The organism is Olleya sp. ITB9 (genome assembly GCF_001315805.1).
In the GTDB taxonomy this organism is placed as follows: Bacteria; Bacteroidota; Bacteroidia; order Flavobacteriales; family Flavobacteriaceae; genus Olleya; species Olleya sediminilitoris.
The window spans coordinates 1-57,671 of record NZ_BCBW01000015.1 but is presented as its reverse complement, the minus strand read 5'-3'; the positions used below and the strand labels follow the sequence as shown (position 1 = coordinate 57,671).

Annotated in this window: 38 protein-coding genes and 2 pseudogenes (1 of these 40 running past the window's edge); 14 read left to right on the top strand and 26 right to left on the bottom strand. The window is 31.0% G+C overall.

Annotated elements, in window-relative coordinates; genetic code table 11:
* Positions 1-938 (bottom strand): annotated as a pseudogene (prfB, locus tag ITB9_RS03280) (peptide chain release factor 2) (it extends 172 nt beyond the left edge of the window).
* Between the two features lie 100 nt (positions 939-1,038).
* On the opposite strand from prfB, the gene ITB9_RS03275 reads away from it, so the two are divergent.
* Positions 1,039-2,058 (top strand): low specificity L-threonine aldolase, encoded by a 1,020-nt coding sequence (locus ITB9_RS03275; protein ID WP_054851128.1) that lies wholly within the window; start codon positions 1,039-1,041, stop codon positions 2,056-2,058.
* Positions 2,059-2,272: 214 nt separating this feature from the next.
* The gene (locus ITB9_RS03270; RefSeq protein WP_054851127.1) at positions 2,273-4,504 is read left to right on the top strand and encodes an OmpA family protein; all 2,232 of its coding nucleotides are present in this window, start codon (positions 2,273-2,275) and stop codon (positions 4,502-4,504) included.
* Between the two features lie 67 nt (positions 4,505-4,571).
* On the opposite strand, the gene ITB9_RS03265 is transcribed toward ITB9_RS03270, so the two are convergent.
* A complete protein-coding gene (locus ITB9_RS03265; RefSeq protein WP_028290853.1) occupies positions 4,572-4,895 on the bottom strand; it encodes a YbaB/EbfC family nucleoid-associated protein in 324 nt (107 codons plus the stop codon).
* Between the two features lie 69 nt (positions 4,896-4,964).
* On the opposite strand from ITB9_RS03265, the gene ITB9_RS03260 reads away from it, so the two are divergent.
* The 3 genes from ITB9_RS03260 to ITB9_RS03250 all read left to right on the top strand — a co-directional run bounded on the left by ITB9_RS03260 (position 4,965) and on the right by ITB9_RS03250 (position 9,657).
* Positions 4,965-7,097 carry a S9 family peptidase gene (locus ITB9_RS03260; protein ID WP_054851126.1) on the top strand — a complete coding sequence of 711 codons (2,133 nt, stop codon included), beginning with the start codon at positions 4,965-4,967 and terminating at the stop codon, positions 7,095-7,097.
* A 74-nt stretch (positions 7,098-7,171) separates the two neighbouring features.
* A complete protein-coding gene (locus tag ITB9_RS03255; protein WP_054851125.1) occupies positions 7,172-8,212 on the top strand; it encodes a PLP-dependent cysteine synthase family protein in 1,041 nt (346 codons plus the stop codon).
* 185 nt (positions 8,213-8,397) lie between these two features.
* Entirely contained in the window at positions 8,398-9,657 is a 1,260-nt protein-coding gene (locus ITB9_RS03250; RefSeq protein WP_028606198.1) for an aminotransferase class I/II-fold pyridoxal phosphate-dependent enzyme, read from the top strand.
* 81 nt (positions 9,658-9,738) lie between these two features.
* Here ITB9_RS03250 and ITB9_RS03245 read toward each other — a convergent pair whose 3' ends face one another.
* Together ITB9_RS03245 and ITB9_RS03240 are read right to left on the bottom strand one after the other, a co-directional pair.
* Complete coding sequence (locus tag ITB9_RS03245) at positions 9,739-10,857, bottom strand: hypothetical protein (protein WP_054851124.1); 1,119 nt, start codon at positions 10,855-10,857, stop codon at positions 9,739-9,741.
* Between the two features lie 18 nt (positions 10,858-10,875).
* Positions 10,876-11,937 carry a transporter gene (locus ITB9_RS03240; protein WP_054851123.1) on the bottom strand — a complete coding sequence of 354 codons (1,062 nt, stop codon included), beginning with the start codon at positions 11,935-11,937 and terminating at the stop codon, positions 10,876-10,878.
* 119 nt (positions 11,938-12,056) lie between these two features.
* On the opposite strand from ITB9_RS03240, the gene ITB9_RS03235 reads away from it, so the two are divergent.
* The 4 genes from ITB9_RS03235 to ITB9_RS03220 are packed head-to-tail and all read left to right on the top strand — an operon-like array spanning position 12,057 to position 17,578.
* Positions 12,057-12,308 (top strand): DUF4834 family protein, encoded by a 252-nt coding sequence (locus ITB9_RS03235; protein ID WP_028290847.1) that lies wholly within the window; start codon positions 12,057-12,059, stop codon positions 12,306-12,308.
* 30 nt (positions 12,309-12,338) lie between these two features.
* A complete protein-coding gene (locus ITB9_RS03230) occupies positions 12,339-14,777 on the top strand; it encodes a YfhO family protein (protein WP_054851122.1) in 2,439 nt (812 codons plus the stop codon).
* A 36-nt stretch (positions 14,778-14,813) separates the two neighbouring features.
* Entirely contained in the window at positions 14,814-16,100 is a 1,287-nt protein-coding gene (locus tag ITB9_RS03225; RefSeq protein ID WP_054851121.1) for a glycosyltransferase family 4 protein, read from the top strand.
* 26 nt (positions 16,101-16,126) lie between these two features.
* Entirely contained in the window at positions 16,127-17,578 is a 1,452-nt protein-coding gene (locus ITB9_RS03220) for a polysaccharide biosynthesis C-terminal domain-containing protein (RefSeq protein WP_054851120.1), read from the top strand.
* A 73-nt stretch (positions 17,579-17,651) separates the two neighbouring features.
* Here the strand turns inward: ITB9_RS03220 and ITB9_RS03215 are convergent, their stop codons facing one another.
* The 3 genes from ITB9_RS03215 to uvrA form a co-directional block, all read right to left on the bottom strand.
* Positions 17,652-18,734, bottom strand: a complete 1,083-nt coding sequence (locus ITB9_RS03215) for a hypothetical protein (protein ID WP_054851119.1) — start codon at positions 18,732-18,734, stop codon at positions 17,652-17,654.
* Positions 18,735-18,896: 162 nt separating this feature from the next.
* The gene (locus tag ITB9_RS03210) at positions 18,897-19,544 is read right to left on the bottom strand and encodes a hypothetical protein (RefSeq protein WP_054851118.1); all 648 of its coding nucleotides are present in this window, start codon (positions 19,542-19,544) and stop codon (positions 18,897-18,899) included.
* Positions 19,545-19,792: 248 nt separating this feature from the next.
* Positions 19,793-22,576 (bottom strand): excinuclease ABC subunit UvrA, encoded by a 2,784-nt coding sequence (gene uvrA, locus ITB9_RS03205; RefSeq protein ID WP_054851117.1) that lies wholly within the window; start codon positions 22,574-22,576, stop codon positions 19,793-19,795.
* Between the two features lie 232 nt (positions 22,577-22,808).
* On the opposite strand from uvrA, the gene ITB9_RS03200 reads away from it, so the two are divergent.
* Positions 22,809-23,393, top strand: a complete 585-nt coding sequence (locus ITB9_RS03200) for an RNA polymerase sigma factor (RefSeq protein ID WP_054851116.1) — start codon at positions 22,809-22,811, stop codon at positions 23,391-23,393.
* Positions 23,394-23,449: 56 nt separating this feature from the next.
* Positions 23,450-23,605 (top strand): hypothetical protein, encoded by a 156-nt coding sequence (locus tag ITB9_RS15555; protein ID WP_187294248.1) that lies wholly within the window; start codon positions 23,450-23,452, stop codon positions 23,603-23,605.
* 90 nt (positions 23,606-23,695) lie between these two features.
* On the opposite strand, the gene nth is transcribed toward ITB9_RS15555, so the two are convergent.
* A complete protein-coding gene (gene nth, locus ITB9_RS03195; RefSeq protein ID WP_054851115.1) occupies positions 23,696-24,346 on the bottom strand; it encodes an endonuclease III in 651 nt (216 codons plus the stop codon).
* 35 nt (positions 24,347-24,381) lie between these two features.
* Between nth and bcp the strand changes: the two genes are divergently transcribed.
* Positions 24,382-24,837 carry a thioredoxin-dependent thiol peroxidase gene (gene bcp / locus ITB9_RS03190; protein WP_028290838.1) on the top strand — a complete coding sequence of 152 codons (456 nt, stop codon included), beginning with the start codon at positions 24,382-24,384 and terminating at the stop codon, positions 24,835-24,837.
* A gap of 70 nt (positions 24,838-24,907) precedes the next feature.
* On the opposite strand, the gene ITB9_RS03185 is transcribed toward bcp, so the two are convergent.
* From ITB9_RS03185 to ITB9_RS03140, 10 genes are all read right to left on the bottom strand, one after another.
* Entirely contained in the window at positions 24,908-25,627 is a 720-nt protein-coding gene (locus ITB9_RS03185; RefSeq protein ID WP_028290837.1) for a YebC/PmpR family DNA-binding transcriptional regulator, read from the bottom strand.
* A gap of 124 nt (positions 25,628-25,751) precedes the next feature.
* Complete coding sequence (locus ITB9_RS03180) at positions 25,752-27,797, bottom strand: carboxy terminal-processing peptidase (protein ID WP_054851114.1); 2,046 nt, start codon at positions 27,795-27,797, stop codon at positions 25,752-25,754.
* 17 nt (positions 27,798-27,814) lie between these two features.
* Entirely contained in the window at positions 27,815-28,108 is a 294-nt protein-coding gene (locus ITB9_RS03175) for a 4a-hydroxytetrahydrobiopterin dehydratase (protein WP_054851113.1), read from the bottom strand.
* Positions 28,109-28,134: 26 nt separating this feature from the next.
* Entirely contained in the window at positions 28,135-28,965 is an 831-nt protein-coding gene (locus tag ITB9_RS03170) for a sugar nucleotide-binding protein (protein ID WP_054851112.1), read from the bottom strand.
* Positions 28,966-28,980: 15 nt separating this feature from the next.
* Positions 28,981-29,895 carry a glutaminase gene (locus ITB9_RS03165; RefSeq protein WP_028290833.1) on the bottom strand — a complete coding sequence of 305 codons (915 nt, stop codon included), beginning with the start codon at positions 29,893-29,895 and terminating at the stop codon, positions 28,981-28,983.
* Between the two features lie 7 nt (positions 29,896-29,902).
* Positions 29,903-30,973: a glycine cleavage system aminomethyltransferase GcvT gene (gene gcvT, locus ITB9_RS03160; RefSeq protein WP_054851111.1), complete on the bottom strand. Its 1,071-nt coding sequence runs from the start codon at positions 30,971-30,973 to the stop codon at positions 29,903-29,905.
* Between the two features lie 266 nt (positions 30,974-31,239).
* On the bottom strand, positions 31,240-32,184 hold the full coding sequence (locus tag ITB9_RS03155) for a hypothetical protein (protein WP_054851110.1): 945 nt from the start codon (positions 32,182-32,184) through the stop codon (positions 31,240-31,242).
* A 257-nt stretch (positions 32,185-32,441) separates the two neighbouring features.
* Entirely contained in the window at positions 32,442-33,572 is a 1,131-nt protein-coding gene (locus tag ITB9_RS03150; RefSeq protein ID WP_054851109.1) for a YARHG domain-containing protein, read from the bottom strand.
* A gap of 143 nt (positions 33,573-33,715) precedes the next feature.
* Positions 33,716-34,636, bottom strand: coding sequence for a YeiH family protein (locus ITB9_RS03145; protein ID WP_054851108.1), 921 nt, complete (start codon positions 34,634-34,636; stop codon positions 33,716-33,718).
* Between the two features lie 75 nt (positions 34,637-34,711).
* A complete protein-coding gene (locus ITB9_RS03140; RefSeq protein WP_054851107.1) occupies positions 34,712-35,596 on the bottom strand; it encodes a LysR family transcriptional regulator in 885 nt (294 codons plus the stop codon).
* A gap of 176 nt (positions 35,597-35,772) precedes the next feature.
* Between ITB9_RS03140 and ITB9_RS03135 the strand changes: the two genes are divergently transcribed.
* Positions 35,773-36,420: an SDR family oxidoreductase gene (locus tag ITB9_RS03135; protein WP_054851106.1), complete on the top strand. Its 648-nt coding sequence runs from the start codon at positions 35,773-35,775 to the stop codon at positions 36,418-36,420.
* A 148-nt stretch (positions 36,421-36,568) separates the two neighbouring features.
* On the opposite strand, the gene ITB9_RS03130 is transcribed toward ITB9_RS03135, so the two are convergent.
* The 4 genes from ITB9_RS03130 to ITB9_RS03115 all read right to left on the bottom strand — a co-directional run bounded on the left by ITB9_RS03130 (position 36,569) and on the right by ITB9_RS03115 (position 40,035).
* Positions 36,569-37,090, bottom strand: coding sequence for a hypothetical protein (locus tag ITB9_RS03130; RefSeq protein WP_054851105.1), 522 nt, complete (start codon positions 37,088-37,090; stop codon positions 36,569-36,571).
* Positions 37,091-37,874: 784 nt separating this feature from the next.
* The gene (locus ITB9_RS03125; RefSeq protein ID WP_148638356.1) at positions 37,875-38,507 is read right to left on the bottom strand and encodes a hypothetical protein; all 633 of its coding nucleotides are present in this window, start codon (positions 38,505-38,507) and stop codon (positions 37,875-37,877) included.
* Positions 38,508-38,700: 193 nt separating this feature from the next.
* Positions 38,701-39,603, bottom strand: a complete 903-nt coding sequence (locus ITB9_RS03120; protein WP_054851103.1) for a DMT family transporter — start codon at positions 39,601-39,603, stop codon at positions 38,701-38,703.
* 48 nt (positions 39,604-39,651) lie between these two features.
* Complete coding sequence (locus ITB9_RS03115) at positions 39,652-40,035, bottom strand: DUF983 domain-containing protein (RefSeq protein ID WP_028290554.1); 384 nt, start codon at positions 40,033-40,035, stop codon at positions 39,652-39,654.
* A 134-nt stretch (positions 40,036-40,169) separates the two neighbouring features.
* Between ITB9_RS03115 and ITB9_RS03110 the strand changes: the two genes are divergently transcribed.
* Positions 40,170-41,048 (top strand): AraC family transcriptional regulator, encoded by an 879-nt coding sequence (locus ITB9_RS03110; protein ID WP_054851102.1) that lies wholly within the window; start codon positions 40,170-40,172, stop codon positions 41,046-41,048.
* Here the strand turns inward: ITB9_RS03110 and ITB9_RS03105 are convergent, their stop codons facing one another.
* The 4 genes and pseudogenes from ITB9_RS03105 to ITB9_RS15550 form a co-directional block, all read right to left on the bottom strand.
* A complete protein-coding gene (locus ITB9_RS03105) occupies positions 41,049-41,699 on the bottom strand; it encodes a thiamine phosphate synthase (RefSeq protein ID WP_054851101.1) in 651 nt (216 codons plus the stop codon).
* An 82-nt stretch (positions 41,700-41,781) separates the two neighbouring features.
* Positions 41,782-42,780, bottom strand: a complete 999-nt coding sequence (locus tag ITB9_RS03100; RefSeq protein ID WP_028290557.1) for a type IX secretion system membrane protein PorP/SprF — start codon at positions 42,778-42,780, stop codon at positions 41,782-41,784.
* A gap of 23 nt (positions 42,781-42,803) precedes the next feature.
* Positions 42,804-56,639 (bottom strand): T9SS type B sorting domain-containing protein, encoded by a 13,836-nt coding sequence (locus ITB9_RS03095; RefSeq protein WP_082396021.1) that lies wholly within the window; start codon positions 56,637-56,639, stop codon positions 42,804-42,806.
* 74 nt (positions 56,640-56,713) lie between these two features.
* A pseudogene (locus ITB9_RS15550) lies at positions 56,714-57,671 on the bottom strand (hypothetical protein); the annotation flags it as partial.

Sequence of the window (57,671 nt, the reverse complement as noted above, 5' to 3'; positions counted from 1 at the left end):
CATTCAATCTTCATTTTACTAGCTTCAATATCTTCACGTTGAGCTAATTGCTTTTGAAGTTCGATTTCATACAACTGTGATTTTAACATCTGCATTGCTCTAGACCTATTGTCATGTTGAGACCTAGTTTCTGAACACGAAATTTGTATTCCAGAGGGTTTGTGTGTAAGTTGTACTTTAGTTTCAACTTTATTTACATTTTGTCCACCTGCACCACTGGATCTAGCGGTTGTAATTTCGATATCAGCTGGATTAATATCAATTTCTATGGTATCATCCACTAATGGGTAAACGTAAACCGAAGCAAAACTAGTATGTCGTTTTGCATTACTATCAAATGGAGAAATACGTACTAATCTGTGTACACCATTTTCGCCTTTTAACCAACCAAAAGCAAAATCGCCTTCAATTTCTAAAGTTACAGTTTTAATGCCAGCAACATCACCTTCTTGAAAGTTTAACTCTTTAACTTTAAAGCTATTTTTTTCGGCATACATTAAATACATACGCATTAACATATTTGCCCAATCACAACTCTCTGTTCCTCCAGCTCCTGCTGTAATTTGTAAAACAGCACTTAAGCTGTCACCTTCTTCAGATAACATGTTTTTAAACTCTAAATCTTCAATTAAAGTTAATGCTTTATTGTAGCGTTCTTCAACATCAGTTAAAGTTGCTTCGTTTTCTTTGTAAAACTCGTAAATAACTTCTAAATCTTCAATGTATGATTTAGAATCTTCGTAATCGTTTATCCATTTTTTTTCTCTCTTAAGGATTTCATGACTAGTTCTGCAGCAGCAGAGTCATTCCAAAAGTTAGGATCAAACGTTTGCTCTTCTTCATTTTGAATCGCAACTAGCTTATTGTCAATGTCAAAGATATTGCCTTAACGATTTAAGGCGTGTATTAAGGTTTTTGATGTGTTCTGAAGTTATCATAATTTTAACTTTGAGTGGATAACAAAAATAGAATTATTACTAAGATTTAAAAATATTTAACCACAATTTTAATAATTTTATCAAGATTAAAACAAAAGATATGATTATTGATTTAAGAAGTGATACCGTTACAAAACCTAGTTTAGAAATGATGGAAGCCATGATGACAGCTAAGGTTGGTGATGATGTGTATAAAGAGGACGAAACTATTAATGCTCTAGAAGAAAAAGTAGCCCAACAGTTTGGCAAGTCACACGCTATGTTTTTTCCTAGTGGTACGATGGCTAATCAAACTGCTTTAAAACTACATACTAATCCTGGAGATCAAGTTATATGTGACCAGTATGCTCATATATATAATTATGAAGGTGGAGGTGCCTCATTTAATAGTGGTATTTCTTGTAAATTATTAGATGGTCATAGAGGGATGTTTACTGCTAGTCAAGTTGAAGAAGCTATTAATCCTCCTGAATTTTACCATAGTCCTTTAACAACTTTAGTTGAAATTGAAAATACTACTAATAAAGGAGGAGGAGCGTGTTGGGATTTTAATGAAATTTTAAAAATTAAAGACCTTTGTAAAACTCATAATTTAGGATTTCATTTAGATGGAGCAAGATTATGGAATGCTTTAGTTGCTAAAAATGAAACTACAGCACAATATGGAGCTGCTTTTGATACCATATCTGTTTGTCTTAGTAAAGGATTGGGTTGTCCAATTGGATCTGTACTTGTTGGTGATGAAGCAATCATGAAAAATGCTATAAGAATTAGAAAGATCTTAGGAGGAGGAATGCGTCAAGGTGGATTTTTGGCAGCAGCAGGATTATATGCACTAGAACATAATATTGAAAGGTTAGAAGAGGACCATATAAAAGCCAAACAATTAGGTGATGTTTTACTTAAATCTTCCTTTGTAAAAAAGGTAGAACCTGTAGAAACTAATATTGTAATTTTTCAACTTAATGAAAAATATTCAGAAAATGATTTTTTAGAGGTGCTTTCTGACAAGAATATTAAAATCATTAGTATGGGAAATGGGAAATTAAGATTAGTAACCCATCTTAATTATTCTGATAATCAGCACGATAAAGTGGTTAATGTGCTGAAAAAGTTGTAATTTAGACACAGTGTTTGTTAAAATTAAAAACACTGTTCGCTTTTTTACATGTAGTTAAGCTGAATTTTAACACTGTTGGTCGAAATTTTAACTTAGCATTATGAATAAAAGTGACTATTTGTTTGATAAGTATTTTTTTTGAATGAAATTAGAGAACAGTCGTTATTAGTTTCGACTAAATATGTTTAATAAATAACCATTTAAATTAACAACAATGAAAAAAGTATTACTAACAATTTTATCTTTTGTAGTCTGCTCAGCAGTTTTTGCACAAGATTTACCAACAAATCCTGAACCAGGGAAATGTTATGTACGTTGTGTAACTCCTGATGTATGGGTTAACCAAGACATTACAGTACAAGTAGCACCAGCTTATAAAAAGTTAAGCGTTGTGCCTGCGCAGTACAGAACAGAAAACGAAGAAGTTGTAACTCAATCAGCTGGACAAGAATTATCAGTAGTTCCTGCTAAATATGAAACACAAACTTTTGAAGTTGTTACTCAGGAAGCTTCTCAGAAGTTAGAAAAAGTACCTGGATCTACAGATACTACAACTGAAGAAATGATTATTCAACCATCTTATCAAGAGCTTTCGGTAGTTCCTGCTAAGTATGCTACAGAAAACTTTGAGGTTGTTTCTTCTGAAGGAGGTCAAACTTTATCAGTAGTTCCTGCTAAATTAGGAACAGAAAATTTTGAAGTTGTTGTAAAAGAAGCTGGGCAACGTTTAGAAGTTATTCCTGCAAAATATGAAAACAGAACAGAAACAGTATTGGTTGAAGCTGCTTACACTAAGCTACAGTCTATACCTGCTAAATATGAAACAAGAACAGAAACAGTTGTTGTAAAAGAAGCATCTCAACGTTTAGAAGTGGTTCCTGCAAAATGGACTACAGAAAATGTAACAGTATTAGTACAACCTGAGTCTTCAAGATTAGAAATTGTTCCAGCTAAATATGGTACAGAAACTTTTGAGGTTGTTGTTAAAGAAGCATCTCAACGTTTAGAAGTTATTCCTGCAAAATGGGGTAATGAAACTTTATCATATAAGAAACAAGAGTTTGGTTCTACTTTATCTGTAGTTCCTGCTAAATTTACTTCAGGTTATGAGGTAATAGAAGTTAAGCCTGCAACAGCGAAATGGGGAATGAGTGATACTCCAGCAGCAGACTGTGCATCAAGTGATCCTAACGATTGTAGATACTGGTGTTACAAAAATATTCCTGCTCAAAACATTACAATTAATACAACAGAATTAGCTTCTGATGCTCAAGTAATGACAAAGCCAGGATGTGATCAAGCACCTAACAGTTCTTCTGACTGTGGAATGGGTACATATACAAGACGTGTGGTTTTAACTCCAGCTACAACAAGAGTTATTGATATTCCTGCTGTAACTAAAACAGTTAAAAAAACAGTAATGGTTACACCTCCAACAACAAGAACAATTCCAATCCCTGCTGTAAACAAAACAGTTAAGAAAACGGTATTAGTATCTCCTGCTACAACAAGAGTTATTGATATTCCTGCTGTAACTGAGCAAGTAACTAGAAGAGTAATGGTAACTCCTCCAACAACAAGAACAATTGAAGTTCCTGCTGTAACTAAAGAGGTAACTAGAACTGTAATGGTAACACCTCCAACAACAAGAGTAATTGATATTCCTGCTGTAACAAAAACAATGAAACGTACTATAGTAATTGATGCTGCTACAACAAGAGTGACTGAAATTCCTGCTGTAACTAAAACAATGAAGCGTACTGTAATGGCAACACCTCCTACAACAAGAGCGGTTGATATTCCTTCAAAGTCTACTACATTAAGAAAAACTATCATTACTCCTGAAACTACAAGAGTAGTAACTATACCATCTACATCTACAACAATGAAACGTACTGTAATGGCTACACCTCCAACGACAAGAGTTATTGAAGTACCTCAAAAAACAGCTACTTTAAAGCGTACTGTTTTAGCTAACGATGCTAGAGTAGAAGAGAAAACGGTACCTGCTGTTAATAAAACAGTTACTAAAGAAGTATTACAGAAAAAAGGAGGTTTAACAACTTGGAAAGAAGTGGACTGTAAAATCGTTGAATATAACGACTTAAACATAAACTGGAATTTAGGTTCTGCATCATTAACTGCAGCTGCTAAAGCTGAAATCGATGCTAAATTATTACCTGTATTAGCTGATGGTGTATCAGTAGAGATTGCTTCTCACACAGATTCAAGAGGTTCTAAATCATCTAACAGATCTTTATCAGAAAGAAGAGCTCAAGCGGTAACTAACTACTTAATCTCTAAAGGAATCAATTCTTCAAGAATTGTATCTAATGGATATGGAGAGTCTAGATTAGCAAACAGATGTTCTGATGGTGTTTCTTGTACAGAAAGAGAGCACTTAGCAAACAGACGTACTCAATTTAGAGTTATCAATGCTAACTAATTAGTATATTTACATAAAATAAAAAAGGAAGCCAATTGGCTTCCTTTTTTTATACTTCAACATTAAATTATTTAAACATATCCATTCCTGGTATATTTGGCATACCTTCTTTAGTAACAGCAGCTAATTCAGTTTCATTAATCTCTGTTGCTTTGGCAATAGCCTTGTTTAGTGTTAATATTAAGTAATCTTCAAGTTGTTCTTTATCTTCTAATAAATCATCACTAATAGTAATAGATTTAATTTCTCTATTAGCAGTTAAGGTGACTTGTAATAAATTATCACTACTGTTTTGATCTACTAAAACAGTATTTAATCTCTTTTTTGTTTCCTCTACTTTTTGTTGGGTCTCTTTTAGTTTTCCCATCATACCCATTAAGTCTCCAAACATTTTATTTAATTTTAAGGTTTAAGCTACAAATTTATTAAATTGATAGTTTAAAATTCAAAAAAATTAAATATGAAAAAACAGTTTATGCTAATTATTATAAGTTTTACATTTGTGTTTTCCTGTAAAAACGATATTATAATGACTAAAACTAATGTAAATCCACCTATAGCTAAAAAGGTTGAAAAGCAATTGCAAATTCATAATGACACCAGAATTGATAATTATTATTGGTTAAATCAAAGAGAAGATCAAGAGGTTTTAGATTATTTAAATGCTGAAAACAATTACACTGAGTCAATTTTAAAACATACAGAGGGTTTTCAAAAATCATTATTTGATGAGATGAAAGCCAGAATTAAAGAAGATGACCAAAGCGTGCCCTATAAACAAAATGGGTATTGGTACATCACTAGATATGAGGAAGGTAAAGATTATCCAATTTATACCAGAAAAAAAGAAAGTCTTGCAGCAGATGAAGAAATTTTATTTGATTGTAATCTTATGGCTAAAGGACATAGCTATTTTAAACTAGGTGGTTTAACTATTAGTACAGACAATACTTTAGCAGCCTTTGCAGTAGACACTGTTAGTAGAAGGCAATATACTATCAAAATTAAAAATTTAGTTACAGGGGAAATTTATGATGATGTTATTGTAAATACAACAGGTGGAATGACTTGGGCTAATGACAATAAAACATTATTTTACAGTAAAAAAGATGAAGTTACTTTACGTTCTGATAAAATTTTCAAGCATAAATTAGGTACTGATGCATCAACAGACCAATTAGTTTTTCATGAAAAAGATGAAACTTACAATACTTATGTTTACAAAACTAAATCTAAAAAGTATATAATTATAGGAAGTTCAAGTACTTTGGCTACAGAATATCAAATACTTGAAGCAGATCAACCTGACAATGAATTTAAAGTTTTTAATTCTCGTGAAAAAGATTTAGAATATTCAATAGCTCATTTTGATGATAGCTTTTATATTATCACAAACAAAGATGGAGCAACTAACTTTAAGCTTCAAAAAACAAACGAAAGTAATACATCAAGTGATAATTGGACAGACGTATTACCACACAGAGAAGATGTTTTATTAGAAGATATCGAAATCTTTAAAGATTATTTAGTCGTAAACGAAAGACAAAATGGTTTAAACCAATTAAGAATTATTAGTTGGAATGGAGCAGAGGATTATTATTTAGATTTTGAAAGTGAAACTTATACAGCTCAATTAGGAAATAATCCTGACTTTGAAAGCGAAACTTTGAGGTATGGATTCAATTCGTTAACCAATCCAAGTTCTGTAATAGACTACAATTTTAAAACAAAAGAAAAAACAGTTAAAAAAGAACAAACCGTTTTAGACCCTAATTTTAATAAAGACAACTATCAATCTAAGCGTATTTGGGCAACAGCTAGAGATGGTGAGAAAATACCAATGTCTATTGTTTATAAAAAAGGAATGACACTTAATGGTCAAAACCCAGTTTTACAATATGCTTATGGATCTTATGGATCTACAATAGACCCTTATTTTTCATCTATTAGGCTAAGTTTACTGGATCGAGGTTTTATCTATGTCATTTCGCACATTAGAGGTAGTGAGTATTTAGGAAGACCTTGGTATGAAAACGGAAAACTGTTAACTAAAAAAAATACATTCACAGATTTTATTGATTGTTCAAAGTTTTTAATAGACAATAACTACACGTCACAAAAGCATTTATACGCAATGGGAGGAAGTGCAGGAGGATTATTAATGGGAGCAATTATTAATATGAATCCAGAACTTTATAATGGAGTAGTAGCTGCAGTACCTTTTGTAGATGTTGTAACCACAATGTTAGACGATTCAATACCATTAACAACTGGAGAATATGACGAATGGGGAAATCCAAATGATAAAACCTATTATGATTACATGAAATCTTATTCACCCTATGACAATGTTGCACAAAAGGAGTATCCAAATTTGTTAGTTACTACAGGATTACACGATTCTCAAGTTCAATATTGGGAACCAGCAAAATGGGTTGCTAAATTAAGAGAGTTAAAAACTGACTCAAATTTATTATTATTAAAAACAGACATGGAAGCAGGTCATGGTGGTGCTTCTGGTCGTTTTGAGGCCTTAAAAGAGGTCGCTTTAGAATACGCTTTTCTATTTGATTTGGAAGGAATAAATAAATAGTCAAAAAAAATCATTACTTTTGCATGGTTTGATTTTAAAAATCAAAAAAAATAAGTAGCTTTTAAATAGCATTTATGGAACAAAAAAAACAAGTTTTTGATAACGTATTAGATTTAATTGGTAATACGCCAATGATAAAACTAAAAAAAATGACATCAGGTTTTAAAGGTAATTACCTAGCAAAGGTAGAGGCTTTTAATCCAGGTCACTCTTCAAAAGATAGAATTGCACTTTATATTATAGAGCAAGCAGAAAAACAAGGTATCATCAAACCAGGTGACACTATAATTGAAACTACTTCTGGTAATACAGGATTTAGTATTGCAATGGTTAGTGTAATTAAAGGTTACGATTGTATTTTGGCTGTTAGTTCAAAGTCATCTGCAGATAAAATTGACATGTTAAAAAACATGGGAGCAAAAGTTTATGTTTGTCCTGCAAATGTAAGTGCTGATGATCCTAGAAGTTATTATCAAGTTGCAAAACGTTTGCATGACGAGATTAAAGGGTCTGTTTACATAAACCAATATTTTAATCAGTTAAATATAGATGCACATTACCAATCTACAGGTCCTGAAATATGGAATCAAACAGATGGTGAAATAACACACCTTGTTGCTTGTAGTGGTACAGGAGGAACAATTTCTGGTACAGCAAAATATTTAAAGGAGCAAAATCCAAATATTAAAGTTATTGGTGTCGATGCTTATGGATCGGTATTAAAAAAATATCATGAAACAAGAGAGTTTGATGATAAAGAAATATACCCTTATCGTATTGAAGGATTAGGTAAAAACTTAATCCCAACAGCAACAGATTTTGATAGTATTGATGAATTTGTTAAAGTTACAGACGAAGAAAGTGCACATACCGCTAGAGAAATAGCTCAAACAGAAGGATTGTTTGTAGGTTATACTTCTGGAGCAGCAATGCAAGCACTTAAACAACTAAATGAATCAAATGAATTTAAGGATACAGATAACGTAGTTGTTATTTTTCCTGATCATGGTTCAAGATATATGAGTAAAGTATACAGTGACAAGTGGATGACTGAACAAGGTTTCTTTGACAGTAAAAATGAAGCTGCAGCACAAAGTATTCAATATATAAAGTAAACGTTACAAAACATAGAAAAAAGTTAATCTTATATTTATAGTAAGATTGACTTTTTTTATTAGAAATCCATAGGTTATTTGTTATGCATGAATAATAAAATTCCCTAATTTTGTAACATCTAACTAAAATTTAATAGCTTAAGCTAATTATACCTAACTATGATAGCTTAAAAATCGCATTTTACATGAAAGATTTATTTGAAAAAATATACAAGGACAAAGGACCATTGGGTAAATGGGCTGCTCAAGCAGAAGGTTACTTTGTATTCCCAAAATTAGAAGGAGAAATTTCTAACCGTATGAAATTTCAAGGTAAGGAAGTTATCACATGGAGTATCAACGATTATTTAGGGTTAGCAAATCACCCAGAAGTACGTAAGGTAGATGCAGAAGCAGCTGCTGCTTATGGATCAGCATATCCAATGGGAGCACGTATGATGTCTGGTCACACAGAACTACACGAACAATTACAGAATGAGTTAGCAGAATTTGTTGATAAAGAAGCAGCTTATTTATTAAACTTTGGTTACCAAGGGATGGTGTCTACTGTAGATGCATTAGTTGGTAAAGATGATATAATTGTTTACGATGTTGATGCACATGCATGTATAATTGATGGTGTTAGATTACATCACGGAAAACGTTTTACTTACAAGCACAATGATATTGAAAGTTTAGAAAAAAACTTAGAGCGTGCTACTAAAATGGCTGAAACTACTGGAGGCGGAATCTTAGTGATTTCTGAAGGTGTTTTTGGAATGCGTGGTGAACAAGGTCGTTTAAAAGAAATTGTTGCTTTAAAACAAAAATATAACTTTAGATTATTTGTTGATGATGCTCATGGTTTTGGTACTTTAGGTAAAACAGGAGCAGGAGCAGGACAAGAGCAAGGTGTGCAAGATGATATTGATGTATATTTTGCAACATTTGCTAAATCTTTAGCTAGTACAGGAGCTTTTATTGCTGCTGATCAAGAAATTATTGATTATTTAAAATATAACTTACGTTCTCAAATGTTTGCTAAATCATTGCAAATGCAATTGGTTGTTGGAGCATTAAAGCGTTTAGATATGTTACGTACAATGCCTGAGTTAAAACAAAACTTATGGAAAATTGTAGATGCATTACAATCAGGTCTTAAAGATCGTGGATTTGATATTGGTACAACTCAGAGTTGTGTAACACCAGTTTACTTAAATGGAAGTATTCCAGAAGCTATGGCTTTAGTTAGAGATTTAAGAGAAAACTATGGTATTTTCTGTTCAATAGTTGTGTATCCAGTAATTCCTAAAGGATTAATATTATTAAGAATGATTCCTACTGCAACACATACATTACAGGATGTGTCAGAAACGTTAGATGCTTTTGAAGCGATTAGAGAGCGTTTAGTTAATGGTACTTATAAGCGTATGTCTGCTGCTTTAATTAAAGCAATGGGTGAATAATTATTACGTTTTTTTACATATAAAAAAATCCGATTCAGTTTTGAATCGGATTTTTTAGTTTAGATAATTTTTTTTCTAAAATTATAATTGTTTTTTAAATGTACAACGTCTCATATATATTTCTGGACTAAAGTGTTTCCATATTTTTTTAATAGCTTCATTGTCTTCTAACTCTGGTGTGCGATAACACATTTTTATACCTCTTTCAGTAAATGTGTTATAATATTCATTAAATATTACTGCATGTACACCTTTATTTTGGTAATCAGGATGTACACCTATTAGGTAAAACATGACATCTTTACTTTCCTTTTTAGCTTTTAATAATTTTAAAAAACCTAAAGGAAAAAGTTTTCCATTTATTTGTTGTAAAGCTTCTGCAAAACCAGGCATAACTACTGCAAATGCAATTAATTTATCATCACTATCTACAACAAATTTTATGTATTCTGGATTTATAAAACTAATAAACTTCTTTTTAAAATATTCTTTTTGAATATCTGTGATAGCTACAAAAGAGGATAGTGAGGCATAAGTTTCGTTAAATAAATCAAACATCTTATCTGCATAAGGCATGACTTCTGATGTCTTTTTTAAATCTAAAGCTCTCAGTTTGTAACGTCGTTTTATTAATTCTTGTGCTTTATAAAAAAATTCAGGTTTAACATTTTCAAAAGGGAATCTGCTTTCTATATATTTTTTTTCAACAGTAAAGCCATGGGCTTCGTAGTGTTTGACATAATAACTATGATTGTACCATGTTACCATGTTACTTAAGTTGTTATAACCTTCGGTCATTACTCCAACTTTATCTAAGTTAGAAAAGCCAACAGGACCTTCACTATATACTAAATCATGTTTTTTACCAATGGTATAAACTTCATTTAAAAGCGCTTTACTAACTTCTAAATCGTCAATAAAATCAAACCAGCCAAAACGCATTTTTTTTAAGTCTTGATCTTTGACTTCTAGCCAATTTATAATTGCAGCAATACGTCCTACAACTTTGTTAGCTTTATAGGCTAAAAATAATGTAGCTTCGGCATCATTAAATATTGGGTTTTTCTCTTTATCAAATGTGGCTAATTCTTGACTAATAATAGGAGGTACCCAATATTTAGAATCCTTATATATTTGAAAAGGGAATTTAACAAACGTTTTATAGTCTGCTTTTGTTTCTACTTTTTTAATTGTAATCATATGGTAAAAAAGGCCTAGTTAGTTTTCGTCATCAAAATCAATCTCCTTAGTTTCTTTTTTACGTTTTCCAGAATCTGAAGGAGTGTCAGAATCATCACCTTTTTTCTTGTTTTTCTTATTACGGTTGGCTTTACGCTCGTATTCTTCTAAAACATTTGTACCATTATCTATGTCAGTATCTGGATCTTTATGAAAGTCTAAACGATAAGAAGCTCCAAAGTTAAAGCTAAATACAGAAGGTGTGTCTTTAGTATTAAATGTAACTGCAGTATCTAACTGAAAATCTTTATTCCATAAATACGCTCCACCAAATCTAAAAAGGTTATCAGCATAGTAGTCACTTTTAATACCTTCGGTCTCACCAAAAAGTACCCATTGTTGGTTGATGGCTTTTGTTAGTGTTAAGATGTATTGAAAATCCGAATAATCTGAACCTATTCTATCTTTAGCAAAATTCATTACTAAAACCCAACCACTATTAAAATTGTGTTGTGTTGCAATCATCACTTTTGGTGAAAATCCACCTTCGTAATTTGGTCGTGTCAAAGGATTGGTATATGGCACGTATGAGTTGTTTTTTGCATCATAGTTGGCTCCAACATAAATAGAAACAGCCGGAATCAAGCTACTCCATCTAAATTTGCGGTTAGCATGATAACTAAAAATATTTGGTTTTTCTTCACCTAGTTTTTTATAAGGATCATACACTAAGTATTTAGCACCAAGTGTCAAATATCTAAAATTTGCGCGATCTGTTTCAATAGGAGAGTTTAAAGATCTGTTGTCAGTAAATGTGTCATTTTGATACGTTCCTTCTATATTTAATTCTAGTTGTTCCCAAAGCAAACCATATCTGGCAGCAAAATCAATACCAAAACCAGAAGCTTCATTTTTTAAAGGTGTATGTTCTTCTTTAACAAGGTAAGGTCCAACTTCAAATTGAGCCACATTTTTACCAACAGAAAAGGCACTTCTTGACACACCAGGTCTGTTAGAGTTAATAACTTCAGTGTATTGCGCAGTAGCAGTAAAACTTGCTAATAGCAATACATAAGTGAATACTATTTTTGGGTTAAGCATAAATATTTGTTTAAAGTCAAATATAAGATTTTATATTTTTTTTATGTATTTAAAACTTAATTTAAAACTGAAGAATTGTATTTTTGTTAAAGAAATGATTACTTATTAAATATTACAACATGGGTTTATTAAGAACCATCCTTATAATTATATTAATTTATTACGGTTTAAAAATCTTATCTCGTTTGTTTGCTCCTGCGCTTTTTAAATATGCAGCCAAAAAAGCAACACAACGTTTTGGTGGTGCTTTTAACCAACAAAGACAAGAACCACTAAAAAAAGAAGGCGAAATTACAATAGATAAAATGCCTGAAAATAAATCTTCAAATAAAAATGTTGGTGAGTATGTAGATTACGAAGAAATTGAGTAATTTTCGACCTCACAGTTTTTAAAATCATTTATGCAATTCTCTTTTAAAAAAATCTTGCCTCATTTTTTAATTTTGGTAGGGTTTATTATCTGCTCATTAGCTTATTTTAGTCCTGTTTTACAAGGAAAAGTCATTTACCAAAGTGATATTGTTCACTACACAGGAATGGCCAAACAACAAAAAGATTTTAAAGCCCAAACAGGTCAAGAAACCTATTGGACAAACAGTGCTTTTGGAGGTATGCCAACCTACCAATTAGGTGCAAAATATCCTCACAATTATATTAAAAAGTTAGATTTGTCTTTAAGGTTTTTACCTAGGCCAGCAGACTATTTATTCTTATATTTTTTAGGTTTTTATGTTTTACTCTTAGTTTTAAAAGTCGATTGGAAATTAGCAGGTCTTGGTGCTTTGGCATTTGGTTTTTCTACCTATCTTATAATAATATTAGGTGTTGGACATAATAGTAAAGCGCATGCTATAGCTTACATGCCTTTAGTTTTAAGTGGTATTCTTTTAACTTTTAGAGGTAAGTTTATAGCAGGATTTTTATTAACTACTGTAGCTATGGGTCTCGAGTTGGTTGCTAACCATTATCAAATGACCTATTATTTGATGTTATTAGTTTTAGTATTAGGTGGCGCATATTTGGTTGACGCGTATCGTAAAAAAATGATACCTCATTTTTTTAAAGCTGTAGGTGTATTGTTAGTTGCTGTAATTTTAGCAATAGGTTTAAATGCTACTAATATATTAGCCACTCAAGAGTATGTTAAAGAAAGTACTCGTGGGCAAAGTGAGATTACCATTAATGCAGATGGTTCTAAAAAAGAAATCACAAACGGGTTAAGTAAAGATTACATTACAGAATACAGTTATGGTAAATTAGAAACCTTTAACTTGTTTGTGCCAAGATTTTTAGGAGGAGGAAGTGGAGAAGACGTCGGGAAAGATTCTGCAATGTATGATTATTTTGTATCTCAAGGTGTGCCACCTGTTCAAGCTAGAGACTATGCTAACGGATTACCAACATATTGGGGAGGCCAAACCATCGTTGAAGCTCCAGCCTATATTGGTGCTGTTGTTATATTTTTATTTGTACTTGGTTTATTTTTAGTCAAAGGACGTTTAAAATGGTGGCTTGCTGGCGGAACGGTTTTGTCATTATTACTGTCATATGGTAAGAATTTAGAGTTTTTAACTAACTTTTTTATAGATTTTGTACCACTTTATAATAAGTTTAGAGCAGTCAGTTCTATTCAGGTTATTTTAGAATTATGTATCCCTGTTTTAGCTGTTTTTGCATTAGTTAGACTATTTAATGATGTTGTAAAAACCGAAGAAAAATTAAAAGCTTTAAAATATACCGTTTATACAACAGCAGGTTTAGCAGTTTTGTTTTTAGTAGCAAAATTTGCAGGACTTATAAGTTTTGTTGGAGGATCTGATGGACAAATAAGAGCCAGTTACGGTCAAGCTTTTTTGGATGCTTTAAAAGAAGATAGAGCAAGTTTTTTTACTAATGATACTCTAAGGACTTTAGTTTTTGTTTTACTAGCAGCAGCAGTTATTTATTTCTTTTTAAATAAAAAAATAAACGAAACTAAAGTTGTAGTAATTATGGCTTTATTAATTGTTATAGATCTTGTTGGTGTTGATAGACGTTATGTTAACAACGAAGATTTTGTATCTAAACTAAAAATGGAACGTCCATATCAAGCCAATGGTGCAGATTTAGAAATCCTTAAGGATACAGACAACTTTCGAGTGTTTGATATTACTTCAGGAGGAGCAAAAGCTAGTTATTTCCATAATGCATTAGGTGGTTATCATGCTGCAAAACCAAAACGATATCAGGATTTATACGAGTTTTATATTTCTAAAAATAATATAAACGTTTTGAGTATGCTTAATGCAAAATATATTATCGGTCAAGCGGAAAACAACCAGCCATTTCCGTATGTTAATAATGATGCTAATGGTAATGCTTGGTTTGTGCAAAACATGAAAGAAGTTGCTAGTCCTAATGATGAAATATTAGCATTAGATACATTAAAAAGTAAGGAAACAGCCATTTATTCAAGAGAGCAAATTAAAAGTGTTAACTTACCTAAGACATTTAAAATGGACTCGTTAGCATCAATTAAAGTTGCAACGTATAAACCAAACTACATAAAATATCAATCTGATAATGCTAACAATGGTTTTGCTGTGTTTTCAGAAATGTACTATGGTAATGGATGGAATGCTTATATCGACGGTCAAGCTAAACCACATTTTAAAGTTAATTATGCTTTAAGAGGTATGGAAGTACCAAAAGGTAATCATACTATTGAGTTTAAGTTTGAGCCAAAGGTGGTTGAAACAGGAAGTACTATTGCATTAGCAAGTTCATTAATATTTGGACTGCTTGTATTTGGTGGTTTATTTTTAGGATTTAAAAGTTTTCGTAAAAAGGAAACTGCTTAATCATACTTGGCTTAATTTCCGCGAAAGCGTTATATCATGGATAAAAAAAAGGTACTTATAATTACATATTATTGGCCACCAGCAGGAGGACCAGGAGTACAGCGTTGGTTAAAATTTGTAAAGTATTTACCAGAGTTTAATATTGAGCCAATTGTGTATTGTCCTTCTAATGCTAATTACCCTATTTTAGACCAGTCTTTACAGTCAGAAGTTGATCCAAGTATAACTATTTTACAACAGCCCATTAAAGAGCCTTATAAACTTGCACAATTGTTTTCTAAAAAAAGTAAAACAATTAGTAAAGGGATTATTGCCGAAAAAAATAAACAAAGCTTAATAGAGCGTTTGATGTTATTTGTTAGAGGTAATTTTTTTATACCTGATGCTAGAAAAAATTGGGTTAAGCCTTCAGTAAATTATTTATCTACTTACATTTTAGATTTTAATATTGATACAATTATTACTAGTGGTCCTCCACATAGTTTGCATTTAATTGGTATACAATTACAGCAAAAATTAGGTGTTAAATGGATAGCAGATTTTAGAGATCCGTGGACAAGTATAGGTTACCATAAACAATTAAAACTGACTAAAACATCTGCTAAAAAACATAAAAATTTAGAGTATAAAGTGCTTAATAGTGCCAACCAAATTATTGTAACTAGTCCTAGTACTAAAACGGAGTTTGAACAGATAACTAATCAGTCAATTTCTGTCATAACTAATGGTTATGACAAAGAAGAAGTTGTTGTAAATCAGTTAGATAAAAAGTTTACTTTATCGCATATTGGGTCTTTGTTATCCAAACGAAACCCTCAAGTTTTATGGAAAGTACTCCAAGATTTAAAACAGGAAGATCAAGATTTTGCAAATCAGTTTCAGTTAAATTTAGTAGGTTCAGTTGGTGAAGAAATACTTCAATCTATCGCTAAATTTGATTTAACTAATGGTTTAAATAATGTTGGTTATTTGACTCATATTGAAGCTATTGAGTATCAAAAAAAATCCCAATTATTATTATTAATTGAAATAGATAGTGAAGATACAAAAGCAATCATACCAGGAAAAATATTTGAATATATGGTTGCTAATAGACCAATTATTGCAATTGGTCCAAAAGGTGCAGATGTGGCTTCGATTATTAAAGACACAAACACTGGAGTATTTTTTAATTATCAAGAATATGAAGCTTTAAAACAAACCATAAAAAATCATTTTGAAGCTTATAAAAATAATAATTTGTCGACCAATCCTGTTGGATTACAACGTTACTCAAGACGACAATTAACCAAAAAATTAGCAAGTTTAATTACCCCTTGCTAACTTAGTTTTTAATCCACCACTACCTTATGGGAATAGTTGTTAATCAATCTATCAAAAATACTGTAATTACATACATTGGATTTGGTGTTGGAGCTATTAATGTCATTTTTTTATATACTCAATTTTTAAGTGAAGCTTACTTTGGATTAATAACTTTTATATTATCTACAGCTAATATTTTAATGCCTTTAATGGCTTTTGGTGTACATAATACTATTGTTAAATTTTATTCTTCCTTTAAGACTAGACAATCTCAAAATAGCTTTTTAACCTTAATGTTAGTGTTGCCTTTAGCGGTAGTAATTCCTGCAGGAATTGTAACACATTTTGGTTATGATTATATCGCAAATTGGTTATCTAAAAAAAATAGTATAATCAAAGATTACACATGGTTAATATATGTTTGCGCAGTTATGTTTGCTTATTTTGAAGTGTTTTATGCTTGGAGTAGAGTGCAAATGCAAAGTGTTTTTGGAAACTTTATGAAAGAGGTGTTTCATAGAGTATGCATTATGGTTTTATTGTTGCTATTGCATTATAAATACCTATCTGTAGATCAATTAATATACAGTATTGTTTTGGTTTATATTTTAAGAACTTTAATAATGAAATTGTATGCGTTTAGCTTGAGACTTCCTGTTTTAAAGTTAGTTAAGATTCCAAATTTAAAATCGGTTTTAAAATATTCTGCTTTAATAATTATTGCAGGCTCTGTAGCAAACATAGTTTTAGAAATTGATAAGTTTATGCTTGGTCAGTTTGAAGCTATTACTAACGTAGCGTATTATGGTGTAGCTATTTATATTGCAGCTGTTATTGGTGTGCCTTCAAGAGCTATGCATTTAATAACGCATCCAATTACTGCTAAGTTGTTAAACGATAAGGATAAGATTGGTCTAAATATTTTGTATCAAAAAAGCTCTATTAACTTGTTTATAATTAGTGGGTTTATTTTTTTATGTATTATCATAAATATTAATCAACTGTATTTATTAATTCCTGATAATTATAGTGAAGGCTTTATGGTGGTTTTAATAATAGGATTAGCTAAACTGTCAGATAGTTTAACAGGAAATAACAACGCTATACTTTTTAATAGTGACTATTATAGAATGGTTTTGGTTTTTGGAGTGATGTTAGCAATTTTGACTGTATTATTAAATTATATGTTTATTCCGTCGTTTGGATTAAACGGAGCAGCTTACGCAAGCGGTATTATTATTGTTTTATATAACATGGTTAAACTGCTGTTCGTTTACAGTAAGTTTAAGATTCAACCCTTTACAATTTCAACTTTAAAAACTTTAGTTTTAATAGTTGTTTTTGGTGTAGCACTTTATTTTTGGGAGTTTAGTTTTAATCCAATACTTAACATTGTTTTAAAAACTATAATTTTAATAACCGCTTATGGAGTTTCTGTGTATAAATTTAATTTATCCGAAGATATTTCTGTTATAGTAAAACGTTTTATCCCATAAAAAAAAATCCTATTTAAATTGTTTGATTAACAATCTATAATAGGATTTTTTGACTATTCAAATGTGTCTATTTCTATCTTCTAGATCTTGTGCTTCTTGATTTGCTTGAAGATTTACTTCTAGAGTTTGTACTTCTTGTAGTAGATTTGGCTCTACTAGTATTTCTAGTGCTTTTTATTTTAACAGCACTTCTTGTTCTTGGCTTAGCAACAGATGTTTTTGTTCTAGTTCTAGGTGTACTTGTTCTAGTGTTATTAGTTCTAGGTTTAGAGGTTACCGTTTTATTTGTTCTAGTTCTTGGTGTACTAGTCGTAGCTCTATTGTTTCTAGTTCTAGGAGTAGAAGTTGCAGTTTGGTTACCTCTAGTTCTTGTGGTAACAGTTTGGTTTCTTCTTGTTCTAGGTGTTGAAACAGCATTGTTTCTTGATCTAGTTGTACTTGTTGCTCTTGGAGTTCTTCCATTTGTTCTAGAGGCTAAAGCTCTGTTTCTAGAGATAGTGTTTCCTCTTCTGTTAGCAACAGCTGTTCTACGTCTGCTATTGTTTAAATATGGTCTATCATATCTGTATCTAACTGGTCTGTAATGTTGTCTATATGGTGTTGTATATAATACTCTGTAATGTACAGTAGGTAAGATATAGTAGTTGTGCCATGGTCTATAAACATAGGCTCTATTGTAAATGTTTATAAATCCAGTACAATGTGAGTATCTGTTGTAACGGTTATAATGAACATATAGTCCTCCAACACGTGTTACATAGCCTCTGTTGTTATAGTTTATGTATACATTTCCAACTTGAGTAACACGACCGTAATAATCATAATAAACAGGTGTGTTTTCTACTTGTATAACAGCTCCATATTCGTCATACTGTACATAAGCTCCATAATCATAACCAGTGTTAAAGCTAATACTAGTGTTTCTAGTGTTGATGTTTACATTAACTTTAGGACCATAATTAGGCATATAAAAGTCAAACTGACCATCTGCATAAACCGAAAACTCGATACCTGCTTCTTGAAATATAAATTGATTACCATATCCTCTTACATAAGAGTTGTTAATAATACCGTTATCTACTGTGTTGTTAGTGTCTGCATTAACAGTAAATCCGCTAAGGAATAAAGCTGATAATAAAAGGAATAAATGTTTCATAACTAATTGTTTTAAGATTGAACAATTAACTAATTACAAGCATCGTGCCAAAAACAAAAATGTAACAATATCAAGGGTTTATGAAGGTTGTTGCTTTTTAAAACAACAAAAACCCATAACGCTTGTTTATGGGTTTTTTATATTTAAAAAGTAAAAAGGGTATTATCTTTTTCTAGTTTCTGCTACAATCTTTTTTTGTTCTTGTCTATAATAATAGTTGTCATTGTTATTTTGGTTATACTCATAATGACCATTATTATTTTGGTTAACAATAGGAGTGGAGTTATGGTTATTATTATATCTGTTTATTTGACCTACAGTTCTTACCAATTGACCAAATCTGTTATATTGTAAACGCATACCACCAATTTGACTAACTAAACCTTGACGGTTATAACTTACATAAACCGATCCTAATCTTTTAATTTGTCCGCTTCTGTTATAATTTAAAAACACATTACCAACACGTCTAACTTTACCATCTCTATCATGTGTAATGATAACACCATTGTCTCTTGGGTTAAAATATTGTGTTCCAGGTGCACCATAAGTAGTATTTAAAGTACGTCTTTTATTAGTGCTTTGTCTGTAATAATTGTCACCTTGAGTTTGTGATAACTGTGTGCTAAAATCAAAAGTTCCGTCATTAAATAATAAAAACTCAACACCACGTTCAATAAAAGTAATAGGTTGTGTGTAATAATTTCTGTTTTGTACTAAATCTTCACCTTGCGATGTAGACTTAGTTTCTGCTGTAACGGTTGTTAATCCCATTAACAAACCTGTAAATAATAGTACTAATTTTTTCATAGTAAAAAGGATTTAGATTTTGCCTACTTATCAAGCGTTTCGGCATTCGCTATATTGATTAGTTAGTTTCAATAGCTGTGCCAAACTTGTTAAGTGTTGATTTTACTATGCTTTTCAGCTTATTTTTAAAGTGTTTTTTATTCGGTTAAACCGAAATTAAAGCGCATGATAAATACGTTTACCAGCTAATTTGAAATTAACTAACAAAAATTTTAAGACTGTTTCAAACCGAAACATTGTTTCAAGATTTATAACTTCTCTTTTAAGTACTGGGCAGTTAAACTGGCTTTTTCTTTAACAACGTCTTCTGGAGTACCAAAAGCAACTAAATGACCACCATTTTCACCTCCTTCAGGACCTAAATCAATAATATGATCGGCACATTTTATTAAATCTAAATTATGCTCAACCACAATTATTGAATGTCCTTTAGCAATTAAAGCATAAAACGATTTTAATAACTTCTGAATATCATGAAAATGTAAACCAGTCGTTGGTTCGTCAAAAATAAATAAGGCTTTATCTTTAGTATTTCCTTTACCTAAAAAGGTTGCTAACTTTATACGTTGTGCTTCTCCACCAGATAAGGTTGAACTACTTTGCCCTAAAGCAACATAACCTAGACCAACATCTTGTAATGGTTGAAGCTTGTTTTTTATTTTAGTTACTCCGTTTTTATCAAAAAAGGCAATAGCATCATCGATAGTCATATTTAATATATCGTCAATGTTTTTATCGGCAAAGGTTACTTCTAAAACTTCTTTTTTAAAGCGCTTGCCTTTACAAGTTTCGCATTCTAAATGGACATCAGCCATAAATTGCATTTCAATAGTTACAACACCTTCACCTTTACAGGTTTCACAACGTCCGCCATCCACATTAAAACTAAAATGTTTAGCAGCATAATTGCGTATTTGACTTAATTTTTGCTTGCTATAAAGCGCTCTAATATCATCATAAGCTTTGACATAAGTAACAGGATTAGATCTTGAGGATCTACCAATTGGGTTTTGGTCAATAAACTCAATATTTTTAATGTTAACAAAGTTACCTTGAAGTTCAGAAAACTGTCCAGCTTTATCGCTAACACCTGTTAAATGCTTTTGAATAGCAGGATATAATATTTTTTTAACCAATGTACTTTTTCCACTTCCGGATACACCAGTAATAACAGTTAACATCTCTAAAGGAAAGGATACGTCAATATTCTTCAAGTTATTTTCTCTTGCTCCAATAACATCAATACTATATTTACTAGTACGTCTGGTTTTAGGGACTTCAATTTGAAGGGATTCGTTTAAATACTGTGCAGTTAAAGATTTAGATTTTAAAATATCTTTAAATGTACCGACTGCGACAACCTCACCACCTAATGTACCTGCTTCTGGACCAATGTCTATAATTTGATCGGCTTCTTTCATGATATCTTCATCATGCTCTACCACAATTACAGTATTACCTAAATCTCGCAATTGTTTTAATACTAGTATTAAACGTTCGGTATCTTTTGGATGTAGACCAATGCTAGGTTCGTCTAGAATATACATGGATCCAACCAAGCTACTACCTAAAGAGGTTGCTAGATTAATACGTTGACTTTCACCACCAGATAAGGTATTTGACTTTCGGTTTAAGGTTAGATAATCTAAACCTACATTATGTAAAAATTTTAGTCTGTTTTTAATTTCGACTAATAATCGTTCTGCAATTTTAGTGTCGTATTCATTTAATTTTAAGTTCTCAAAAAATACGGATAACTTGTTTAAAGGAAGTTCGACTAAATCTGTAAGTGTTTTATCTCCAATTTTTATATAATTAGATTCTGGTCTTAAGCGTTTACCATGACATACTTTACACTGTGTTTTACCTCTGTAACGCGATAACATTACTCGGTTTTGAATTTTATAAGCTTTGCTTTCTAACTCTGCAAAAAAGCTATTAAGACCTTCAAAGTATTTATTACCATCCCAAATAAGATTTTTATGAGCTTCGGTTAATTCAAAATAAGGTTTATGTACAGGAAAATTAAATTTATGAGAATTGTTAACCAGTTGGTCTTTGTACCAACTCATACTGTCTCCACGCCAAGGATAAATAGCGTTTTCGTAAATTGATAAGGCAGTGTTTGGTATGACTAATTCTTCATCAATACCAATAACGTCTCCATATCCTTCACATTTTGGACAAGCTCCATAAGGATTATTAAAGCTGAATAAATGAACATTTGGTTCTAAAAACTGAAGTCCATCTAATTCAAATTTATTACTAAAATGACGTAAGGTTTGATCTGCTAAGGTTTCGATATAGCAATTGCCTTTACCTTCAAAAAACGCAGTTTGTATAGCATCAGCTAAACGGTTGTAAAAGTCATCATCATCTTTAGTTACAATCCTATCAACAACTAAAAATACGCCTTCTGTAGAGGTTAAATCTTTAGCATCATCAATACGTACAACTTTATCTTTGACTTTTAGTCTTGCATACCCTTGAGCATTTAAAGTTTTTAGTTTGTCTTGTAATTCTCGACCTTCTTCTAAAAATAAAGGTGCTAACAATAAAAGTTTTTGATTTAACTCTAAAGTTTTTATGTGATTTATAACATCTGTTACAGTATCTTTTTTTACTTCCTGACCAGAAATAGGAGAGTAGGTACGTCCAACTCTAGCAAATAATAGTTTTAAATAGTCGTAAATTTCGGTGGTTGTACCAACGGTTGATCTTGGGTTGGTGCTGTTTACTTTTTGCTCGATTGCAATTGCAGGAGCAATACCTTTAATATAATCTACTTTTGGCTTGTTTAATCTACCTAAAAATTGTCTAGCATAACTGCTTAAGCTTTCTACGTAACGTCGTTGACCTTCAGCATACAATGTGTCAAACGCTAAGCTGGATTTTCCAGAACCCGATAATCCAGTTATGACCACTAATTTACGACGTGGTATAACAACATCTATATTTTTAAGGTTATGCAATTTTGCACCTTTAATAATAATATTTTCTTTTGGATTTACTTCAGAAAGTATAGTGCTCATAGTTATTTTAGCCTGTAAGAATGCAAAGATAACATAAGTTACGCACCTTTTAAAACAGATTATTGTGCAATAGAATGTTAAAAGTTTAATTTATTTTTGTTTTTTCGGAATGATTGTTGTTATATTTGAACCGTGTAAAACCCGAATAAAACTTTTAGCCTATACTATAACATTACTTTTTAATTTATAAACCCCAACCAGAACACTTTTTTGGTGCCTAAAAGTAATGATTATGCGAAAAGACACAATTACAGATGCTATTCTTGTTAGTAACTATATTAAAGGAGAGGAATCTGCTTTAGAAGTCCTAATCACAAAACACAAACAACGTATTTATAGTTTTATTTACTCAAAAGTCTACGACAGAGATGTTGCTGAAGACGTATTTCAGGATACCTTTATAAAGGTTATCCGAACTTTAAAACGAGGAAAATATAACGAAGAAGGTAAGTTTTTACCATGGGTTATGCGTATTGCACATAACTTGGTGATTGATCATTTTAGAAAAAATAGTAGAATGCCTAAATTTGATAACTCAGGCGAGTTTAATATTTTTTCAGTCATTAGTGATAATGCATTAAATGCAGAAAAAGTGATTATTAAAGAGCAAGTTGAAGCTGATGTAAGACGTTTAGTTGATGAGTTACCAGAAGATCAAAAAGAAGTTTTAATGATGCGAATGTATAATGATATGAGTTTTAAAGAAATATCAGAACGTACAGGAGTTAGTATTAATACTGCATTAGGACGTATGCGATATGCTTTAATAAATATGCGTAAGGTTATTGATAAACATAATATTGTTTTGACTAACTAAAGGAGCAATAAAGTTATTTTTTTGTCGTTATCTTTTAAGAACAAAACTAAAGATACATGGCAAAAATTTACTCTGAAGAATCTAATACCCCAAAAAAGCAGGATTTTAAATTAAATCCTAAAAATGAAACGATTAGTTTTATTTTAAATTACTCCAAGGCTTTAAGTGTTATAAATTATAAAAATTTGAAGTTTGAAGCACTTCAAAACTAAATTTTAAAAACGTCCTGAAAATAGTTTCAGGACGTTTTTTTATAGTAATCATTGCAATTTAAGGCTGTTAATAGGTGTATTAATACAGCATTATTTTTTCGCATATTCTTTTAAAACAGATGCACGACCTATAGTTTTTGTTATAATATCTTTATCCAAATCCCAACCTCTTGCTGGCGAATATTCGCGACCATACCATATAATTTGAAGATGTAAATCATTCCATAGTTCTCTAGGAAATAATCGTTTAGCATCTTTTTCGGTTTGTTGTACGCTTTTTCCATTAGTTAAATTCCAACGATACATTAATCTATGTATATGTGTGTCCACAGGAAAAGCAGGTACACCAAAAGCTTGACTCATAACTACGCTAGCGGTTTTATGACCTACAGCAGGAAAAGTTTCTAAAGCTTCAAAAGATTCTGGTACGACTCCGTTATAATCTTCGACTAACATTTTAGATAAGCCATAAATACCTTTACTTTTCATTGGAGATAAACCACAAGGTCTGATAATGTCTTTAATTTCATCAACACTCATTTTAATCATATCATAAGGATTATCTGCTTTTGCAAACAGTAATGGTGTGATTTGGTTTACCCTAACATCTGTACACTGAGCAGATAATAATACAGCTACTAGCAAAGTATAAGGGTCTTTATGGTCCAATGGAATAGGTATCTCTGGATATAACTTTTTTAACGTATTTATAACAAATTCTACCTTTTCTTGCTTAGTCATTAGTTGTATTTTTGAATGAAACCAAAATTACAACTATGAACACATTAAAACAAGGTGATAAAGTACCTAATTTTACAGTAAATGATCAGGATGGAAACCCTATATCTTTATCTGATTATAAAGGAAAAAAACTAGTGGTTTTCTTTTACCCAAAAGCGAGTACACCTGGTTGTACTGCTGAAGCTTGTAATTTAACAGATAATTACACTGCTCTACAAGACAAAGGTTACGAAATTTTAGGTGTTAGTGCTGACTCTGAAAAAAGACAAACTAATTTTAGAAATAAATACAGTTTTCCGTTTCCATTATTAGCCGATGAAGACAAAGAAGTTATTAATGCTTTTGGTGTTTGGGGTTTAAAAAAGTTTATGGGTAAGGAATATGATGGTATCCATAGAAAAACATTTTTAGTAGATGAAAATGGAGTAGTAGCACATGTTATTGATAAAGTAAAAACTAAAGATCATGCAGCGCAAATACTTGAACTGTAACTTTATAAATAGACGTAAAATAAAAAAAGCGACCATTGGTCGCTTTTTTTATTTATAATAGTGGAATAGACTAATCTTCGGTTTCTTCCATTGTGTGATAGACGTTTTGTACATCATCATCTTCTTCTAACTTTTCTAATAATTTTTCTACGTCAGCAGCTTGTTCTGGAGTTAATCCTTTTGTGACTTGTGGTATGCGCTCAAAACCTGAAGATAATATTTCTATTTCACGACTTTCTAATTCTGCTTGAATAGCTCCAAAGCTTTCAAAAGGTGCGTAGATTAAAATTCCGTCATCATCAGCAAAAACTTCTTCTGCTCCAAAATCTATAAATTCTAATTCTAATTCTTCTGGATCTAAACCTTCTGCATTCACTCTAAAGTTACAAGTGTGGTCAAACATAAAAACTACAGATCCTGACGTCCCTAAGCTACCATCACATTTATTAAAATAACTACGTACGTTGGCTACTGTTCTTGTATTATTGTCTGTTGCAGTCTCAACTAAAACAGCAATACCATGAGGAGCATAACCTTCAAAAATAACTTCTTTATAATCGCCTTGTCCTTTTTCGCTAGCTTTTTTAATGGCACGTTGCACATTATCTTTAGGCATGTTTACTGCTTTGGCATTTTGTATAACTGCACGTAAACGCGAGTTACTAGCTGGATCTGGTCCACCTTCTTTTACAGCCATTACAATATCTTTACCAATACGTGTAAAGGCCTTACTCATAGCAGACCAACGTTTCATTTTACGTGCTTTTCTAAATTCGAAAGCTCTTCCCATGTTATATATGTTTTTAAATTTCCGCTACAGCGGAAACTAAATAGTTAAATTTTTAATAGTTACAAATTTAAAAAAACTTTAATTTTTTGATGCAGTCGGTTTGAATAATTTTAAAATTGATTACTTATTGACTGATTTTAATTAAATCCTTTAAAATATTATAGCTTTCTGCAATATAAACATCTTTAGATAATTGTAAAATGACGTCTTGATTTAAACGATTGTCATCTGGATTTTTATCTAATAATTGTTGTGTAGGTTTTGTGTTGTTAACAGTTATTAACGCTTGGTTAGTTTGCTCTTGGAAAACTTGATTGTATAATGCAGTTTTGTTGTTTTGATTTTTTAAAACATCATCTATTGTAAGTGTATATTTTTTACCTTTATTATAAATACTTTGTTTTAGTTTTATGTTACTATTGGCTATATTAGTAAATGTAGAGTCAGACTTTAAGCGTTGTTTGTTAGTATTAATAACATAATTATAATTAGGTTTTGCTAAAGGATTATGTTTTAAGGTTGGCGTTACACTATGATTTTTTAGCGCATAACTATAGTATTGCTCTTGACTATTTAGATTGTCATAGATAGATGGTAATTTAATATCTGGTATTACACCTATGGATTGGTGACTTTGTCCTGATACGCGATAAAAGGTTTCTACGGTAATTTTGCAAAACCCTAAGTTTTTTTCAATATCAAGCGGAAGTATACCTTGTGCACTAGATTTACCGTGAGTTGTAGATCCAACAATTAAAGCGCGATTATAATCCTGCATTGCAGATGCAAAAAACTCTGATGCAGAAGCGCTATAAGAATTAACTAGTACAACTATTGGTTTATTAAAAAATGTACCACGTTTAACATCTCTAATGGTGTAAGTTTCTTTTTGATTGGTTTCAATAATTGTGACAGGTCCACGATCTATAAGCATACCTATTAACTCGATTGCTTCTTGCATAGATCCACCACCATTAAAACGCAAATCTATAAGTAAACCTTGAATTTGCTGTTTTTGTAGTTTGTATAATTCTTTTGCAAAATCAGAGGATACACCACGACCATTTAATGATTCGTCATTAGTATAAAAACTTGGTATTTTTATATATCCTAAATCTTGATCAGAACCAATTAAATAACCTCTAATAGCATTGTCTTCGACTTTGATTTTAGTTTTAGTAATGCTTATAGTTTGTATGGTTCCGTTTTTCTTTTTTATAGTAAAAGCAATAGTTTTATGACCTTTTTTATTACTAAATGCTTTTATGGCGTCATTAGACACGCACAAAGTATTGAAGGTTGTTCCGTTTGCAGTTAAGGATATTATGATATCATCCACCTCAAAGTTTCCGTTAATAAAAGCAGCACTTCCTGGAGTAATTTGTGCTATTGTGATTTGTCCTTCTTTATTTTTTTCGGTAGTAATACCAAAAGACAATTGGTTGCTTGATAGCTCTCCTTCATATATTAACTTTTCGGTTGGATTAAAAAACACAGAATGCGGATCATGATATTGTAAAAAGGCATTTATAAATGCGTCTTTTACATATCTATCTAAACCACCACTATTAGTAGTAAATTCTTCTAAGACACACAGTTGGTTTTTTACAATGTCTAATCTAGATTTAGCTTCTAGGATTTCAAAATTGTCTTTTATATATTGAATGTCTTGATTAGTATTTAGTACATCTTTTAGCACTTTTAATGCAATAACTTTTTCAATATTTAAAGCTAAACTATCTAAGTTTTTAGCATAGGTATACTCTTTTTCTGGAACGTATTGCCATACTAAACCTCCAGAATAATCTGGTGTTTTGGTGTTTAATGACTCTAGGATTACTTTGGTGTCTTTTATGCGTTGTGCTAATACCGTTTTAAAAGAGTCTATAAATAAGCAATTATCAGCATTTAAATACTCGTCTAATTGTAGTTGTTGGGTTTTAAATTGTGTGATATCTGATTGTAAAAAGAAATCTTTATCACTATCTAAATTAGTGATAAACAAATCAAAAACAGCTTGTGATAGGCTGTCATTAATAACTTTAGGTTGGTAATGGTTGTCTGCTACTAATTGTTTTACAGCAACTAATTGTTGACAAAAAATAGAGTCGTTTTGTGCTATAGAGACATTAAAGAATAAGGTGATAAGTAGGAGTAGGGGTTTGTACATTTAGGGCATTTATTGTTTTAATCTTCATCCTCTTCAACAATATGCTCTATTGCTAATGCTAATTTAAAATCTTTATCAGTAACACTTCCAGCATCATGTGTTGTTAATGTTATTTTTAAGACATTATACTCGTTGGTCCATTCTGGATGATGGTTTAATGCTTCGCACTCAAAAGCAATACGACTCATAGCACTAAAACAATCTTTAAAGTTTTCGAATTCAAATTCAGCATGAATCGCATTGTCATAATATTCCCACTCAGGAAGTCTAAGTAAACGTTGTTCAATTTCTAATTTAGTAAGTGCAGTCATAAATTTTTTATTTAAAAATAAGAAATTTATACTTCTAAATCTGTTAAAATATCTTGACTTACTAATTGTAAATGGTCTGGAAGTTTATTTTTACTTGATAATACAGCAAGATAACGGTCGTTATTGGTTGTAAACACTTGCTTAAATTTGGGTTTGCTAACACCAAGTGAGTTTAAAATTTCTTTAAAAAAATCGTCATGATGCACTAAATCTTCACTTCCTAAATGGAAAATTCCAGATTTATTTTGATTAATTATGTAGTGTATTTGTTGGGTGACTTTACTATCTGTAGTCACATTCATTATCAGGTTTGGAAAGACTTCTATAGGCTGTTTTTCTTTTAAAAAAAACTTTATTTCTTCTACTCTAGGCGAATATGCACCAAATACCATTGGTAGTCTAATGATAGCATAATGTTGTTTTGGTAGGCGCAACAACATGTTTTCTATTTTAATTTTAAAATGACCATACATGCTATGGCTTAAGGTTTTGTCGTCCTCATAGCTAGGAAACTTGCTGTAAGCATCAAACACATTGGCAGAGGATAAAAATATAAGCTTACTATCGTTAGCAATTAGATATTCTGTAAGATGATGATGTGCTATAATTTGAGCCGAAAAATTACCACGTAAGGCCGAAATAATTATGGTAGGTTTTACTATATCAAGGATTTCAAAAATATCGTCTTCTTCTATATTATATTGAAAATAATGCTGGTTTTTACTAAACGCATAATTGTCCACAAAATAGGTTCCGTAGGTGTTAAAGTAGCCACAAAGCTCTTTATACAAAGCTTGTCCTAAAAAGCCACTAGCACCTAAAATTAGTATACGATGTTTGTTATTTATCCCTTTCATTATAAAATATAACGTTTAGAAAATGGATAAATTGGTTTGGGTAGTAAATTGCTCTAAAGCTTGCATGCCAATTAATGAGTTTCCTTTGGCATTTAAACCAGGAGCCCAAGTCGTTATAACATATTGATTAGGTAATAAGGCAACAATACCACCACCAACACCACTTTTACCAGGTAAACCAACCTCAAAAGCAAACTCACCAGACTCGTCATAAAAGCCACAAGTTAGCATGATTGCATTAATACGTTTGGCTTGACTGCTTGAAATGTGTTGTTTGTTATTAACACAACGTCCTTTATTAGCAAAGACATAAAAGGCTTTAGCAACCTGAGAACAAGTCATCTCTAAAGCACACTGATGAAAATAAAAATCCATAACAACATCTACATCGTTATTAAGATTACCAAAAGACTTTAATAAATTAGCAGCAGCTAGATTGTTAAAACCTGTTTCTTTTTCTGAAGCTGCAACTTTTAAATTATAGTCAATAGATTGGTCGTTAGCAATAGCTCTAACATACTGTAAAAACTCTTGTTTTGGGTTTTTAAACTGACTACATAATATGTCTGCAATTACAATTGCACCAGCATTTATTAACGGATTTCTAGGAATACCGTTTTCTAGTTCTAATAAAGATAAATGGTTAAAGGGGTTTCCAGACGGTTCTACATCTACACGTTTCCAAATGTCATTATTTTCAAAAGCTATTGCTTTGGACAAGGATAATACTTTGGAAATACTTTGTATAGAAAAAGGCACTTCGGCATCACCAACACTGAAATTTTCACCATTCATGTGTTGTATAAAAATACCAAACTGATTAACATCTTGTTTGGATAACTCTGGAATATAAGAAGCAACAACACCCTTAACGACATTGTCTTTTAAGTTGTTATGGATGTTGTTTATAATTGTATTAAAATCTTGCATATAGTATTTACGCCTTGTAAAACGGAAGTTTTACAATAGTTGCAGCAACTGCTTTTTTACGTATTTGAATATTAATTTTACTGTTTACATCTGCAAATACCGTTGGCACATAACCAAGACCAATCCCTTTACCTAACATTGGCGACATAGTACCAGAGGTTACAACACCAATAGTTTTACCTTGACCATCAACAATATCATAACCTTGTCTAGGTATACCACGTTCGTCAAGCTCAAAAGCGACTAATTTACGATCTACACCTTTACGTTTTTGAGCTTCTAAAGCTTCACTATTAGTAAAGGTTTTAGTAAATTTTGTTACCCAACCTAAACCAGCTTCAATAGGTGATGTTGTATCATCAATGTCATTTCCGTAAAGGCAATAACCCATTTCTAAACGTAGCGTATCTCTAGCAGCTAATCCAATTGGTTTAGCACCAGCTTCAGTAACTTTGTCCCAAATTTGTTTGACTTCGTCATTTTTGCAATAAATCTCAAAACCACCACTTCCAGTATATCCAGTTGCAGAAATAATTACATTGTCAATACCAGCAAAATCACCAACTTTAAAGTTGTAAAATTTAATTTCTGATAAATCATGACTAGATAAAGCCTGCATTTTTTCAACTGCATTTGGACCTTGAATAGCTAATAACGAGTAGTCTTCAGACAAATCACGCATATCTGCACCAACTGTGTTTTTAGAGCTAATCCAATTCCAGTCTTTTTCAATATTACTAGCATTAACCACTAATAAATACTGTTCTTCTTTTAATTTATAAATAATTAAATCGTCAACAATTCCGCCATCATCATTTGGTAAACAAGCATATTGTGCTTTACCAATAGTTAACTTAGACGCATCATTACTACTTACACTTTGTATTAAATCCAAAGCCTTAGGACCAGAAATTAAAAATTCTCCCATGTGTGATACATCAAACACACCACAGTCTTTTCTAACTGCTTCATGTTCTATATTTACACCATCATATTGTACAGGCATATTGTAACCTGCAAAAGGGACCATTTTTGCACCAAGTGCTTCGTGTGTTGCTGTTAAAGCTGTGTTTTTCATGAAATATATTTTTGTTTTACCGTCAAGCGGAAATTTTAAAACCTTGTCTAACAAAAGTATTGAAAATTATTGATTTGGTTTTTACGTTTTCAGGTAATATCAAGTTAAAATTTAGGATTCTGTTAGAATGCTTTTGTAGCAAAAAAATGAAAGTAACATATTATACAATGTTAAGTGTTACAAATCTTAGTCATTTAATGCCATAAACAAAATTACCTAGTATAAATATTTATACTAGGTAATTTTATATTAGATAATTGGAGTATTTAAATCTCAAATACTTCTAATTGCTTATCAAGAAGTCTTTTGACGTATAATACATCATTATAGATTATTAATTGACTGTAACCAGTTGTATTGTTGTTGTTGGATTGAATAATTTTAGGGGATTCTGTTGGTGTATTTAAATCAAAACTATACAAATTAGTACTACCTATTTGACTGTAGTAAATCTTATCTTCATGGATATCAAACCCTAAAATATAACCTTCATTACCTATAGCATCTTCAATATCTTCTGCAGTGTAAACAATTGACGAGCCTTGAGAAGGTGAATTTAAATCTATTCTATGAACGTTGTTTTCTGAAGAAAAATATAAGAAGTTATCTATAACTTTACCGTTTTTAGGAATCACAAATTCGTCAGTAGCGACTAAATTATCAGTGCCAGAAGTATTAAACTGATAAAAATTATTTATTGGTGACAATCCATTTGGACTAGATACATAATATAAGTTAGTATCGTTTTTTATTAGTAAGGATCTAGGAGTATCAATAACAGGTGTTACTTGCGTACCTCCTGCAATATTATTGACGTCAAGTTGTTTTATACTAGAAAATGCAGGCCAATAAGTCTGATAATATAACTGATTATTAATTACTTTTATGGTTACAGGTGCTTCATCATCTTCTATAATTAATTCAGCGGTAGCATTATCATCTTCAAGATTTATGCGGTATATGTTATATTGATAATCAAAATACAAATATCCATTATCAATATCAAAAGATTCAATTTCAGAAACATAATCAATAGAGCTAGAAAAGTCCATTGTTTTAATATATGTTGGTTCTGAAGATTCTTCAAGAACCACAGGTGTGGTGATGTTGTCATCAACTGCACCTGTAGTGATGTTGTTATCAAACTTTTCATTAGAACAGTTAAAGCACAATAATAATGTTGTGAATAGGATAATACTTGAGTGTTTCATTTAATATTTTAATATGGTTAGTGTTCAACATCAAGTATACAAGAGGTATTTAAAATAAGTATATTATTGATGTTTTACACAAACAAATGTAATATTCAGTTTCACCTGTTTTTATTTATTACTGTTAATTAAATATCAATTAACATTAATTAACATTAATATCAAAAGTATAAACAAAAGTGATGTTCTTCTATTTAAAGTATTACTTACTGTTAAGTCTAAAGTAAGACAAATAATATGTTTTTTTGCTATAACGTTTACTCCCAAGTATTACTCTTGACTATAGTTAGCCAATCCATGACTTGATTACTTAAGGTTTCTAGTTTAGCAACATAATTAGGGTTAGGTTTATACCAACTTTGTGTTAAGTAGTAATCTTGAATCACTTTTGTTTTAAAAACATAACCTTTAATAGCGAAGGGTAAATTTCTTAATATTTTGTATGAATCCTCATCAATGGATTTTGTACACGTTTTATTATCTTCTTTATAAAATATAATATCATGTGGCAAATTATGTTTAGTGTAATCAAATACATCATAATAGTTTTTCATGTACGTAGCGTTAGAGTAGAGGCTTAATTCGCCTTTAGGCTTAAAGTTTTTCTTTTTAAAACTAATCTTGCCACTATTGGTAATAAACTTGGTGTCTTTTGCTTTACTATATTCATTTACATGATTAAATACTCTACCATCCTCAATACTCCATTTGTTTTTATCTTCAAAAAAAGTATTAGAAATATTAAAATCTTGGTTGTTTCCCATATCAATATTAAGGGTAAAATCATCTATCTGATTATTTCCCCATCTATTGGCAGCAGTTAAAATATAATCAAAACTATATCTTTCTAAGACTGATCCTGACATATTAAAACGGTAGGTATGTTTAATGGTATTTATACCAGGTTTAAAATTAGCATTAAAATAATATACGTAGTAAAACTCTGGGCTATTGCTATTAAAGTCCTCTCCAATAACTTCTGCTTCAGTTTTTGCATCAATTGCACCATTAATGTAATAATTATCAGTGTTTACCATAGCAGTTTTATGTTTCAAAAACTGATTATTCATTATCACATCAAAATTTGATATGTAGGGATGTGCGCCATTTTTAGGATACCCATTAACATCTCCAAAAGGTGAAGGCGCTTCAAAACCCACTAAAATAGTTTTGTTTTTACCTGAATTAAAAAAAGTGTAATCCACAGTAACATATACATAAGTTTCTCCATCTACAACTTTTCTAACAAGTGTTAAAACCTCTTTAGTAACTGTAACATCAGTCTCGTTAATAGGTATTAATTGGTTTCCGGAAGCGTAATATGCTCCGTCATTTGCAAAGCAGTTAAATCCAAAAAAGAATAGGAGTAAACCAAATTTAAAATTCATTATATACTATTTAAAAGTTTTATGTTTTTACCGTCAAGCGGAAAATAAGCCTGTGGTCTAACAAAAGTATTGAAAATTAAATTGCCAATTTGAAGTACAACAAATTATATATAGCTTTAAGTTTTCAGCTGAAGCTTATTGCTTTAATTTAAAATATAGATTAATGAAAATACAGATATAAAAATCCATAAACTAACTGCTAAAAGTACAGGTTTACTTCCCAAAGCTTTTAAGTCCTTGATGTATAAAGTAGATCCAACAATAAATAAAGTTAACACCAAAAGACGTTTGGCAATTGTAACAATGCTTAAAGTTATGTTTTGAGGTAATAGTTGGTAGCTATTAATAATTATAGCGATTATAAAAAGAATAATAAAGTATGGTATTTTTATTTTTTCGCCTTTAGTTTTAAAATAAAACATCGTGAAAATGGATAATGGAATAATCCACAATGTTCTAGACAATTTAACTGTAGTTGCAATTTTTAAAGCTTGATCTCCATAGGTTAATGCGGCTCCAACAACAGAGCTGGTGTCATGAATAGCAATTGCACACCATAATCCAAATTGCTCTTGAGTAAGGTTGAAAGCATGACCTAAGGCAGGAAATACAAATAAGGCAACCGAATTTAGTAAAAACACAATCCCTAAAGCAATACTAATAACACTACTTTTTGCTTTAATAATTGGTGAAATTGCAGCAATTGCACTACCACCACAAATAGCAGTTCCAGAGGTAATTAAATGTCCTAATTTTAAATCCATTTTTAAAGCTTTAGCTAATAAAACACCAAAGGTTACTGTTAATACAATAGAAAACACTGTTAATCCAAATCCTTGTTTTGTAGTTTGTAATGTGTCTTTAAAAAGCATGCCAAAACCTAACCCAATAATTGATAACTTAAGTAAATAGCTAATAACTTTATGACTGTAAGTTTTAAAAGGGTTATCAAAAAGTAATGTAAATCCAAATCCTAACAACAATGCTGAAGTACTATTTATGTATCCCAAAGCAATAGTTATTACAATAACAAGGTATAAGATTTTAGATAGTTTAGATTTCATATTACAAAATTAATGCAATACAAAAGTAAACTTAACAAATAACTAATTAGAGTATTAATTTGTTATTTAGTATAACTATAGGTTATAGTTGTTTGTGATAAAAGTCTCAAAATAATCAAGCATATTAGATTGAAAACCAGTGCGTTTAACAAAGTAAAACCATCTTTGGATGGATAGGTTTTTTATGTCAATAATTTTTAATTGATTGTTTACTAAGTCCTTACTTACTGAATGTATTGATAATAAAGCATAATGATCAGAATGGTACAAGTAGTTTTTAATAGACTCTGTACTATTTAGTGTTACAACTGTGTTTAAGGATTTAATATTATTTTTTAATAAAAACTGATCTATAATATCCTTAGTTCCAGATCCGTTTTCACGAACTATCATTGGTAGACTTTGTAAAGTTTGTGTGTCAATGCTTCCATTTTTAAAAGCAGGATTATTACTATTAGTAACTAATACAATTTCGTCTTTAATAAACTTATCATAATATAGTTTAGGGTTGGTTTTAGTACCTTCGGTTATACCAAAATCTAGGTCTTCGTTTAAAATTAAGTCTTCAATAGTCTCAGAGTTATTACTAATTATTTCAAATTTAGTTTTTGGATATTGTTGTCTGAATTTTGAAATAACTTTAGGTATAATGTAATTAGATACTGTAGTGCTAACACCAAAGCTAAAGTGTTCTGGAAAAGTGTCGTTTTTATGTAAAAACTGAGTGTCCATTTGATTATAAACGGCTAATATTTTATTAACATATAATAAAAAAGATTGACCCTCAGTGGTTAACTCAATCGAGTTTCGTTTTCTTACAAATAAGGTTGTTTTATATTCTTCTTCAAGATTTCTAATAGATTTTGAAACTGCAGGTTGCGATATAAACAATTGTTCAGCAGCCTTAGTAAAACTTAAAGTTTTAGCTACAATCTTAAATATGTGTAATTTAGTTTTCATGTACTGATAATTGAAGTCACAATATACAAAGCTTACTAGTAGTTTAGCTTTAATTTATAGCATAGAAATGTTAAAAATATTAGTAAACATGGTGTTTTTGCCTTGCTTTATACTAAACTATAGTTAAACCAAGTGTTATAATTTGGTGTTATCTAATGTGTTGATTAACTTGAAGTATGGAAAATATATTAGTAGCAGGTGCCAACGGTACCACAGGAAAAAAAATAGTAAATCTTTTAAATCAATCTCAATATTTTAACCCAATTGCAATGGTTAGAAAAGAAGAGCAAAAAGCTTTTTTTGAGGCCAAGCAAATAGATACTGTTTTAGGTGATTTAGAAGACGATATATCTCATGTATTTAATAATAAAACTATAGATAAGGTTTTGTTTGCAGCAGGATCTGGAGGAAAAAATGTAGTTGAAGTTGATCAAGAAGGCGCAAAACGTATGGTTGATGCATCTAAAAAGAATAACATTAAAAAGTTTGTGATGCTAAGTTCAATGGGAGCAGACCAACCTGAAAAAGCTGAGCAATTACAAGACTATTTAAAAGCTAAACATAATGCAGATGAGTATTTAAAATCCTCTGGATTAAACTATAGTATTGTTAGACCAGGATCTTTAACTAATGGCGAATTAACCAATAAGATACAGTTAAATCAGAAATTAAATACACAAGGCGAAATTAGTAGAAATGATGTTGCACAAACTTTAGTTAGTACATTAAATGATGATGTTGCTAATCAAGCAACTTTTGAAATTTTAAAAGGTGAGACCTTAATTGGTGAAGCTTTAGATAAAGTATCTGCAGTTAATGCATAAGATTAATTTTACTATTAATTTTGAATAAAAAAAAGCTACCATTTGGTAGCTTTTTTTATGGAGTTTTATCTGTATATATGGCTTTTAAGTAGTTGTTTTAAATTCATAAAATTGTTCAAATTCTGATTTTTTTTTTGAACTATTAATCTTATAAAGTTTCTATAACTTTAATTCTTATGCCAATAAAACAATCGTCCTCACATTGATTATTTTCATAACCACAAGTCGAAATCATTCCATTATTTTCAGTTTCAAAGTAAGTTGTCGTATTACTTCTTTCAATTAGCCAATCATTTTGAGCTTTATCATAAACTTCATCTAATGTAATTGGTTCAGCTCCGTTTTCGTGAGAACCTATTTCAGAACCTGTTTCTGTCCATTGGATTTCGTCTGGCTGAATGTCAGTTGATATGCCATCTGTAACCGTGTATTCAAAATCTCTTTGAGTTACAATTCCATTTTCAACGATTATAGTAGTTTCCCAAACGAATCCTACCCACGAACCAAGTGTTACAATGTATTTGTATGAGTTGTTAGAACTTTCTTTGAAATTTAACCAAGTTTTTTGACTGATTTCAAATTTGTCTTGGTATTCTAAATCATCTGAATCACAAGAGTTGAATATACTCCCGATTAATAATAGAACAATTAAATAAGCTTTATTTTTCATTTTTTATAGACGTTTTTTTATTCATTTGATTGCTATTAAATGTTTTGTCCTAAAATTTGGAATAGGTTAAAATTGAATTATGCTGATAATTTATATACGCTAACTTAGTGTTTTAAATTTATCTAAAGATAAGCTTAATATTATTTTTTTGTATAATCAATTGCGTTTTGTTAAGATTACTTAATACGTTCTACGTTATTAAAAGTTTGGAACCGATAAAATTTGCCTTTTAAGATGATATTTGTATGTTCAGACATTTCTTAGTAACAATGAATTTATTCTGTCATACTAATGTCTATTTTTTTTCTTTTGAGTATTTTTGTGTTTGGAGTCTTTAGCTTGATAAATATCCTTATTACAATGATTAATATTTACTTCGGGAAATTCATTTTTAGCGACATTAAGTTTCTTAAAAAGTTATTTAACTTCGATACTTAAATTTGTTCAAGTTCTATTTCTCTCTCCTTTTTATATGTCGGTATTTTGTAATTTAATTATTAAAAATAAATCAAAGTGAAGTCTTCCCTAAAGATAGTTTAGTTATTAATTCAAATTCACTAATTTTTAAATTCAAACTGTCACAATCTAAAGAAGCAAATCTAGTGATAGTAAAAAGCTGTAAGCGTTTATTGTCATTTACGATAGTAAACTTGAAGCTTTAGCAATAGATGCATAACTATCTTATTTTGAAAAAATATTGTAGAATGCTTAAATAATTATTTATCAAACTTTAAGATGTCTTAAAAAGGTGAAGACTTAAAAGTATATTTCTAACAAAGGAAAATTAAAAGTATTTCTTTTTTAAATTTTCTTTTTTTATAATTTCTGTTTCAGCTATAAACTTCATACATAAATATATTGATATTACGTGTGTTATAGTAATCAAAACAGTAAATGTTTGTGTAAAATATATAAACTCGTTAATTGGTGTTAAAGCAATATGAAACATGCAAAATATACCAGATGTTAGTATTAACGTGGCATTATCATAATAGTCATTTATATAAATAATAGCACATGATATAACATAAGTAATTAATATAAAAGTAATCATGATAGTATACACTAAATTTGTGTTTGATAGGTGTTTAATAAGTAAATCTAATACAGAATATATTATATAACTGGCCAATAATAAACCAATTAACACAGATAAAAACAGGATATTTTCTAGTTTAGATTTATTTAAATATTGTTTTAATATAAGACTACTACAAATTAGATAAATAGATGTTAAAATAGTTATCCAAGAAAATAATTTATCAAAATCTTTAAAAGTTAAAATGTCAGAAATAATGATAGCTATTAATCCTATTATATATAAATAGTTAGGCTTACCTTTTGTAATATTAATGTATTTAAGTAATAATGTAAAAATAACCACAGGTGTAAAATAGATTAGTGTGTTTTTTTCCATTACAACACTGATTAAAATGGTTAGCGCAAAACTTAAATAAAATAATAAATCATACAAATAGCCTTCTTGTTTAATAAAATTTAAATAAATTGATTTTAAATTAAACATTTATGCTTCTAGGTTAGAGTAGTTGTTATAGTCTAAATATAACCAATAGTTTCTATACTTAGACTAATAATTGCTATCCACTTTTTTAATTAGCGTATAAAATTAACCCAACACCAATCAATATTCCGATTAAAGGTATTAATTTTTGTCTCTTATTTTTCTCTTTAAAAACAAGTCCACCAATAACAACAGCTATAATAATTTGACTTCGTTTTATTGCAGAAAGTAACATAATTAAAGCGTCAGGATCCTGTAGCGCCTTAAAGTAAAAATAATCTGCAGATTGTAATAAAATACCAACTGCTATAATAGACCATCTAAAGGTAAATGCTTTACGTTTTTCGGCATAAGGAAACCACGTTATGGTTAGAATTACCAATAAAATTAAAATGGTGTATAAACAAAACCAAAACTGTAAAGTTTGTGGATTTAAACTTAAATTCTGAATTAAAAATTTATCATATAATCCACTAGAAGCACCTAAAAAAGTGGCTCCAATAATGGCAAAAATCCATTTATTTCGTTTAAAATTTATGCCTTCTTTTTTACCAATTCTAGAATATAATATTACCGAAAAGATAATGAGAAAAAATCCAATCCATTGGTAAGCATTTGGACTTTCTTTGTAAATTATTATTGCACCAATAAAAGTAAAAAATGGTCCAGCAGACCGTATTGGTGTGACAATTGTTATGGGTAAATGTTTTAAAGCTTGATAAGCTAACACCCAAGAACTAGCCATTATCATAGATTTTATAAAAATAAAACCATGTGTAGTTGCTGTAATATCTTGAAAATCGTAACCTTTTTCTAAAGCATATTCTGCATTAAATTTTGAAAACAAATAAAAACCAGCTATAAATAAAAATCCGCTAGAAACAGTTCCTAAAAGTACTGGAAACACTTCGTTTCCTTGTACTGCATGTTTTTTACACAAGTTGTGTAATCCTAAAAAAAGTGCTGCTAATAAGCCTAAATACATCCACATGACGCGAATATACTTTATTGTAGTGTTTTGCGATTATTTTTTATAAAATTAATCAGATTTGGTTTTATCATAGTGCATAAAAATATTGATCCAAATATTTCTAGATAACCTTAAAATAATTGGTAAACACAGTAGCATAAATAAAACAAGTATAATGTAAGATGTTAATAATGAAAACTCTAAAACCATATAAGAAATAAATAAAGAAAATGAACCAAATATTAAACCAACAGGATAACTAACATACATAGCTCCAAAAAAGAATGAGGGTTCAATCTTGTATTTGGTGCTACAGTGACTGCAACGTTCTTCCATTGTTAATGTACTTGTAACTTTGTATGGATTATTTACAGTGTACATACTTTCATTTTGACAAACAGGACAACTACCTAATAGTATACTGTTTAGTTTTGTTCCTTTTAAAAATCTCATTATTAACCTAAAATTGAATAAACTAGCTTTGTTACTTTAATATTAACTTATATTACTTTGTAAAAGTAGTTTAAACACTTCATAATTAAATAGTATCAATGTTGCTACTTTTTGTATATTTAGGACATTATAATATGAAAAAATTACCAGTTTTAAATATAAATCAATTTAAGAATCAAGAAGAATTAACTGATTTTTATAGTAATGATTTAAACGTGCATTTAAAACAAAATTCTAAAATTGTACATAAACCTCATAGTCACAATTTTTATTTATGTGTTTGTTTTACAGAAGGAAATGGTACACATGAAATAGATTTTGATAGTTATACTATTTCTAAAGGGAGCGTCTTTTTTTTACGTCCAGGACAAATGCATCGTTGGCATTTTACAAGTTTAGTTAATGGATTTATCTTTTTTCATACTCAGGAATTTTTTCAACTTAATATTATAAATACTAATCTAAATGAATTCCCATTTTATTTTTCTTTAGAAAACACTCCTAAACTTCAACTTAATGATTTTCAATTAAATAAAATAGGTGCTATCTTTCAAAGTATTAATGATGAATTTAATGGTCAAATGTTTTTTAAAACTGAAAAAATAGCAACTCTAATAAATTTGGTTTACATTGATTTATCGAGGTTATATTCTGAAAAAGACTCTAAAACGATAAATGTGTCATCGTCTTATTTAAATATTTTGAGAATTTTAGAACAAAAAATAGAGCTACATTTTAAAACAGAAAAAACTGTTCAGTTTTATGCAAATCTTTTAAATATTACTCCTAAGCACTTAAATAGAGTTGTAAAATCTACAATAGATAAAACAACTTCAGAGTTTATTACAAATCGAGTTTTATTAGAAGCAAAACGATTAATTGTACATTCTAAAAATCCATTATCACATACTGCTGAAACTTTAGGATTTTATGATTACGCTCATTTTTCAAAATTATTCAAGTCTAAAATTGGCATGACAGCTATAGAGTTTAAGACTAAACATAGATTGTAATTATTCTGACTGAAAACTGTGTCTTTTCTCCTGAGTAGAAGAGGCCTCCAATAAGGTGTTAAAAGTTTTAATTGAATCAAAATTTTGTGTTATTGCAGATGAAATAGCTAAACCAGATATACCTGTTTTTAAAATTGGCTTGACATCATCAGTAGTTATTTCACCAAAACCTAAAATTGGAGTTTCTGTATTTAATTCTTTGATAATAGATTTAAAACCATCAAGGCCTAAACTCTCTAAAGTTAAACTATTATTTTCATTTTGTTTAAAAGGGCTTAAGGTAATATAGTCTGTTTGCTTTTGTAAAACAGTTTTACAATCTTGTAAGTTATTTACAGTAACACCTATTATTTGCCAAGTATATAAATGTTGTCTAACAGTAGGAGTGAAGTCTTTTTTATTTTTAAAGTGCACCCCATCAGCTTTGATGGTTTTTGCAACTTTATAAAACTGATTAATGATTAATCTAGTCTGAAAATGAGAAGTAATTTTTATAGCTTCTTTCGCTATTTTTAATACTTTTTTTTCTGAAGCATTTTCAATTTTTAATTGTACTAATTCAGCTCCAGATGTACAAGCTTTTTGAATATTTTCTAATATTATTTTAGAAGATTCACCTTCAGTGATGTAATGTAATTTAGGTATTACCATTGTAATAAAGCTTTATTAGGTTTGCAAAAGTACAATTATTATAATCTAAATGACATTACATACAACTTAGGTTTTTATTATATTATTTTTTATTTAATCCAGCTTCTCTATATCTTCTCCAGCTAGTTCCTTGTGTACATCTACAACCTGTTAATCCTTGTAAAAAGTCTATACCAATAGTAATTGCATGTGTACCAGAATTAAAACTAGATAAGTCATTCATAGTAATTTGGTAAGAATAGGCAAAGTAAAATCCATTTTTCATGATTCCAGCCATAGGTCCAAGATTAAGAGGTTTAAATGGTTGATCATTTAAAAAACGATATGAAGCTCCTGCCCAATAGTAATCACCAGAACGATTAAATTTTCTATATTTCAAATTGACATCTGTACTAGAACGACCATCGTTATTATATCTTTGGTAAAAGATAGAAGGTTCTAATTCGGTGTTTTTTGAAGTTTGAAAAATATAACCAGTATAAGCTTGAAAGTTTAATAATTTACTAGGTTCAATTCCTGTAAAATTATCGATATCTTTGTCTAAAATATTATTAGCATTTAAACTAGCATAAAATAGCTTATAACGGTATAAAATACCAACATCAAAATTACTATTATTAATAGACCTGTCATCTGTTATACTTGGATCAACAATTGGCATTTCATCATTACCTTCAAAATTTTCTATATCAACTCTAAAACTATTTAGGTTATACGATAAACCAAAGGATAGATATTGTTGAGAATAATCACTCAAAGTAATATGATAAGCAAAAGAAAATTTAGCTCCTTTTTGTCTAGTATTACCATTTTTATCATTGTATAATGATAAACCAACTCCTGTTTGATTTCCTATTCTAAAATCTGCATATAATGCTTGATTGTCTGGTGCATTTTTTATACCAACCCATTGTGTTAATCCATTGGCTCTAATTCTTACATTATCACCAATACCAGCATAAGTAGGAGAAATAACAAAATCATTATCTGCTAAATACTGAGTAAATACAGGTAAATTTAATTCTTGCGCAAAGGAGAAAGAAGTAAAAAGAACAACGATGTATAGTGCTAATTTTTTCATTTGTCTATTTTTTTAAATTCTTTTTATCTGTATAATGTGAAATGTCCAACATACTCTTTATCTAATAATGTACTGTTTGTTTTTACAACATACCAGTAATCTCCAGTTGGTAATTCTGTTCCATCATATTTACCATCCCAATATTCTCCAACTCTGTAAGTCGCTACTTTTCGACCATATCTGTCAAAAATATCAAAAGTTAAATCTGGGAAATCTTCTACACAACCAGGAGCCCAAGTATCTGCAACACCATCATTATTAGGTGTAAAGTAATTAGAAATACAAGGTCCAACAACATCTATATCTATTGATGCTTCAGCTTGACATCCAGCACTGTCAGTTACAACTACTATGTAAGTACCAGTTTGAGTTACAAAAAATTGATTTGTACTTCCGTGATTAGTATTATTTAATGTGTAAGTATAATCACCTGTACCACCAGTTGTTTCAGCAATAATTTCTCCAGGACCACTTCCTTCAGATAATATTAAAGCAAGAGGTTGGTAATCTTCAATAGTAAAAAACTCGGTGTATTGTACACATCCATTTGTATGAGTCACCTCTACAGAATGGTTTGTTCCAACAGGTACATTATTAAAAATGTTACTTGATTGAGGAGTTCCACCATCTAATGAGAATTCTAAAAGACTCATATCCGTAATACTTTCATCAAACAATACAGTAACGATGTTAGTCAATATATTATTATCACATAAGTAATCAACTTGAACTGTTGGATCAATAGTGACAGAATCTGGGAATGTGATATTCCATTCAGATTCACAACCTGCAGCATCTATAATGTATACAATATGATCACCACCACCTAAATTTGTGAAGTCAAAAATAGTTTGTGTTGGACCACCTGTTGTATATGTTGCATTAGGGTCATCAAGGACTACACTGTAAGGTAAGCTACCTCCAGATATTTCAATACTAAATGCTCCATCAGCTTCACCTTCACAAGTTTCGCCCATTAATGAGTCTGGAACTATCTGAATTAATACAGCTTGAGGATCAACAATCGTAAACGTATCAGTATAGTAGCAACCTAATTCATCTTGAGCAATAAATACATAATCACCAGCTTCTAAGTTTTCAAAGATATTAGTATCAAAGAATTGGTTCAATTGTGGTGATAGTGCATATTTTATTACACCAGTTCCGCCTGTAGCATTGATTTCTAATGTACCATTATCTTCACCGCTACAAGTAATATCTGTAGCTACAAATGTAACTTGTAATGCAGATGTAGGTTCTGTAATAGTTATAGTTTCAACTTCAGTTAAACAGTTATCACTAACTACTTCAACTTGGTAAGTTCCAGCAAATAGATCTGTGAAACTTGCAGGACTATCTGTTGTAGTTTCTATAACAGTTCCTGATCCGTCTAATAAATTATAAGTATAGTTTCCTAATCCACCTTGAGCTGTAGCTACAATGCTTCCGCTATTATCTCCAGCACAATTGATTGTTGGATTATCACTTTGTAAGTTAATTACTAAATCTTGCAATGGTTCTATAGTTATTTCATTTGAAACCATTGCTGTACAGTTATTAGCATCTGATACATAGTATTGGTGTGTACCAGTTGATACTGGAATTGTAGTAGAAGTTGTAAACGTACCCAAAATATTTGTAAAGTTACTATCATCACTATAGCTATAAACACCTGTTCCTCCAGTTGCTGATAAAGTAAGCTCATAAGCTACAGGACAAACATTTGTACTAGAATTAACTAGACTAACAGCTATTTGTTCTGGTTGTCCAATAACAATATCTGCAGAAGTAAATGTACAATTTAAACCATCTGCTACAGATACTGTATATGTACCAGCAGCTAAGTTTGTAAATACATTTGAAGTTTGAGGTCCAGAGTTACTTGCTGTAGGAGAAGAACTATTTAAAATATAAGTATAGTTTTCACCTTGGCCACCAGTTACATTACTTACAGTAATACTAGCATCTTGATCTCCGAAACATAACAATGTTGAAGCACTTGCAGTAACAGTTGCATCAATAGGAGTTGGTAAACTTAAAACAACAACTTCTGAAACGATACATCCTTGGAAGTCTCTTACACTAACTGTATAAGTACCAGCAGATAAATCTGTAAACGTTCCATTAGAAGAATACGGTACAGTAGCATCACCAGATAATTCATATTCTAAATTACCCCATCCACCTGTTCCAACAGCTGAGATACTTCCCATACCATCAAGGCATGTTACTGATGTTTGTGTTGTACTTAAAGCTAAAGTTTCTATTGGTCTTGTAATTGTAAAACTTTGACTAACAGTACAGAATGGAGTAGACGTTAAAGTAGCATTTACTGTATATGTACCACCTACTAATCCTGAAACTGTTACTGGACCAGCATCTGTAGTTGTTCCAGAACTAACAGTTGTACCAGCACTATCTAAAATAGTATAGTCAAATGGTCCTGCTTGATCTGGGTTGTTTGCATTAATAACTTGATCTATAAAAGTAATATTTACACTTCCATCATTGTCATCAAAACAAGTTACATCTACAACAGTATCAATTAATAATTCAAATGTATTTGGATCATTAACATAATGTGTATCTTGTAAACTACAACCAGTATCTAAATTAGTAACTGTAATTATATAGTTAGTGACATCTAATCCTGTAAATACTCCTGTAGTATTTGTTTGACTATAAACACCACCTGTTACAGATCCAGTGACATCTTCTAAAGTAAATTCTAAATTAGTAGGTGTACCATTAGTAGCTGATACAGTTACTGTAATATCTTCAAGATTAGTACAAGTAATAGCATTATCAACTACAACTGTTATAGCATCTAAATCAATGTAAGGGTCAATAGTTACTGTACTAGCTGTTGTACCTAAACATCCTTGGTCATCATAAACATTAATTGTATATGTTCCACCAGAACTATCAGATTCAGTATAAACATTACTAGTTCCTGATTGAACAACAGTACCACCTTCAACAAATTCATAAATTGTATAAGTACCAGATCCGCCTGTTACAGTATCTACTGTAATAGAGGCATAATTAATAGTGTTTGTTCCTGTAGTACATTCATATTGAACAACTGTTGGAGCAGATACAACTATTATGTTAGGTTCTGCAATTACTACATCTTCAGTAGCAAAACATCCTCTTCCAGAATTAACTTGTACAGTATAAGTACCAGTAGCTAATCCTGTAAATATGTTTGAGTTTTGTGGACCAACTGTTATTGGTGCAGTTATTTGATATGTATAAATTGGGTTATCATTACTTGCAGGTAAATCTACAGTAATAACTCCATTACTTTCACCATTACAAGTAACATCATTTACACTAGTAGTAAATGTTACTGGTGTTGCAGTATCTAAAGTTATAGTATCATCATTTGTACATGAAGTAGTTGTATCCGTAATTGTTACGACATATGTACCAGAAGGCACTCCTGTAAATACATTACCTGTTAAAGTTATTGATGCAGGATTTGGACTAATTGAATATGCATAGTTACCAGTTCCACCAAAACCTGTTGCTGTTATTTGACCATCGTCATCACTACAACTTGGAGATATTCCTGCAAGTGAAACAGCTACAGGATCTTCAATTAAGTAAGTTACTGTATCTGTACAACCATTAGCATCTCTAACTGTTATAGTATAAGTTCCAGAAGTGTTAACTGTAAATGTAGAACTAGTTTGGAATCCATTACCAATACTATATTCAAAAGGAGCAATTCCTGAAGCAACATTTACTGTAAATGTGTAGTCGTTTGAAGGACTTGGACATTGAGAACCAGTGACTGTAATACCAGATGGAATTGGATCAGTATCAATTGTTATTGTTAAAGGCGTTGTAATTACACAACCATTAGTATCTTGTACGTATACATCCCAAGTCGTAGAGACTGCTGGATCTAATACAGCTGAATTTGAACTTGAATATGTTCCTGCTGGCGAACCACTAACTACAAATGAGTAGCTGTAATTTCCGTTTCCACCTGAAGCAGTAACGCTAACTTGAGCACCATCATTACAATTTGCATTTACAAATGCATCAGCAATTAAATCTAAAGGAGCAGATTGATCAACGTCAATTGAAGCAGTAGCTGTACAGCCTGTAGCTTCGTCAGTAATCATTATTGTTTGTGTACTTGCAGATGTTAATCCAGAAACTGTAACTGTTGGGTTAGTTTGCCCTGTCACAACTGGAGCTCCGTTTATAGAATAGCTGTAAGTACTTTCAAAATTAGAAATTGTAAACGTCACTTCTCCATCTGTTCCAGGATTACAAGTTACGTCACTAACTAATTGACCATTTACTTCTATATTTTCTACATCTTCAATAGTGTAAAGTTCTTCATAAGTACAGCCATTTGCATCTGTAACTTGGAAAGTATAATCACCTGTTGTTAATCCAGTAAATATTCCATTTGATGCACCTGATGTGTTACCTGTAGCACTTGCAGGTGAAAGTATTTCAAAACTTAAAGCAGTAGTTCCTCCAGTTGCTGTAACTGTAACGTCACTTGTGCTTACTAAACATGTAATTGGAGTAGAGGTGAAGTCTAAGTCTGTTGGTGGATCTAAAGGATCTACCATTACAGATCCAGTTACTTCACAACCATTAGCATCTCTAACAATATAAGTTATAGTTTGAACTGTCCCGTTATCATTTACGGTATAGGTATTTGTTGTTGAAAAACCATTTCCGTTAAACTCATAGAAATATTCACCAGAAGTTGTTGGTGTACCATCTTGACCTAATACAGTAATAATAGTTTCAATATCACAATTAGTTATTGCAGATAAAGAATCTGTAGCAGATAAAATAATTGGCTCATCAATAGTAATAGGAGCACTTGCATAAGTACAAGAACTAGCATCTATTACCGTTACAGTATAAGTTCCTTGAGTTAAACCAGTAAATACATTTGAACTTTGAGGTGTTCCTGAATTTAATTGATACATGAAAGGACCTGTAGCAGATGTTGTTGTTACTGTAATAGTACCGTCATTTCCTCCATTACAGCTTACATCTGTCTCTACAGTTGTAAATGTCGTTGGTTGGATAGGATCTAATGTATAAGTTGTAGTAGACTCACAACCTGCAGCATCCGTAACCATAAAAGTATAGGTTCCTGCAGCAGCAGCAGAATACACATTGGTAGCCATTGGACTAAATGTTATCCCGTCTGTTGATACTTCATAAGTATAAGTCGTATTATCTCCACCTGTAGCAGTTAAAGTAATTTCTGCATTTGGTGTTGCAGTACAGTCTAAAGGACTCGTTAATGCTGCACTTAATAATAACTGATCATTAACAATATATGGTGTTGAAGCCACACATCCATTTCCATCTTGAATATACAAAGTATATGTTCCTGGAGAGGATACTGAGAAATCAGGACTAGAAACAAATGTTGTTCCATTCATACTATATAATGGACTACCAACAGATACACTACCTGTAATTGTGATGTTTATTGGATTACCATCAAAACAAGGTGCTGTTTGAGGATCAATAATAGGCTCTGTATCTCTAGTTAAAGTTAAATCTACATCTCTAATACATCCATAAGCATCTATAGCATATACAGTATAAACATCAGCTGGTACATTAAATGTATTTGCAGAACCCCAAGCTGTGCTAGTTGCATCTGGAGCAGTATCAGTTTCTAATAAAATTTGATATTGATAAGGTGCAGTTCCATCTGTTGCAATACCTGTTATTACTCCTAGATCATTACAATTTTCGTTAGAGGTTACAGAAGCTGTAAGACCAAAACTAATCGCTGATTCTGTTATATTAAAAGTTGAAGTTATCACTCCACAACCTGCATTTGTACCAGAAGTTTCAGTAATTAAAACATAATAGTTACCATAAGGTAATGGACCTAAATTGTTAACTGGTAAAGTTCCATTTGCTGGTACAGTTCCCGTTCCAGTTATACCGGTTGAAGTTAAAGATAATGAATTAAAAATTTCATAATCAACATCAATAGCCGAAGTTTCAGGATTATTTACTGTAAACGATACGTTACCATCTGCACTTCCTGTACAAGTTATGTTATTTGAAGTTTGATTACTAATTGATAACGTCGAATTAGTTGGAATAGGTGTAGAAGCAGTTTCAAAATATGTACAACCAGTTAAAGAATCATATACAATAAAAGTATAAGTAACTCCAGATGTTAAACCTGTAAATGTTACTGATCCTGGAGATGTCTCTAATTGCCAAGTTCCTCCTGGTGGTGGTGGTGGAATAGTTCCATCATAAATATCAAAATAGAATGGTCCATTTCCTGCTAAAGCAGTACTTACTGTAACTACAGCTTCACCTCCTGTTGTACAATCAACTGTTGTATCTATAACTATATCTAAATCATCTGGAGGAGATGCTACTAATACATCTTGTATTAATACAGAACATCCATTGCTATCAACTATGTTTATTTGGTATAATCCAAAATCAACAACATCAAAAGTTGTAGAAGTATCTCCAATATTATTTAATTCTGATTCATCATAACCATTAGTTCCTGTTACAAAGTAGTTATAAGGACCTGTACCACCTGTTACACTATCTACAATAACTGATCCTTGTGAAGTTCCGTTTGTTGTATCACAAGTAATTGGTACTGTAGAGTGATTTACTATAATAGCATCTGGTTGGTTAATTGTAATAGGTTCAACTTCTGTACATCCATTTGCATCTGTTACTGTTACAGTATAGTCTCCTGCAGGTAGACCTGAAGTTTGAGAACCATAAGAAGTACTTGTCGTTGTATTATATACTTCATAATCGTAAGGTGCTTGACCTACAGTAGTATCTGGTGTTATTGAAATTGAAGCAGTTTCTTCTGCATTACAATTAATAAATCCTGTTTGAGTTACTGTAATATCTGGAGTAGTTGCTGGAGTAATTTCTATAGCTGTTGTTGTTTCAACAGTACAAGTATTAGCATCAGTTACCATAAAAATATAACTTCCTGGAGTGTTAGTATTAAACACATTACTAGCTATAGTTGTAAAAGTTGTACCTCCATCAGTTGAATAAGCATAAGTATAAGTTGTTGCATCACCACCAGCAGCAGTTAATGTAACTTGAGCTTGATCTGGTAATGCACATGTTATGTCTTTATCTAATACTGCAGAAAGAGATAATTGAGGGTTTACAGTTACGGTATCTGTAACAGTACAACCATTTCCATCTCTAACCGTTATTGTATAAGTACCAGCTGTTACAGTAAATGTGTTACCAGATTGAAAGTTTGTACCATCAATACTATACATTAACGTAGCAACACCTGTTGCAGTTGCAGTAATATTAAAGTTATTTCCTGTTCCTGTACATTGATTATCAACTGTAGCAGTAACAGTAGGTAAAGGATCACTAATAATAGTAACAGTTTCCATAACAGCACAATTATTACTGTCCATTACATAGACATCAATAACTAAACCTAATATAGCTGTATCAACTATTGTATTTGTTCCATAGTCACCAGTTAAAGGTGCGCTACCTCCAGAACTTACATATGCATAAGTATAGCCACCAGAACCACCAGTTAAACTAGTATAACTAATAGTGGATTCTGTTGTATTACAATTTACATTAGTAGCAGATGCTGTAAAAGTAATTTGCGTTGTAGGTTCTATTGTAATCGATGCAGAGTTAGAACAACCTGTTGCTGTATCTATAACATCAAAAGTATATGAACCTGTTGGTAGGTTTGTAATCGAAACTTCATTATCAGTCTGAGTGATTGTTCCAGCTGAAGGAGTTAGAGTATAGGTATAGTTACCTAAACTACTAACATCAGTCATTGTAAATACAGCAGAACCATCATCTGAACCAAAACATATTTGATCTGTATTAGTTTGAGCAATAGCTATGTTAATTGCTGGATCAATTGTATGAGAAGCACTAACAGTACATCCATTTACATCTGTAATCTGGAAAGTGTAATTACCAGGTAATAAGTTTGTAAATGTTCCAGAGGTAGCTCCTGAAACGTTTGATGTTTCTGAAGCTGGAGCTGTAATTTCATAGCTAAATGGAGCTACACCATCAATCGGAGTAACTGTTACATCTGTAGTAGTATCATTACAAGTAATTACATTAGAATCCGCAAATGTCATACCTGTTAAAGGATTGTATGGCGGAATGTCTATAGTTTCTGTATCAATACATCCATTTGCATCTCTCACAGAGTAAGTAATAGTTTGTATAGTAGTTGTATTAGTTACAGTTAAAACATTATTAGCTGTATAAGACGTACTTCCATTAAAACTATATACGTAATTTCCTGCACCACCTGTAGCACTAACCGTAATATCTGTAGTTGTACTACAATTCGTATTATTAGAAAGTGTAGCAGTAGCTTCAACTTCTGTAGGGTTATCTAATGTAATAGTATAAATTGGAGACAGACAGTTATTACTATCTTGTATTTGATAGGTATATTCTGTAGTAGTAGCAGTTGTTGTATTTGCATCTAAATCATCATAAAATGAAGTTGAAGTAAAGGCTCCACCATTAAAGCTAAAAGTATAACCTCCAGAACCACCATCTGCAAATAATTGAATTTCTCCATTGGCATCATCAAAACATAGAGGATCTATTCCATCTGCAGTTCCTGTTGGTGTTGATATTGCATCAATGGTATTTACTTCTGATTCTGCAATACAACCAAGAGCATCTGTTACCTGAAATTGGTATGTTCCATCAGTAGTTGCAGAGTAAGTAAATGGAGTACCTGTAGTCCCTAAATCTGTATATGCACCACCATTTTCTGAAACAGCGTAAGTGTAAGGAGCAGTTCCTCCTGTAATAGTTCCAGTAATTACAGCATCTGGTGATGTTGTACAATCTAAATCTTTAGTAATTATAGTATTTAAAACTAATTCAGGTTCTATAGTTTCTGCTGGCAAAGTAACTTCACATCCATAAGTATCTCTAACAATTATAGTGTAAGTACCTGGAGTAAGGTTCTCAAAAGTATTTTCATCTTGAAATTCACCTCCATTTATATTATATTCATAAGGTGCTACACCACCAGAGGCAGTAACTTCTAAAGTGGCACCATTAGCAGCATCATAACAATAGTCTGAAGTTGTACTAATAGTTGCAGTTGGAGCAACAGGTGCATCTAAAACTAACGTTGTAGAGTTTGTACAGTTAGCTGCATCAGTTACTTCAACTGTATAAGTACCAGGAGCAACATCTGTTAATACTCCATTATTAAAATCTATAGCTGTAAAAGGAGCTACAGTATCAATTAATTGAAAAGAATAACCAGGAGTACCATCAGTAGCTGAAGCTGTAATTGTTGCTCCTTCAAGACATGTAACTTCTGTATTAGTTATATTAATTGTCAAAGGATCAGCTGAAGTAATAGTTTCAGTAAAATCTAATTGACAGGTATCGGCTTCATCATCATATCTAACACTAATATTATAAGTATCATCTGTTAACCCTGTAATTGTAAAAGGAGAAGTTGATTGTGCAATCCAAGTCACTCCATTATCAATTGAGTATTCAAATCCATTTGTTGTATCAAAATTTTGTACAGCTATAGTTACTTCACCATCTGCATTACCTGAGCAGCTTACCATTGATGTACCAGTGATATCTGCAGTAAAAGCATTATCTGAATCAATAATAAAAGGGAAATCTACAATAGTAGTACATGACTGTGGTAGTTGAAATACTCTGATATCATCTATTGCAACATCATTCCCACCTGTTTGCTGTACATTAGATCTTAAAACAAAAGTTAAACTAGTATTTGCTCCTGGATCTAATGTTGCAGGAGTAGTAGGATATTGTATCCAATTATCAGTTTTTGGAATATCTCCTGTACTATAAGAATCAATTACATTACCACCAGCATCAATTAATTCGACTACTAAATTAGGGTCAAATCCATTTGTACCAACTCTAAGTAAATTAAGAGCTGCAAATTCAACTTGTATAGGTTGATTAGGGATAATATCATTTATTTCTTTTTGGTATAGTATAGCTGTAACAGGAATAGATGCTCCTATATTTACAACTAAAAATCTACCATCTGCTGTTGGAGGAGTTGTTGCTGGAGTATGATCAACTGGATCTAACCATGTACCAAACGGATTTATAATATCTGATGTAACAGAATATTCTCCGTCATTAATATGTGTTGTACCATTACACGCTCCAGGCGCTATTTGATGTTCAAAGCAGTAATAAGTAGTATTTATTCCTGGAGATGTAGTGTTTTGACCATAACCAAACGTTTCTAGTAATAAATTACTAAATGTTGGGACATCTTGTAAAGTATACTCTACACTTACAGTATGAGAACCAGTTGGTACATCTGTAAATACTTCTGGGTTTGTAGTATCAGGATTTAAAACTCCATCTAGATAATAATCATAAGTAAAGTTAGTACCTCCATTGTTTGTTACAGTTACTGTAGCATTACCTGTTCCATCACAATTGTAAATGGTATCTCCAATTTCAATTGTTGGAGCAGGAGGTTCCTGGTCTAATATAGTATCATCCATTGCATAGATACATCCATTAGCATCACGTATATAGACTGTATAAGTCCCTGGAGTTACAAAAGATTCATTTGTTGTAACCCAAGTAGCTTGATTATCAAAACTATATTCATATAAATTTGGTGCAGGAAAAGGTGTTCCTCCTTGAGGGTTTGTTATTCTAATAGTACCTTCTCCAGAAGGACCACAACCTGCTAAAGCAGATATTCCAGCTGTTGCTGTTAAAGCAGCATCAGGCTGATTTATTGTTACAGTTTCTGGGGTTGTAAAACATTCTGAACCATCTAACTCATAACTAATAACAACTTCGTAATCACCAGCATCTAAATTATTAAATGTTGGGTTAGCAGAAAATGTAGTTCCATTATCAATACTATATTCTAAAGTATAACCATTAGCATTAGTGATAGCAATATCAATTTGACCATTTGCATCATTATAACATAAAATATCTGTGCTATTTATTGTATAGTCTGGAGCTGGAATATCGTCAATTGTAATAGTAGTAGTAGCAATACAGTTATTAGAATCTACAACTGTAATGTCATAAGTTCCAGCTGAAGTAACAACTACTTCAGGAACCGTTTGAAAATCGGTTGTACTATTTATAAAATAGAAGTAAGGAGCAGTTCCACCATCAGGATAAATTGTTATTTCACCATCATTACAAGTTAAGGGACTTGTAATTGCTGCAGTTACAGTTAATAAAGGTGGTTCTACAATAATTACATCTTCAGTGTAAGTACAACCATCTTCAGTTTCGACTGTAGCGGTATAAGTTCCTGGATTTAAATTTTCAAAAGCATGAGTGTTTTCTAATATTGGGCCAACACTATTAACTAGAATTCCGTTTTGGAATAGTTCAAATGTATATTGTGGTTCTACATCATTAGCTGCTAGTTGTATGGTTCCTAGATCACCATTACAGAATGGTTGAATAATTGTAGATGATACAGTAAAATCACGAACTCTTATTTGAACATCTGGTACTGTAAATACACATGGATTAGTATCTACACCGACCTGTCTTATATATACAGTATAAATTCCAGCTGCTGTAACAGTAAAAATATTACTTGATTGATAATTAACATCATCTAAACTATATTCATAACCAGAAGGCACGTCATTTACAGTAATACTTCCATCAGTTGTACAAATTATGTCTGTTGATTCAACTGTAGGATTTAAAACATTTTGGTATACATTAAAATAAAATTGAACAAAACATCCTCCGTCATAGTTAATTGTTATTCTGAATTGGCCAGATGTATTTGCTAAATAATTTGGTCCATTTGCAACTTCATTCCACACACAACTATTATCTTCATTTGCGCAATCGCTATTTGAAACAGCAGTACAACTAGTTTCATCTAATTGTTCCCAAATAACAGATTCCGCACCAGCTATACTAGTTTCAATTAAAGTAGAATCATTAATACCACATAAAAATATATTTGGTAATAATTTTCCGTTATCAGGACAAGTGACTACTTCGTCGGCATAAGGTATTACGGGATTTTCAATAGCACCACCAAATAATTCGACAACAAATTCCTGTTGAATAGATTGACAAGGTGCAATAGCTGTATTATAAACATAATATGTACCTGTTTGATCAACAGTAATATTTTGACCTGTACCAATCACAGGTGTACCTGATTCATTAGTTGACCATGAATAAGAATCATAACCATCAGCAGCTGTTAACTCTAAAGTCGCTCCACAAAGAATTTCATTTTGTGTAAATTCACAATCTAAATTCGCTAAAAAGTTAGTAGCTTGAGGCGTAATTAAACACCCTGTATTAGCATTTAAACTAGGATCGTCTGTAATTTCAAAATTTGGATTGAAAAACCCATTGTATGTTGCATAAGCTTGATTGTTAATTATATTAGAACAAGCATCTGCTAGTTGGTTACAAGCATCAACTACACGTGCCTCAATCCTAATCTCATAAACAGGATCATTTTCTTCGACTAAATAATCTTCAATATCTAAAATTAATTCACGCGTAATTGGATCGTAACTAGCTACTGTAACTCCTGGTGGTAAAATTAAATCCGTTGGAAAGTCAAACAAAATATTAACAGGAAGTATATCTCTTATTTGAAAATTAGTAGCATTATCATTTCCTGTATTTTGAAAACCAATAACATAATTTAAACTATCACCTAAACCTACTTCAAGTCCTCCAATATTATTACCCGCATCATCCTCTACAATTTTTGTTAAAACAATGTTAGGTTCTATTATCTCTACCGCAAAAGCGAAAAAATAAGGAAAATAAGTATCTCCACTAGTTTCTAATCTAACCGTCGCAGAAGTGGCATCATTTGCAATTACAGTATTACCTGGATTAGGTATTGATAAAATACCTGTGTCAAATCCTAAGGTATTAGTACTATTAGGATTACGATTATTTACTGGAGTAGCATTTAATTGAGTAACAGAACTATTAAAAAAGTTGTTTACGGGTCTATCCGCAGCAGATAGTGCAGTACCATTTAATCTTAATCTATCTCCAGGAATTGGTTTATCACCTTCTAAAGCTGCAAAAGCAAAATTAGCTCTAACAGGTGCAGGACCTGGTATTGTTCTAAATCCATTAATAGGGATATCTGCTGTCGGGTTTTGAGAGGCACTTATAGCACTAAAACCATCAAAACTTGTGATAGATTTTCCTGGCAAAGTTGGGTCTTCAAAAACTATAAATAAAGACCATCCAGCTGATTGACCAGTTCCATTATAAGGTGTGAAGTTAGAGGTTTCTCCTGTACCAGATGATACGTTGGCTACAGTATATGTACCTAAATCATTACCTAATGCTGTAACTATGTTTGTGACATCAGCATAACATGCGTAGGAAAAACTATTACCACCATCAACTGAGTTACCATTAGCATCATAAATAACTGTTCCTTGGATATCTGTATAATCACCTACTGGACCTTTGAATTTGATATCTCTTATGGGTTCAGTACCTGGATTTACTGCTCCCCAATATAAACCAGCATATTTAATTTCATAACAGTTAGGATTTGGTATCTCTAAATCAGCACTAGAAGAACTAAATGTGGTATTGTCATTATCAATATCAATATAGTTCATTTCTACATTGTGATTGAAAGATGAGTTATTATTGAAAGCATTATTACTTGGGCCTAAAATATTATTCCCAATTAATAAAATATCTCCTTTTAAATCATCATCAAATCGAGGTGTAAATCCTTGAAAGTTTTGAGCGACCATTGAATAACTACATAGGAACAGTAGAAATAAAATGGTAATCTTAGAATAAGTAGGTTTTTCCATGATACTATTATTTTTTTAATCTATTTTCAAAGGATGTTTTCTGATAATAGATAAGGGATTAATTTACTTTATTATTATTCAATCTTTACAATTGACATGTTTTTATTGTATGGCTTATCTTTTATTGAATTAGAAGCCTTATTTGCATTTTGAATACTATTATATTTATCGTAATAGATATAATATTTACTTGTATTTACATCATAAAAGAAATTAATATCATTACGACCTGCTTGTACAGCCTTAGTTAAAAATTCATCACGTTTTTTAACATCAGTATGTACTGCTAATACTAAATAAAATCCTTTTTCTTCTCTATTAATATTTTTAAGAATTTCTATACCATTTTGTTTTTCACCAAAATCAAAATCTTCTTCTGTTAATGGTGTATTACTTAATGTAGTTGTTTCTTTTATTTTCTTTAGTGCTGCACGATCTTCTTCATATCGCTCTCCTTCATTTTCGAAAGTTGCACGTTTAATTCTCCTTCTTCTTTCAAATTCAGTAGATATTTTGATTTGTTCTAACCTTGTTTCTAGTCTATTTTTAGCATTGATAGCTAATGCTTGTTCAGATTCTAGTTCTTTAATCTTTTTTGTAAAGAATAAATTTACATTATCTAACATTTCAACATCAGAATTAGATTGCTCTTCGTAAAGCTTTTTAAGATTTGTAATCTCTTCGTTTCTTTCTGCTATATTAGCATCTAACTGTAATTTAATTCTATTTAATCTATTATTTTCTTCAGTAATACTTTTGAAAGCTTTAGGCTTAACTGCAATTCCTTGTTCCCCTAAATCATTTTCTTCTTTTAAATCTCTTAAATCATCATCTTTAACTTGAATAATATCCTCAAAACGTTGTAATAAATCGTCTTGAGCCTCTTTAGATTTATCTGCTTGTTTTGTTAGAGCTAATAATTCTTTTCCCGCATCAGTAATAGGCTCTATTTTTGCTTCTTCTTTAGCTTTCTGTTCAGCTAAACGTGCAGCTTCAGCATCAGCTTCTTCTTTAGCTTTCTGTTGTGCCAAA

What these genes read in the sequence shown, in the direction of transcription:
- ITB9_RS03130 (WP_054851105.1), bottom strand. Translation starts at nt 37,090, where the DNA reads ATGAAAAATAAAGCTTATTTAATTGTTCTATTATTAATCGGGAGTATA.
- ITB9_RS03275 (WP_054851128.1), top strand. Translation starts at nt 1,039, where the DNA reads ATGATTATTGATTTAAGAAGTGATACCGTTACAAAACCTAGTTTAGAA.
- ITB9_RS03180 (WP_054851114.1), bottom strand. Translation starts at nt 27,797, where the DNA reads ATGTACAAACCCCTACTCCTACTTATCACCTTATTCTTTAATGTCTCT.
- ITB9_RS03260 (WP_054851126.1), top strand. Translation starts at nt 4,965, where the DNA reads ATGAAAAAACAGTTTATGCTAATTATTATAAGTTTTACATTTGTGTTT.
- ITB9_RS15555 (WP_187294248.1), top strand. Translation starts at nt 23,450, where the DNA reads ATGGCAAAAATTTACTCTGAAGAATCTAATACCCCAAAAAAGCAGGAT.
- ITB9_RS03225 (WP_054851121.1), top strand. Translation starts at nt 14,814, where the DNA reads ATGGATAAAAAAAAGGTACTTATAATTACATATTATTGGCCACCAGCA.
- ITB9_RS03170 (WP_054851112.1), bottom strand. Translation starts at nt 28,965, where the DNA reads ATGAAAGGGATAAATAACAAACATCGTATACTAATTTTAGGTGCTAGT.
- ITB9_RS03210 (WP_054851118.1), bottom strand. Translation starts at nt 19,544, where the DNA reads ATGAAAAAATTAGTACTATTATTTACAGGTTTGTTAATGGGATTAACA.
- uvrA (WP_054851117.1), bottom strand. Translation starts at nt 22,576, where the DNA reads ATGAGCACTATACTTTCTGAAGTAAATCCAAAAGAAAATATTATTATT.
- ITB9_RS03125 (WP_148638356.1), bottom strand. Translation starts at nt 38,507, where the DNA reads ATGGAAAAAAACACACTAATCTATTTTACACCTGTGGTTATTTTTACA.
- bcp (WP_028290838.1), top strand. Translation starts at nt 24,382, where the DNA reads ATGAACACATTAAAACAAGGTGATAAAGTACCTAATTTTACAGTAAAT.
- ITB9_RS03235 (WP_028290847.1), top strand. Translation starts at nt 12,057, where the DNA reads ATGGGTTTATTAAGAACCATCCTTATAATTATATTAATTTATTACGGT.
- ITB9_RS03200 (WP_054851116.1), top strand. Translation starts at nt 22,809, where the DNA reads ATGCGAAAAGACACAATTACAGATGCTATTCTTGTTAGTAACTATATT.
- ITB9_RS03165 (WP_028290833.1), bottom strand. Translation starts at nt 29,895, where the DNA reads ATGCAAGATTTTAATACAATTATAAACAACATCCATAACAACTTAAAA.
- nth (WP_054851115.1), bottom strand. Translation starts at nt 24,346, where the DNA reads ATGACTAAGCAAGAAAAGGTAGAATTTGTTATAAATACGTTAAAAAAG.
- ITB9_RS03230 (WP_054851122.1), top strand. Translation starts at nt 12,339, where the DNA reads ATGCAATTCTCTTTTAAAAAAATCTTGCCTCATTTTTTAATTTTGGTA.
- ITB9_RS03250 (WP_028606198.1), top strand. Translation starts at nt 8,398, where the DNA reads ATGAAAGATTTATTTGAAAAAATATACAAGGACAAAGGACCATTGGGT.
- gcvT (WP_054851111.1), bottom strand. Translation starts at nt 30,973, where the DNA reads ATGAAAAACACAGCTTTAACAGCAACACACGAAGCACTTGGTGCAAAA.
- ITB9_RS03110 (WP_054851102.1), top strand. Translation starts at nt 40,170, where the DNA reads ATGAAAAAATTACCAGTTTTAAATATAAATCAATTTAAGAATCAAGAA.
- ITB9_RS03265 (WP_028290853.1), bottom strand. Translation starts at nt 4,895, where the DNA reads ATGTTTGGAGACTTAATGGGTATGATGGGAAAACTAAAAGAGACCCAA.
- ITB9_RS03220 (WP_054851120.1), top strand. Translation starts at nt 16,127, where the DNA reads ATGGGAATAGTTGTTAATCAATCTATCAAAAATACTGTAATTACATAC.
- ITB9_RS03095 (WP_082396021.1), bottom strand. Translation starts at nt 56,639, where the DNA reads ATGGAAAAACCTACTTATTCTAAGATTACCATTTTATTTCTACTGTTC.
- ITB9_RS03155 (WP_054851110.1), bottom strand. Translation starts at nt 32,184, where the DNA reads ATGAAACACTCAAGTATTATCCTATTCACAACATTATTATTGTGCTTT.
- ITB9_RS03120 (WP_054851103.1), bottom strand. Translation starts at nt 39,603, where the DNA reads ATGTGGATGTATTTAGGCTTATTAGCAGCACTTTTTTTAGGATTACAC.
- ITB9_RS03175 (WP_054851113.1), bottom strand. Translation starts at nt 28,108, where the DNA reads ATGACTGCACTTACTAAATTAGAAATTGAACAACGTTTACTTAGACTT.
- ITB9_RS03185 (WP_028290837.1), bottom strand. Translation starts at nt 25,627, where the DNA reads ATGGGAAGAGCTTTCGAATTTAGAAAAGCACGTAAAATGAAACGTTGG.
- ITB9_RS03135 (WP_054851106.1), top strand. Translation starts at nt 35,773, where the DNA reads ATGGAAAATATATTAGTAGCAGGTGCCAACGGTACCACAGGAAAAAAA.
- ITB9_RS03215 (WP_054851119.1), bottom strand. Translation starts at nt 18,734, where the DNA reads ATGAAACATTTATTCCTTTTATTATCAGCTTTATTCCTTAGCGGATTT.
- ITB9_RS03140 (WP_054851107.1), bottom strand. Translation starts at nt 35,596, where the DNA reads ATGAAAACTAAATTACACATATTTAAGATTGTAGCTAAAACTTTAAGT.
- ITB9_RS03255 (WP_054851125.1), top strand. Translation starts at nt 7,172, where the DNA reads ATGGAACAAAAAAAACAAGTTTTTGATAACGTATTAGATTTAATTGGT.
- ITB9_RS03100 (WP_028290557.1), bottom strand. Translation starts at nt 42,780, where the DNA reads ATGAAAAAATTAGCACTATACATCGTTGTTCTTTTTACTTCTTTCTCC.
- ITB9_RS03245 (WP_054851124.1), bottom strand. Translation starts at nt 10,857, where the DNA reads ATGATTACAATTAAAAAAGTAGAAACAAAAGCAGACTATAAAACGTTT.
- ITB9_RS03150 (WP_054851109.1), bottom strand. Translation starts at nt 33,572, where the DNA reads ATGAATTTTAAATTTGGTTTACTCCTATTCTTTTTTGGATTTAACTGC.
- ITB9_RS03105 (WP_054851101.1), bottom strand. Translation starts at nt 41,699, where the DNA reads ATGGTAATACCTAAATTACATTACATCACTGAAGGTGAATCTTCTAAA.
- ITB9_RS03270 (WP_054851127.1), top strand. Translation starts at nt 2,273, where the DNA reads ATGAAAAAAGTATTACTAACAATTTTATCTTTTGTAGTCTGCTCAGCA.
- ITB9_RS03145 (WP_054851108.1), bottom strand. Translation starts at nt 34,636, where the DNA reads ATGAAATCTAAACTATCTAAAATCTTATACCTTGTTATTGTAATAACT.
- ITB9_RS03115 (WP_028290554.1), bottom strand. Translation starts at nt 40,035, where the DNA reads ATGAGATTTTTAAAAGGAACAAAACTAAACAGTATACTATTAGGTAGT.
- ITB9_RS03240 (WP_054851123.1), bottom strand. Translation starts at nt 11,937, where the DNA reads ATGCTTAACCCAAAAATAGTATTCACTTATGTATTGCTATTAGCAAGT.